At 45.2% G+C, this 50395-nt stretch carries 51 protein-coding genes; 27 read left to right on the forward strand and 24 right to left on the reverse strand.

All coding sequences use genetic code 11. From position 1 onward, the window contains the following. The first annotated feature begins 808 nt into the window (after positions 1-808). The 8 genes from ACYVGR_RS19050 to ACYVGR_RS19085 all read left to right on the forward strand — a co-directional run bounded on the left by ACYVGR_RS19050 (position 809) and on the right by ACYVGR_RS19085 (position 7444). Positions 809-1741, forward strand: a complete 933-nt coding sequence (locus ACYVGR_RS19050) for a phosphate ABC transporter substrate-binding protein (RefSeq protein ID WP_460959550.1) — start codon at positions 809-811, stop codon at positions 1739-1741. Then, a complete protein-coding gene (gene pstC / locus ACYVGR_RS19055; protein WP_460959552.1) occupies positions 1738-2622 on the forward strand; it encodes a phosphate ABC transporter permease subunit PstC in 885 nt (294 codons plus the stop codon). Before ACYVGR_RS19050 ends, pstC begins: the two co-directional genes overlap by 4 nt. A 46-nt stretch (positions 2623-2668) precedes the next feature. After that, positions 2669-3469 carry a phosphate ABC transporter permease PstA gene (gene pstA, locus ACYVGR_RS19060; protein WP_460959554.1) on the forward strand — a complete coding sequence of 267 codons (801 nt, stop codon included), beginning with the start codon at positions 2669-2671 and terminating at the stop codon, positions 3467-3469. Between the two features lie 14 nt (positions 3470-3483). Continuing rightward, positions 3484-4233, forward strand: coding sequence for a phosphate ABC transporter ATP-binding protein PstB (pstB, locus tag ACYVGR_RS19065; RefSeq protein WP_460959652.1), 750 nt, complete (start codon positions 3484-3486; stop codon positions 4231-4233). Positions 4234-4742: 509 nt separating this feature from the next. Beyond that, positions 4743-5264: a YciE/YciF ferroxidase family protein gene (locus ACYVGR_RS19070; RefSeq protein ID WP_460959556.1), complete on the forward strand. Its 522-nt coding sequence runs from the start codon at positions 4743-4745 to the stop codon at positions 5262-5264. 10 nt (positions 5265-5274) lie between these two features. Further along, positions 5275-5925, forward strand: coding sequence for a dienelactone hydrolase family protein (locus ACYVGR_RS19075; protein ID WP_460959558.1), 651 nt, complete (start codon positions 5275-5277; stop codon positions 5923-5925). A 99-nt stretch (positions 5926-6024) separates the two neighbouring features. Next, on the forward strand, positions 6025-6957 hold the full coding sequence (locus ACYVGR_RS19080) for a CHAD domain-containing protein (RefSeq protein ID WP_460959561.1): 933 nt from the start codon (positions 6025-6027) through the stop codon (positions 6955-6957). 19 nt (positions 6958-6976) lie between these two features. Further along, entirely contained in the window at positions 6977-7444 is a 468-nt protein-coding gene (locus ACYVGR_RS19085; protein WP_460959563.1) for a CYTH domain-containing protein, read from the forward strand. A 49-nt stretch (positions 7445-7493) separates the two neighbouring features. Here the strand turns inward: ACYVGR_RS19085 and ACYVGR_RS19090 are convergent, their stop codons facing one another. The 7 genes from ACYVGR_RS19090 to ACYVGR_RS19120 form a co-directional block, all read right to left on the reverse strand. Further along, positions 7494-8462, reverse strand: a complete 969-nt coding sequence (locus tag ACYVGR_RS19090; protein WP_460959565.1) for an MlaD family protein — start codon at positions 8460-8462, stop codon at positions 7494-7496. A gap of 6 nt (positions 8463-8468) precedes the next feature. After that, a complete protein-coding gene (locus ACYVGR_RS19095) occupies positions 8469-9245 on the reverse strand; it encodes an ABC transporter ATP-binding protein (protein WP_460959567.1) in 777 nt (258 codons plus the stop codon). Positions 9246-9251: 6 nt separating this feature from the next. Continuing rightward, entirely contained in the window at positions 9252-10016 is a 765-nt protein-coding gene (locus ACYVGR_RS19100; protein WP_460959569.1) for an MlaE family ABC transporter permease, read from the reverse strand. Beyond that, positions 10013-10186: a hypothetical protein gene (locus ACYVGR_RS19105; RefSeq protein ID WP_460959571.1), complete on the reverse strand. Its 174-nt coding sequence runs from the start codon at positions 10184-10186 to the stop codon at positions 10013-10015. The genes ACYVGR_RS19100 and ACYVGR_RS19105 overlap by 4 nt, the downstream gene beginning before the upstream one ends. 19 nt (positions 10187-10205) lie before the next feature. Next, a complete protein-coding gene (locus ACYVGR_RS19110) occupies positions 10206-10601 on the reverse strand; it encodes a hypothetical protein (protein ID WP_460959573.1) in 396 nt (131 codons plus the stop codon). A 12-nt stretch (positions 10602-10613) separates the two neighbouring features. Next, on the reverse strand, positions 10614-11498 hold the full coding sequence (locus ACYVGR_RS19115; protein ID WP_460959575.1) for a universal stress protein: 885 nt from the start codon (positions 11496-11498) through the stop codon (positions 10614-10616). Between the two features lie 67 nt (positions 11499-11565). Beyond that, a complete protein-coding gene (locus tag ACYVGR_RS19120; protein WP_460959577.1) occupies positions 11566-11808 on the reverse strand; it encodes a hypothetical protein in 243 nt (80 codons plus the stop codon). 185 nt (positions 11809-11993) lie between these two features. On the opposite strand from ACYVGR_RS19120, the gene ACYVGR_RS19125 reads away from it, so the two are divergent. Together ACYVGR_RS19125 and ACYVGR_RS19130 are read left to right on the forward strand one after the other, a co-directional pair. Beyond that, a complete protein-coding gene (locus tag ACYVGR_RS19125; protein ID WP_460959579.1) occupies positions 11994-12167 on the forward strand; it encodes a hypothetical protein in 174 nt (57 codons plus the stop codon). 3 nt (positions 12168-12170) lie between these two features. Then, a complete protein-coding gene (locus ACYVGR_RS19130; protein ID WP_460959581.1) occupies positions 12171-14789 on the forward strand; it encodes a cation-translocating P-type ATPase in 2619 nt (872 codons plus the stop codon). Positions 14790-15455: 666 nt separating this feature from the next. Here ACYVGR_RS19130 and ACYVGR_RS19135 read toward each other — a convergent pair. Continuing rightward, positions 15456-16130, reverse strand: coding sequence for a hypothetical protein (locus tag ACYVGR_RS19135; protein WP_460959583.1), 675 nt, complete (start codon positions 16128-16130; stop codon positions 15456-15458). A 56-nt stretch (positions 16131-16186) separates the two neighbouring features. Further along, on the reverse strand, positions 16187-18589 hold the full coding sequence (ppsA, locus tag ACYVGR_RS19140) for a phosphoenolpyruvate synthase (RefSeq protein ID WP_460959585.1): 2403 nt from the start codon (positions 18587-18589) through the stop codon (positions 16187-16189). Between the two features lie 178 nt (positions 18590-18767). Here ppsA and ACYVGR_RS19145 point away from each other — a divergent pair, with 178 nt between their 5' ends. Both ACYVGR_RS19145 and ACYVGR_RS19150 read left to right on the forward strand, forming a co-directional pair. Then, on the forward strand, positions 18768-19589 hold the full coding sequence (locus ACYVGR_RS19145) for a universal stress protein (protein ID WP_460959587.1): 822 nt from the start codon (positions 18768-18770) through the stop codon (positions 19587-19589). 100 nt (positions 19590-19689) lie between these two features. After that, positions 19690-22257 carry a hypothetical protein gene (locus ACYVGR_RS19150; protein ID WP_460959589.1) on the forward strand — a complete coding sequence of 856 codons (2568 nt, stop codon included), beginning with the start codon at positions 19690-19692 and terminating at the stop codon, positions 22255-22257. A gap of 162 nt (positions 22258-22419) precedes the next feature. Here ACYVGR_RS19150 and ACYVGR_RS19155 read toward each other — a convergent pair whose 3' ends face one another. The 7 genes from ACYVGR_RS19155 to ACYVGR_RS19185 form a co-directional block, all read right to left on the reverse strand. Continuing rightward, positions 22420-23832, reverse strand: coding sequence for an MBL fold metallo-hydrolase (locus ACYVGR_RS19155; protein WP_460959591.1), 1413 nt, complete (start codon positions 23830-23832; stop codon positions 22420-22422). 399 nt (positions 23833-24231) lie between these two features. Next, positions 24232-24441: a cold-shock protein gene (locus ACYVGR_RS19160; RefSeq protein ID WP_460959593.1), complete on the reverse strand. Its 210-nt coding sequence runs from the start codon at positions 24439-24441 to the stop codon at positions 24232-24234. Positions 24442-24662: 221 nt separating this feature from the next. After that, positions 24663-25622 carry a beta-1,6-N-acetylglucosaminyltransferase gene (locus ACYVGR_RS19165; RefSeq protein ID WP_460959595.1) on the reverse strand — a complete coding sequence of 320 codons (960 nt, stop codon included), beginning with the start codon at positions 25620-25622 and terminating at the stop codon, positions 24663-24665. Between the two features lie 15 nt (positions 25623-25637). After that, a complete protein-coding gene (locus ACYVGR_RS19170; RefSeq protein ID WP_460959597.1) occupies positions 25638-26600 on the reverse strand; it encodes a phytanoyl-CoA dioxygenase family protein in 963 nt (320 codons plus the stop codon). Positions 26601-26949: 349 nt separating this feature from the next. After that, positions 26950-27534 carry a DsbA family protein gene (locus tag ACYVGR_RS19175; RefSeq protein ID WP_460959599.1) on the reverse strand — a complete coding sequence of 195 codons (585 nt, stop codon included), beginning with the start codon at positions 27532-27534 and terminating at the stop codon, positions 26950-26952. 166 nt (positions 27535-27700) lie between these two features. Further along, positions 27701-28126, reverse strand: coding sequence for a hypothetical protein (locus tag ACYVGR_RS19180; RefSeq protein ID WP_460959601.1), 426 nt, complete (start codon positions 28124-28126; stop codon positions 27701-27703). A gap of 77 nt (positions 28127-28203) precedes the next feature. Further along, positions 28204-29073: a universal stress protein gene (locus ACYVGR_RS19185; RefSeq protein WP_460959603.1), complete on the reverse strand. Its 870-nt coding sequence runs from the start codon at positions 29071-29073 to the stop codon at positions 28204-28206. Positions 29074-29392: 319 nt separating this feature from the next. Between ACYVGR_RS19185 and ACYVGR_RS19190 the strand changes: the two genes are divergently transcribed. Then, positions 29393-29596 carry a YgaP family membrane protein gene (locus ACYVGR_RS19190; RefSeq protein ID WP_460959605.1) on the forward strand — a complete coding sequence of 68 codons (204 nt, stop codon included), beginning with the start codon at positions 29393-29395 and terminating at the stop codon, positions 29594-29596. A gap of 119 nt (positions 29597-29715) precedes the next feature. On the opposite strand, the gene ACYVGR_RS19195 is transcribed toward ACYVGR_RS19190, so the two are convergent. Then, complete coding sequence (locus tag ACYVGR_RS19195) at positions 29716-30369, reverse strand: BON domain-containing protein (protein WP_460959607.1); 654 nt, start codon at positions 30367-30369, stop codon at positions 29716-29718. Positions 30370-30886: 517 nt separating this feature from the next. Between ACYVGR_RS19195 and ACYVGR_RS19200 the strand changes: the two genes are divergently transcribed. From ACYVGR_RS19200 to ACYVGR_RS19220, 5 genes are all read left to right on the forward strand, one after another. Further along, positions 30887-31675 (forward strand): universal stress protein, encoded by a 789-nt coding sequence (locus tag ACYVGR_RS19200; protein ID WP_460959609.1) that lies wholly within the window; start codon positions 30887-30889, stop codon positions 31673-31675. A 180-nt stretch (positions 31676-31855) separates the two neighbouring features. Beyond that, positions 31856-32275, forward strand: coding sequence for an Hsp20/alpha crystallin family protein (locus ACYVGR_RS19205; protein ID WP_460959611.1), 420 nt, complete (start codon positions 31856-31858; stop codon positions 32273-32275). A gap of 136 nt (positions 32276-32411) precedes the next feature. Next, positions 32412-32627 carry a YgaP family membrane protein gene (locus ACYVGR_RS19210; protein WP_460959613.1) on the forward strand — a complete coding sequence of 72 codons (216 nt, stop codon included), beginning with the start codon at positions 32412-32414 and terminating at the stop codon, positions 32625-32627. Positions 32628-32970: 343 nt separating this feature from the next. Beyond that, positions 32971-33837 carry a universal stress protein gene (locus tag ACYVGR_RS19215; RefSeq protein WP_460959615.1) on the forward strand — a complete coding sequence of 289 codons (867 nt, stop codon included), beginning with the start codon at positions 32971-32973 and terminating at the stop codon, positions 33835-33837. A 36-nt stretch (positions 33838-33873) separates the two neighbouring features. Next, entirely contained in the window at positions 33874-35064 is a 1191-nt protein-coding gene (locus ACYVGR_RS19220) for a hypothetical protein (protein WP_460959617.1), read from the forward strand. Positions 35065-35077: 13 nt separating this feature from the next. Here ACYVGR_RS19220 and ACYVGR_RS19225 read toward each other — a convergent pair whose 3' ends face one another. Next, positions 35078-36142: a response regulator gene (locus ACYVGR_RS19225; protein WP_460959619.1), complete on the reverse strand. Its 1065-nt coding sequence runs from the start codon at positions 36140-36142 to the stop codon at positions 35078-35080. Further along, positions 36120-37736, reverse strand: coding sequence for a sensor histidine kinase (locus ACYVGR_RS19230; protein ID WP_460959621.1), 1617 nt, complete (start codon positions 37734-37736; stop codon positions 36120-36122). Before ACYVGR_RS19230 ends, ACYVGR_RS19225 begins: the two co-directional genes overlap by 23 nt. A 479-nt stretch (positions 37737-38215) precedes the next feature. Here ACYVGR_RS19230 and ACYVGR_RS19235 point away from each other — a divergent pair, with 479 nt between their 5' ends. The 3 genes from ACYVGR_RS19235 to ACYVGR_RS19245 all read left to right on the forward strand — a co-directional run bounded on the left by ACYVGR_RS19235 (position 38216) and on the right by ACYVGR_RS19245 (position 39936). Beyond that, positions 38216-38680: a hypothetical protein gene (locus tag ACYVGR_RS19235; protein WP_460959623.1), complete on the forward strand. Its 465-nt coding sequence runs from the start codon at positions 38216-38218 to the stop codon at positions 38678-38680. A gap of 43 nt (positions 38681-38723) precedes the next feature. Continuing rightward, positions 38724-39236: a general stress protein gene (locus ACYVGR_RS19240; protein WP_460959625.1), complete on the forward strand. Its 513-nt coding sequence runs from the start codon at positions 38724-38726 to the stop codon at positions 39234-39236. Between the two features lie 139 nt (positions 39237-39375). Then, positions 39376-39936: a hypothetical protein gene (locus ACYVGR_RS19245; protein ID WP_460959628.1), complete on the forward strand. Its 561-nt coding sequence runs from the start codon at positions 39376-39378 to the stop codon at positions 39934-39936. 501 nt (positions 39937-40437) lie between these two features. Here the strand turns inward: ACYVGR_RS19245 and ACYVGR_RS19250 are convergent. The 3 genes from ACYVGR_RS19250 to ACYVGR_RS19260 form a co-directional block, all read right to left on the reverse strand. Next, the gene (locus ACYVGR_RS19250) at positions 40438-41061 is read right to left on the reverse strand and encodes a hypothetical protein (protein ID WP_460959630.1); all 624 of its coding nucleotides are present in this window, start codon (positions 41059-41061) and stop codon (positions 40438-40440) included. Positions 41062-41249: 188 nt separating this feature from the next. Beyond that, positions 41250-41807: a hypothetical protein gene (locus ACYVGR_RS19255; protein ID WP_460959632.1), complete on the reverse strand. Its 558-nt coding sequence runs from the start codon at positions 41805-41807 to the stop codon at positions 41250-41252. Positions 41808-42185: 378 nt separating this feature from the next. Continuing rightward, a complete protein-coding gene (locus ACYVGR_RS19260) occupies positions 42186-42500 on the reverse strand; it encodes a thioredoxin domain-containing protein (protein WP_460959634.1) in 315 nt (104 codons plus the stop codon). Positions 42501-42766: 266 nt separating this feature from the next. Between ACYVGR_RS19260 and ACYVGR_RS19265 the strand changes: the two genes are divergently transcribed. Further along, a complete protein-coding gene (locus tag ACYVGR_RS19265) occupies positions 42767-44371 on the forward strand; it encodes a sensor histidine kinase (protein WP_460959636.1) in 1605 nt (534 codons plus the stop codon). A gap of 308 nt (positions 44372-44679) precedes the next feature. Here the strand turns inward: ACYVGR_RS19265 and ACYVGR_RS19270 are convergent, their stop codons facing one another. Beyond that, positions 44680-45333 carry a BON domain-containing protein gene (locus ACYVGR_RS19270; protein WP_460959638.1) on the reverse strand — a complete coding sequence of 218 codons (654 nt, stop codon included), beginning with the start codon at positions 45331-45333 and terminating at the stop codon, positions 44680-44682. A 229-nt stretch (positions 45334-45562) separates the two neighbouring features. Here ACYVGR_RS19270 and ACYVGR_RS19275 point away from each other — a divergent pair, with 229 nt between their 5' ends. From ACYVGR_RS19275 to ACYVGR_RS19295, 5 genes are read left to right on the forward strand one after another with little or no spacing between them, the layout of a single operon-like run. After that, positions 45563-46552 carry a 2-hydroxyacid dehydrogenase gene (locus tag ACYVGR_RS19275; RefSeq protein ID WP_460959640.1) on the forward strand — a complete coding sequence of 330 codons (990 nt, stop codon included), beginning with the start codon at positions 45563-45565 and terminating at the stop codon, positions 46550-46552. 48 nt (positions 46553-46600) lie between these two features. Continuing rightward, positions 46601-47722 (forward strand): DUF6544 family protein, encoded by a 1122-nt coding sequence (locus ACYVGR_RS19280; protein ID WP_460959642.1) that lies wholly within the window; start codon positions 46601-46603, stop codon positions 47720-47722. A gap of 52 nt (positions 47723-47774) precedes the next feature. Continuing rightward, positions 47775-48212 (forward strand): hypothetical protein, encoded by a 438-nt coding sequence (locus tag ACYVGR_RS19285; protein WP_460959644.1) that lies wholly within the window; start codon positions 47775-47777, stop codon positions 48210-48212. 46 nt (positions 48213-48258) lie between these two features. Continuing rightward, positions 48259-48636: a GerW family sporulation protein gene (locus tag ACYVGR_RS19290; RefSeq protein WP_460959646.1), complete on the forward strand. Its 378-nt coding sequence runs from the start codon at positions 48259-48261 to the stop codon at positions 48634-48636. Positions 48637-48662: 26 nt separating this feature from the next. Then, positions 48663-49688 carry a zinc-dependent alcohol dehydrogenase family protein gene (locus ACYVGR_RS19295; RefSeq protein ID WP_460959648.1) on the forward strand — a complete coding sequence of 342 codons (1026 nt, stop codon included), beginning with the start codon at positions 48663-48665 and terminating at the stop codon, positions 49686-49688. On the opposite strand, the gene ACYVGR_RS19300 is transcribed toward ACYVGR_RS19295, so the two are convergent. Then, on the reverse strand, positions 49635-50267 hold the full coding sequence (locus tag ACYVGR_RS19300) for an NAD(P)H-dependent oxidoreductase (protein WP_460959650.1): 633 nt from the start codon (positions 50265-50267) through the stop codon (positions 49635-49637). The genes ACYVGR_RS19295 and ACYVGR_RS19300 overlap by 54 nt on opposite strands. Positions 50268-50395 lie beyond the last annotated feature (128 nt).

Genomic DNA, 50395 nt, shown 5'->3' on the forward strand with positions numbered 1-50395 from the left:
ACCCAAAACTACGGCCCGACTGCGGTGTTTACTTGCCATCATTACTTTTTAAGGACTACCGATTCTATATATTCATTTGATTCTATCGTTTCTGATTATCAGCACAATAGAATCGAAAGGATCTATAGAAACAATTAGAATCTATTTTGTCAAAGCACTAGTCTGACTACTCCTCTATAAAAACGCTAGAAGTATTTCCTAGAATGACACTGGCGCAGCTTCAGCAGCGATTCCATGAGTTATATCCCAACCTCCGGCTTGAACCCCTGAGCGAGTTATCAACCCTGAGCGGCCATTGGTGTGCCAGACTATGAAGCAAGGAAGCCTACTATCCTCTTTGATAGGCTCCCCCAGAACAGTAGGCCAATAGTACTAATGCATTGTACAGGTAGATGTAACAAAACCGGCATTGATAATAGTAACCCATACTAGCTTATTTTATACTTATTGATTTACTAGACTGGTTTGCTTAAAACACGCCCTTACAGATCAATAAACATCTTGATTAAGATTAGTCAACCTACAGATTCTGCTCATAGTTAGCGCCTTAAAATAGGCAGAACTTTACTAGTGACATGGAGGTAGTGTCTACCTTCAGGGGAATAGAAAAAAGTTGTGCGAGTACAAGTAGGCGCAGATGTTCCATGTGCCTACTTGTCTTTATGCTCCCTAAATAGACTCGGAAGCTTACCAAAAAATAGGTATTGAGTTTCCCCAGCGCCAATGTATAAATACGGTCAAATCGTAGTACCAATACATGGGTGTGACGCCAAACGAATTGCATTTTATCACCTTTTAAGGCTCAACTATGGTGCGCTCTTTTAATAAGGTTGTTAACATACAAGTTGGTTCTCCCCTATACTGGCTTTTGTTAATCGGTTTATTCTTCCCTGGATGCCATAGCCGACAGGCTGAATCAGTGCTCATTAAAGGATCTGACACGGAAGTTAATCTGGTTTTGGGTTTGGCGGAGGCTTATATGGCCCGCGACTCTGCCTGTTCGTTAGCCATTACTGGCGGAGGTTCTGGTCTGGGTATAGCTGCCTTATTGAATGGTAAAACTCAACTGGCAAACTCATCTCGGGATCTGAATAGCGAAGAATGTCAGTTAGCCAAAGACCGAGGCATCCGTATCTACACCTTTGTTTTTGCCAGAGATGCCATTGCTATTATTGTAAATAAGGCCGTTCCGATCAGGGCAATTAGCCTTTCTGATCTGGCCAACCTTTATGCTGGCGGTATAATGAACTGGAAGACATTGGGCGGCCAAGATGCCCCCATTTCGTTATACGGTCGACAGAACAGTTCGGGAACTTACATTTATTTACGCCAGAAGGTTGTAAAAAAGGAGTATTCGTCAAAAATCCGCGAACTGAATGGCTCAGCTCAGTTGATTCAGGCCGTTAGTGAAGATCCCAATGGCATTGGCTATGTAAGTGTTGGGTATATACAGGAGAGCAAGGTAAAAAAGGCATTTCCAAACATTAAAGTCCTTCTCATTGCCGATCCTCAAACAGGCAAAACACATTCTCCCTATGATAAACGAAGTGTAGAAAACGAAACGTATCCACTCACCCGCCCACTGTACCAGTTCGTAAATGGTCAACCAAAGGGGACGTTACGCCAATTTATGCAGTTTGAATTGAGTCCGAAGGGAAGGGAAATTATAGCCTCAATGGGGTATTTTCCGATTAGCCAAACCTACCACGATCAAAATAAACGAAATGGACTTAATTTATGAAAGCCCGGTACGTCAATAACAGAATCGCACAGTACGGCTTTCACTTGGCAGGTGGGCTTTCCATTGCCATTTTGGGTGGCATATTCTGGATGTTAGCCGTCAATGGCCTAACAATATTCCGGGAGATATCCTTCACAGACTTCTGTCTGAATTCGTCCTGGAATCCAGCGGCTTATGGACGCCCCTCGTATGGAATACTACCCTTATTGGTTAGTACCGTGATGGTAACGCTGGGCGCTATGGTAATTGCCGTACCAATAGGTATAGGAACAGCGGCTTACCTGGCCGAAGTTGCCCCCATCTGGATTAGAGAGCTATTGAAACCAGTAATTGAAATGTTAGCGGCAGTGCCTTCAGTTGTTGTGGGTTTCATTGGGATAGTAGTTATCAATCCATTGCTCATTCAGTTTTTTGGCCTGAGCAATGGGCTAAATGCCTTAAACGGCTCCCTCTTACTCAGTATAATGGCCTTACCAACCATTATTACCGTTGCTGAAGAAGCCATTCACCGAGTACCTACTGAGTACAGAGAAGGTTCCTATGCGCTGGGTGCCAATAGCTGGGAAACTTTAGTGTGGGTTAGTTTGCCTTCGTGTTATTCGGGGTTAATGGCGGCTGTTGTGCTGGGCATAGGGCGGGCCATTGGCGAAACCATGACTGTACTGATGGCCACTGGTAATGCTATTGCGATGCCAGACGGCATTTTTAGTTCCGTTCGTACACTTACCGCTACCATTGCAATTGAATTAGGTGAGGTAGCCAGAGGAACCATCCACTATAAAGCCCTATTTGCCGTCGGCGGAGTTCTGTTTCTCCTGACAGGGATTATAAACATTCTGGCTGAGCGAATGGTAGCCCGCTACCGAAAATCCGGTACTTGATATGAAAAGAACCCTAACTCGATAGCTTGGGATCAACTCGTTACGCTTGTGTTGTCTTCTTGTATTAGCTATCCTCGCTGGTCTGTTAACCTATATTGCTTTTGAAGGTGGGCGTACAATCAGCTGGCATTTTTTAATTGACTACCCCCAGAACGGGATGACTCAGGGGGGAATATTTCCCGCTATTGTGGGAACGGTGTGGGTTACGCTTGTCGCAACGTTGTTTGCGCTGCCGCTGGGGGTTGCCTGTGCAATTTATTTGAATGAATATGCAACAGACACGCTGTTTACGCAACTTATCCGAGCCGCATTTCGGAACCTTGCCAGCGTGCCTTCCATTATCTATGGTTTATTTGGGCTGGCACTCTTTGTCGAAAGTTTTCGGTTAGGAGCCTCGGTTCTATCTGCCGGACTTACCTTGGGTTTACTAACCCTCCCCTACATCAGCACAATCTCAGAAGAAGCCTTTAAAACTGTACCACCCGCATACCGGGAAGGCGCTTTAGCATTAGGAGCTACCCAGTGGGAAACAATCCGAACGGTAGTGCTTCCAGTAGCACGTCCAGGTATTATTACAGGCGCCATTCTGGCTATATCAAGAGCTGCTGGCGAAACAGCTCCGCTGTTATTTACCGGTGTAACGTTTTATCAGCGCTACCTGCCGGTTTCCGTCTTCGATTCGTTTATGGCGTTACCCTATCACATTTATATCCTTTCGACTCAGCATTATGCCATTGAGCAGGTACGTCCTTTAGCGTATGGAACCTCGTTAGTATTGCTCATACTTATCGGCATACTTAATGGATTCGCCTTTGTTCTTCGGTATCAGTATCGAAATAGTCTATGAAACCCAGCCCGCATATCAAACTTGAGGTCAAAAAACTGCATGTTTATTTTTCAGATAAGCATGTATTGAAGGATATAAATCTAACTGTGGCCGAACATACCATAACCGCGCTTATTGGCCCATCTGGTTGCGGCAAATCAACGCTGTTACGTAGCCTAAATCGTCTGCACGATCTGTTACCAACTGCTCGAATCACTGGTCAGATCCTGCTAAATGGCGAGAATATACTAGCCCCCAAAACCGACGTAGTAGCTGTCCGCCGTAGAATTGGTATGGTCTTTCAAAAGCCAAACCCGTTCCCCAAGTCTATTTTCGATAATGTAGCATATGGTTTACGGATAAACGGCCTAGAAACACGCGAAAGTCTATCCGAAAAAGTAGAAGAGAGTCTTCGACAAAGCAATTTGTGGGAAGAGGTAAAAGATGGACTGGACAAATCGGCTTTGATCTTGTCGGGTGGCCAGCAGCAACGGCTCTGCATTGCTCGCGCTATTGCTGTAGCGCCCGAAATAATTTTGATGGATGAGCCTTGCTCAGCTCTGGACCCAATCAGCACAGCTAAAATAGAAGAGCTGATGAACGAGTTAAAAAAAAACTTTACGCTTATCATCGTAACGCATAATATGCAGGAAGCCCAACGGGTAGCTGACCAAACAGCCTTTATGTATTTGGGAAGAATAGAAGAAATAGGGCCAACCAACGCTATTTTCAAACATCCTAAGCATAAACTTACTCAAAACTATATCGCTGGAAGTTTTGGCTAATTAACTAGACTTGTCCAATATTAGATTCTAGTGCTTTGGCAAAATAGATTCTAGGGGATTCTATAGATTCTCGGGGCCGCCCGCGCGATTGATCCTATTGTACTGATAATCAAAGACGATAGAACCCAAAGAATCTATAGAAACTAAATTGGACGAGTACTAGTAGCAACAGGAAAGTCAATCCTGAAGAAGATTAAAGGATGCAGATGAAGTCAAAAAAGCTGACCTGAAAGCTTTACCGTTAAAACGCGGCCAGTTTAGTTAAAGTCAAGTTTACAAACAATTATCCTAATTCTGCGCTGTAATCGCCAGGTTGTCCAGGCAGAAACAAATTTGATTAAAGGGCATAATCTAATTTTGATAAATTTTCAAGGAGTAATGGTCAGCTGAGCAGCCTCCTAATAACTCTCAATTAAGAGGCTGATATTCATCACTACAGTTAGTCATTGGGCTTAGTACATTCGTGGTCGATAGTAATCATCAGTTCGTATGTATAGCTAAGCCTTACTATGGAAACCCAATCGACGATTAACACTCTGCACGATTTGCTCGATGAAGATGCCCGCAAGTTCATTAGTGCCGAAATTCAATTAAAAACCTGTTTACATGACTGGGTGAATAAAGCAGGCTCCCTTCAGCTAAAAAATATACTGCTGAAGTACCTCGATTTTATCGAACAACATGTAAAAAAAATAGAGTCGTTTATTGAAGCCGAACAACTAAAGGCAATCAGCGTCAGCAATCGGGTGATGCAGGCCTTTATTGATGAAGCTAACGAAAAGCTATCCAGTTGCCGCAATTCGAAAGTTATTGATGCATGCCTGTTAGCTGCTATCCAAACAATCAATCATTTTAAAATAAGCACTTACGGCACGGCTACGGCATTTGCCAGGGCGCTGGATATGGACAAGTTAGCGGCCATGTTTTATGAATTGGAGATAAATGAAAAGCATATTGACGACCGTTTATCTCAATTGGCCCAGTACGAAATCAATAACCAGGCTAAAGCCACTATTGAGCTACCGGAATAAGGAACTGGCCATGAACGTACAATATCATAATCAGGTAAGCATCCCCGTGGAGGGCATCCGATTAACGGGTGAGTTATACATCCCTCAACATGTCAACGGTATGATTGTCTTTGCCCATGGAAGCGGCAGCAGCAGGCTAAGTCAACGAAACCAGTATGTAGTTCAGTACCTACAGGAACGTAATTTCGGGACTTTACTGTTTGATCTGTTAACTGAAGCAGAGAATAAAAATTACTTCAACCGGTTTGCAATCGACCTACTAAAAGAACGATTAGTGTTCGCCACAAACTGGCTGGAACAAATACCTGCTGCCAGAAACATTCCCATCGGTTATTTTGGGGCCAGTACAGGCGCTGCTGCGGCTTTAAAAGCATCCGTTGACTTACCCCAGATTGCTGCGGTAGTATCCAGGGGTGGTCGACCAGACCTCATTGAAGATGAGGTATCGGCCGTAAAGGTGCCTACACTACTTATTGTCGGAAGTTTGGATCATCAGGTGCTGGAATTAAATCAGGAGGCCTATGGTGAGCTTTGTTATGAAAAACGCCTGGAAATCGTGGAAGGCGCTACGCATTTATTTGAAGAACCAGGGAAGCTGGAAATCGTTGCCGAATTGGCTGCTAACTGGTTCAACAATCATATGCCAGTTAAAATGAGTTAACCTTTAGCTGTGCTGCCAGCTTTGTTAATAAATTCAATTGAGACAATCCAGGTAGTCGTTTTTGGGTTATTCTCGTCGGGCTAATCAACCAGAAAGAACATGGCCTATGCCTTTAAACAGAAGCAGTCAGTTGCCCATAACATCAATCGAATACTGAAGCAAGAAGTGCAGGCGGCTCTTGACGCGTTAACAAATCCAGGTCAGCTAACTGGAGAGATGATTCATGATATCCGAAAACGCATCAAAAAAAGTAGAGCGTTAATTCGCTTAGTGCGAAGTGAACTGAACAAAAAAGACTTCCAGCGCGAGAATACCTATTACCGAACAATTGGCCAGCAGCTATCTTCCATAAGGGAAACCACCGTCATGGTCAAAACCCTTGACAGACTTCGAGAGACCCAACCAGATAGTATGTCTCCCCAACTGTTTACCGCTCTCCATATATCCTTACTCCATCAGCAAGACCAGGCAACTGGTACATTTTTCGAAGATCTGGCTCAGCCAAAACAATTAACAAAAGCATTTGAGCAGGCTTCCCAGCGATTTGACGGCTTATCTAAATGCCACAACGGATTTAAAGCAATTGCCCCTAACCTGAAAGCCATCTATCGGAAGACCCGTAAATCATTGAAGGTCGCCGTCCAGGCCCCTACGCTTAACCAGCTACATGAGTTAAGAAAAAACGTAAAAACTATCTGGTATTTTACCCGCTTATTGCAGCCGAGCTGGCCTGGCCCTTTTAAGGCTTATGCACGCGAGTTTGGTCGCTTAGGCGAGCTATTGGGCAATGACCATGATTTTGGCCTATTAGCCCAAATGATTGAATCAGACCATCTTAGGGTACGCAACAAACAAAGCAAAGAAACAATTCTGGCAAAACTGTATGAACAACGAATACAGTTTCAGATACAGATTTTTTCCTTAGCCAATCATTTATTGACCGAAAAGACTGGTGATTTTGTAAAAAGATTTCGGCTACAGTGGAAGGTATGGCACGCAGAAACCAGCCAGAAAATAGCAAACAAGCAATAATCCCCTTAAAGCGATTAGGATGGGCATCGAAATCGAACGAAAATACCTGGTTAAAGGCGAAGACTGGAAACAACCGGAGAATGGCCAGCTTTACCGGCAAGGCTATTTGAGTAGTCATCCCGATCGGACCGTACGGGTTCGTACAGTTGGGGACAAAGGCTATCTCACCATCAAGGGAAGAAATGTGGGTGCCAGCCGACCCGAATACGAGTACCCCATTCCTTACCCCGATGCTGAGGCAATGCTCAACCAACTATGCGAACAGCCGATCATTGAGAAAATTCGCTACCGACTCGTGTATAGTGGGCTTGTTTGGGAGATCGATGAATTTCGAGGGGAAAACCAAGGCCTTGTGGTTGCGGAAGTAGAATTAAGCGATGAACAGCAGTCCGTTGTACTTCCTGCCTGGGTAGATCGGGAGGTAACGGGCGATGTCATATACTACAACGCCAACCTGAGAACGCATCCTTTTTCCCAATGGGTCTGATCCCGTAAATAAGCCTTTGCCGTAACCACAAGTAAAACAATGGAATAGCTTATTGGGCTTTAGCCATTTTAGCCCTTTTACGGAAATAACCCCTCAATAGAAAGTTATGCTGAAGGGCTTTCATATTCTCATCAAAATGAATCGTACTCTGCTCTATATTCCCCATAGTCCGGTTTAAGCGACCATTAAATAACGTATCCGCCAGAATGGTACGTAACGCCCCTTCCTGCTTGGTTAAGTTATCGGCAAACTTGGTTAAAACGTGTACGAAGGTATCTGCCCGGCTCCCAGCCTGTCGAAATGATCCTACTGCCGAATGGAGGTCCGTAGCCAGGGTACTATCCTGAAGCAGATAGCCCAGATTACCCTGTCCGGCTCGAACCTGCCTTGTTATTTTTCGAATATCAGTTGCAGCGAGTTGAATTTGTTTTCCTGCCTGTTGTAGACTAAAAAGTGTCTGGTTCAGGTTGACTACCGGGGCTTTATCGGTTAGGATATACTTAAGCGTCGGACTATGGTTTAGCCCCCAGGCGAACGTTCGAAGCTCGTCGGAGATAGCAGACAGATTGTTTCCCGATTGGTTTACAGTGCGCATTAATTCACTGATCGACGAAGGTTTAACACTTCTCAACCGATCCCCTTCTTCAACGGATTGTGCAGGAACAGTTACTGCACTTAGATCAATAACGGCGTTACCCATTAATCCGTCGGTACTCAATGAGGCAAAAGCTGTTTTTTTTATAAATGGACTTACTTCTTTGCGAATAGCCAACTCAACGAATACCGATGTATCGTTGCTGATAGTGATGCGTTCAACGGTTCCGACATTAATGCCCGCAAAGCGTACGTTATTGCCTTTCACCAACCCAGCTACGTTAGTGAAACCAACCCCAATATGAACAACAGGATTGAACAGGTTACGCTGTTGGCCCAATAAATACAGGGTTCCAACTAGGAAAAAAGTGCCCGAAAGAACAAAAAGGCCGAGTTTTAGATTGCTAACCGTTTTCCTTTTCATCGAGATTTACGCAAAAAAGTCGTTGATCTGCCTGTCAGGAGATTGCCGGAGCTGGTCATACGTGCCAACACTATAGCAGCGTCCGTCAATCAGCATAGCAACCCGATTGGACGTCATCTGTACACACTTCATATCATGTGAAATAATAATTGCCGAAGTCTTATATTTTTCCTGGATGCTCAATATCAAGTGATTGATTTCCTTCGCTGTAATTGGGTCGAGACCAGTTGTGGGTTCGTCGTATAAAATAATATCCGGCTTTAGAATAAGTGTACGAGCCAGACTGATCCGTTTCCGCATCCCACCCGACAACTCAGCGGGCATCATGTCGACCGAGTGGGGCAACCCAACATTTTCGAGTGCTTCCATGACCAGGTCATTTACTTCACCTGGACTTTGGTCGAGCCAATGCCGTCGTAATGGAAACTCAAGATTTTCCCGAACAGTCATCGAGTCGTCCAAGGCATTGCTCTGAAACAGGAAGCCCACTCGGGTTCTGAGCTGATCCAACTCGTCATGCGTTAGGTTGGTTACATCTTCCCCCAGCACGCGAATGTGTCCTTTATCGGGCAACAAAAGACCAATTATGCACTTTATGAGTACCGATTTACCTGATCCTGATTTTCCCAGTACAACAAGATTTTCACTTCGTTTCAGGCTGAGGTTGAAAGTTTTTAACACCTGGTTCGTGCCAAACGATTTCGAGAGTTGACTTACCTCAATGACGGTTTCGGGCAGCATAGCCTTGAGTTCTGATCCGGTGTGTGTGTTGATCGACATCATGGCCCATTAGTTAAGACCCAGCAAGTCCGTAATTTGTACAGCTATCAGGTCCATAATAAATATAACAAGTGATGAAACCACGACGGCCGAATTGGCCGAATGCCCCACTCCTTCGGTACCTCTACTTGTATAATACCCTTTGAAACAACCAATTATGCCGATAGCAAAACCAAAGAAAAAGGTCTTGACAACCGCTGGAAGTAAATCGCCGAAAGCCAGTTTTTCAAAAACATTGTTGAAGAACAGAGAAAGACTCGTTTCGTCTCGCATGTTCACGCCGATATAGCAGGCAAAAATGGCAATCACATCGCCCAGAATTACCAGTAAGGGTAACAGAAGCGTCATGGCCAGTACTCGGGTAACGACTAAGTATCGGAATGGATTTGTACCGGATACCTCCATGGCGTCAATTTGCTCTGTGACATTCATCGACCCTAATTCGGCGCCAATGCTGGATCCCACTTTGCCCGCACAGATAAGGGCGGTAATGACCGGCCCAATTTCCCGAATGATCGACAGCGCAACCATAGCAGGAATCCACGACTCCGCTCCGAATTTAGCCATCGTTGGACGCGTCTGTAAGGTAAGTACAAGGCCCATAATAAATGCAGTAATGCCCACCAGGGGCAAAGACTGGTAACCGACGAGATAGCACTGCCGAAAAAATTCGGATACTTCCGGGCGTGGTTTAAACAGTTGTCGAAAAAAATCAGCTGCAAATCTGGACAGGGCTCCTGTCTCGTCAAGAAATGATTGTAGCGTCTGGTTCATGAAGCTAATTGTCCGCTGATAATCAGGCTAGAATAGACTGTGGAGTGCCCGTCGTAATAATAGGTTACAGGCTCAATCAAAATACGTCCTTCAGCCGCGCAACCAAGGCGACCAAAGAATTGATTGACCAGCATTGAGTCGATTTCTTCCGTCGTTAGTTCGCTTAGCATAGCTGTAAACAGTAAGATCTCAGAAGGTTGGTAAGGCTACCATGTAGTGGCGAATATCGGTTTTAAACGCCCGGAAGTCAGTATGAAAGCTATCCATTTCCTGGCGCAGATACTGATGATTAAGTCGAGTGTCTGGATCCAGAATATGGTCAAACTGGACGCCAGCGGCTACCTGCTTTTCAATCGTTTGAATTTCCTCCAGCAATCGATTGATCAATCGCCGAAAATGGTGCAGTTGGCTAAGCTCTTCCTTCCAACTGTCAGCGTCAGTTGCAGTAGGGCCAAGGCCTTCACTCAATGTTCCAAGCAGGGCTTCCCAAAAATTAACCTCCTGAAGCGCCAGCTCCAGATCACTTCGCCAAATGCGATGTAGCAAATGAACTTCGGTCAGTTGCCGATATTTCTGCGCTTTCATCAATACGTATTGTTACAAATAAGAAGAAAAGGGAATTTCATCGCTTGCGGCTGATGGAATTGATTGTCCGGCAGGCGCTGCGTCATCGTAAAGCGTTAGCAAAGGCACTAGTGGATGGAAAGCCATGGCCCGCGTAACACTATTGTGTGAAATAATATCCCAAAGGCCCTTGTGATGCGGAAGTAACACCAATAAGTCCACAGAGTGAGTCTCCAGGTAGGTGTTAATACCAAGTCGTGGATCGTCGTCCTGGAGGGTATAGGTCGTTGGCTGAAGATCTTTTAAAGCATCTAACACATACCGGCGACTAACCTCGGAACTAACCGCCTTACCAGCTTGGGGATTTTCGATAGATAATACTGTCAGTTTCGCAGCTTTTCGACTGGTCAGGTCTTTAAGCAGGCTAAATGACTCGGCATTATTGACCGAACGATAATCAGTGGCCAACACAATATGCGTAATCGGGTGAATGTAAGCTGTAGTGGGCACCACTAACACATTGGCGCTGGCAGTCCGAATCATGCCTGTGGCAACGCTGCCAAAGAATTCATTCCGCCCTGCACCCGTAGCACCTACCACAATCAAATCAAAATGCTCCTCAGCTAATACGACCTCAATGACACGTTCCGGACTTCCCAGCGCAACTTTCGTCCGGTACGTATGATTAGTAGGTGCCGACGGCTGGATTAGCGAGCGTTTTTGGGCCTGAATCGATTTCTCGGCTGACTCCAGTTGTTCGCCCAGCAAAAATGAACCACTGTAACCCTCCTCCGGTACGAACGGAAAGGCATGGAGTAAACAAAAATTAGCTTCAGTACCCGCAAACAAAGCTTGTGTAAACAGAATGGCGTGTTGAGCAGCCGCCGAAAAATCGGTCAATAGTAAGATCTTATACATGATTGTAAGGGCTTTTTTTTGCTAGATCGTGTACGTTCCCTTCGAGAAGTCTCCTGTGTATGAAGATTTATACGACCAGGATTTCTTTTTCATCCTGATACTGTTTCTGACCATCGGACCAGTGAAGCAATGCCCGCCAGAGTCCTTTGCTCAACTGTGAAGTCGAGATAACCTGACGAGGTCGGTTACCAGGGGCAATGGGCACCCGAACGTCCTCACCTGTTTTTGGTGAAAAAAAAGTTAAATCCCCTTTTTTAAATGACGTTGGCAACACGAAAGCGAGTACGTGAGCAGTTGGTTCAAAGGTCATAGCCGTACGGAAATTGAGGTGAAATTTCTCTACAAAAATGACAGGTAGATGCGTAGTTCGTAATGGCCTACATCAGGTGCCAAACTGATCGAATTCAGGGGAAAACCTGAAGTTGGTCAACCCTGGTGTTTCGGGGAAACTGCAACTTTGTTGTAGGCCAGGTTTACCGCTAATCGCCAATTGATATGCGCCAATTGCTACTTATTTTGTTCAGTATAGCTGCTCTTCCCCTGTACGCCCAACTGGCTGACGATTGGGTAAGACTGCATACCTATGCGACATCTATTAGTGTAGATAGTCTATCGGGACGTGTATTCAAAATGGAAGGTTGCGTTCTAACCGTTTCCAAACACAACTAGTCGATGCCTGACGAATCTTTGATCACGGCGAAAATGCTGATAGAAGGCCTCACTACCACCGAAGCTAACCAACGACAGCATGAATACGGGTTGAATGCCGTGGAGACAACGTACGCTGATCACTGGTTTAGCCTGTTGGCGCGCCAATTCAAAAGCCTGATCGTCTGGGTTTTGGCCGCAGCGGCAGTTGTGTCGTTTAGCCTAGGTGATTTTGCTGAAGGTCTGGCCATTCTGGTCGTCTTGGCGATCAATGCACTAACCGGATTTGCGCTTGAGTGGAATGCCAACCGATCCATGGAGGCCCTTCGCCGATTGGCGGTTACGTTGGCCCGCGTCGTGCGCGATGGGCAGGTGCAGGAGATTCCTGCGGATCAACTCACACTGGGCGATTTGCTCCTGGTTGAAGCCGGTGATGTGGTGGGGGCCGACGCAACCTTGCTGGAGGTACATCAACTGGAGATTGACGAATCGACCCTGACAGGGGAATCGTTTCCCGTCGCGAAATCAACCGAATTGGTAGGCATTGACTCCCCAACTGGCGATCAGAAGAATCAGTTGTTTAAGGGTACTGCTGTCACGGCAGGTACAGGCCGGGCAATTATTACGGCCATTGGGGAACAGACTGAGTTAGGCAAAATTGCCCGTTTAGTGAGCAACGCAAAACCAACGGCAACACCTTTAGAAGCAAAACTCGATGCTTTATCTCAAGTACTTGTTTGGGTTACTCTTGGTATTGCCGCTCTATTTGTACTAGTTGGACTCCTGCGGAGCGAACCAATTGGTCCGTTAGTTAAAACATCGATTGCCTTGGCAATTGCCGCTATTCCAGAAGGCTTATCCGTCGTTGCAACGCTCGCACTTGCCTATGGCATGCTCCATTTGGCACGCCATCAGGTATTAGTAAAAAAGCTTTCGGCAGTTGAAACGCTGGGGAGCACCTCGGTCATATTTACCGACAAAACGGGTACACTTACCGAAAACAAAATCGACGTATCCTGCCTGCAGCTGATGGGAGAGGAACAGGATGTTTATAGCGAAGTGGGCATTGATGGGTCTATGCGCTCGTTAGAGGGCCCCGAAACTAATGCCTTAGAGAAGTTAATTCGATTAGGGGTGCTTTGCAACAATGCTGAGCTAGCTCTTAACTCGACTCAGCCCCAAGAACTTGGGGACCCGATCGAAATTGCCATGCTCAAGTTCGCCCGAAGTAGCGGCTATATTCCTGATACCATACGGAAGCAATATTCCCGCCTGGCCGAACAGCCGTTCAGTTCCGATACCCGAGTCATGGCTACCTTGCATCAAACCGAAAATGGCTATCTGGTGGCCGTTAAAGGAGCCATTGAGGACGTGTTGGCTCTTTGCCCACAACTCTCTCCTTCGCAGCGCGAACGGCAATTACATCGGGCAGAATCGATGGCCAAAGAAGGTTTACGAACATTGGCCTTTGCCTATCGGGAGGTAGGTGAGTTACCCCATTTGGCGACCTTTGCACAGGGTGATTTAACGTTTAATGGCCTCATTGGCTTTCTTGACCCACCTCGCCTAGCCGTTATTCCCGCTATACAGGCCTGTAAAACGGCTGGTATCCGTGTCATCATGGTCACCGGCGACCACCCAACCACGGCGCTGACCATAGCGAGACAGATAGAATTGATTAAACCCACCGATACGCTGGTGCTGACGGGAAAAGACCTGAAGGCAATTGATCAACTCTCCGAGGCCAAGAAAAGTCAACTTCTCCAATGTCAGGTATTTGCACGAGTCAGCGCTACGCAGAAATTAGCTCTTATTGATTTTTATCAGCAGCAGGGAAACATCGTTGGGATGACTGGAGATGGCGTCAACGACGCACCGGCCCTAAAAAAAGCGGATATCGGCATTGCTATGGGTCTTCGTGGTACGCCCGTAGCGACTGAAGCGGCTGACCTGGTACTCAAAGATGATTCATTTACGTCTATTGTACTGGCCATTGGTCAGGGTCGGGTTATTTTTGAGAACATCCGCAAGTTTGTCCTGTATCTACTATCCTGTAACCTTAGTGAAATTTTCGTAGTGGCCGTTGCCGGACTAAGTGGTCTGGGAACCCCGCTACTTCCTTTACAAATTCTGTTCGTCAATATCGTGACTGATGTGTTTCCGGCCCTGGCCTTAGGCATTGGCCGTGAGAACAGCGTGTTGATGAAGCACCCGCCACGCCCGGCTGGTCGCCAATTGATAAGTGCAACGGACTGGCGCCGGGTTACCTTCAATGCCCTTATCTTAGGCTCAGTAGTTCTGGGGGTATATAGTTTCGCGCGCTGGCATTGGCATTACACTGTTTTCCAATGCAATACACTAACCTTTTACATGCTTTGCTGGGTGCAGTTGCTGCATGTGTTTACCCTGTATTCTGGCAATCGAACGTCGCTGCTTAAGAATGAAATTACCCGGAATCGCTTTATATGGATGGCACTGCTGCTTTGCATAAGCCTTCTATTGATTACCTACTATGTACCCGTGGTTAGCCAAGTTTTAGCCATTCAACCACTAAACAGCCGAGTGTTGGTTCTACTAGTCGTAGCTGGATTGCTGACAGTGGGACTAAGCTGGAGAGGTCGGCAAATAAAAGCGATCAGATAGCATCTACTCTTAGTTAGCCATGTTCAGAAAATAAAGTATACGACCCAGCCGGACTTGTTTATGACTGTTTTTAGGCAGAAAAATAGAATCAGTACTAACAGGTTGTAATATGATACAAATCAACAGATTGCAAAATGGGCATCATGGTGCCGAATGAAACCTCTTATCACCTTTGTATAAAGTAATCTAAAGCCTATAAACGGTTAAACTCCTTTTTAGTAAAGCTACCCGACTTTTCACACGTTTGTTTTGCCCGGTTTACTACTAACCCCTTTGCAAACTGGCCAAACGACGTTTTTAAATACAACTAGAATATGACCTAATGAGCGATAATTGGAATTAATAAAACCTAACCCCTATTACCATGAAATCAAGCGTAAAACCCAAAATTTCCAATGGTATGTTTGAGCAGCTATTTGATAACTATGTAGACACAGTGATAAACTCTTGTGGTTTACCAACGTCAGTTAGAAATCAACTAAGGGCAAGGTTAAAAACATCTAAGAAAGAGCCCGGAAGAGAGGCTAGATAGTAAGTTCGCAAAATGGGGCATGGCTACCATTTTGCGATCTGATGAACTTATTCCGCATTCTAACCCAAGAGCTTTACGTATTCTAAAGCTCTTTACTAGCTTTCGAGTGCCGTGAGGTTACACTTGTTTTCTAATCATTGGTTCCGAAAGCCCCCTCCACCTAAACCTAGTGTTACAAAAAAGCACTGAGGAGTGTAATGAACAGGAGACCTGTTCTGATCGGTTTGCCAATTAGCAGTTGCTGTTGTTAGTCGATAGCCAACCCGGATACTTAGCATTGGACCGGCCTGCAAGGTCGAGCCAGTACCGGATTTTAATACCAGCCAATCATACGTCAGGCTTATATCCGTCGCAAACCCAGTTACTGCATACATTGTAGCTGTATTACCAGGCGTAGTCAGATCAACAGTGAACGAGTTGATGCCTGGGCCGATACCCGGATATAGTTTTGCCCGCTTCGACTGCCAGGATACCCAGCCAACCCAGGCATGAGCATTTGATGCTGAAGATTCAACAGACAGTTGAGAGGCTCTATCCTGAAGCCGTTTAGTAGCCAGGGCTGATGCGCCAGCACCAAACAGCCAGCGGAGTCGTCGAACGTAAATCTCAGCACCTACTGAACTATATACATCAGTACCCAAATCCCCAGCAGTAGTACTGACCTGTTGAACGGCATTGGCGGCACCCGGCCATACACTTCGACCCCCATAAAAAAAACCAGCGCCACCCCAGACCATTTGCCCCCAAACTTCAGTTTGAACGAGAAACCAAAGAATCAAGCAACAAACCGTTTTATCCAGTAAATTCATGATACTTAGGGTATTGTATATGCCTGCCGATTTTATCGACGGATCATTTCCATGATTTAAAAACCGATAGCCTGATGAGCTACCTTCTCTTCAGCCCGGCTAACGGCGGTAAGACCTCGCAGAAAGACATCTGGATTGAAGGATAAACTATCTATTCCTGCTTCAACAAGAAACGTTGTAAATTCAGGAATATCACTCGGCCCCTGTCCACAAATACCAACCGGCCGGTTAGTCTGATGAGCGGATAAGAGCAGCATGGAGATCAGGTCTCGCACGGCAGGATCGTTTTCGTTGAATAGCCCCTGCACCGTAGCAGAATCCCGGTCAACGCCTAAGGAAAGTTGGGTTAGATCGTTAGAGCCAATAGAGAACCCATCGAAAATTTGGGCAAATGCTTTGGCCTGAATAATGTTACTGGGAATTTCGGCCATTACGTATATTTCCAGGTCATTCTCTTTTTGAGACAGGCCGTACGTATCCATAACCTGAAGTACCTTTTTCCCTTCTTCCACCGTTCGGCAGAAAGGGATCATCAACTTGACGTTGATAAACCCCATTTTGTCGCGGACTCGGCGCATGGCCTCACACTCCAATCGAAAACCGGCCATGTACCGCGGGTCATAATAACGACTTGCCCCCCGCCAGCCCAGCATCGGATTCTCTTCCGTGGGTTCAAACCCCTTACCACCCAGCAAATTGGCATATTCGTTGGTCTTGAAATCGCTCATCCGAACTACAACGGGCCGGGGGTAGAAACTGGCAGCGACCAGTCCTACGGCCTGTGCAAGTTTATCCACAAAAAATTCTTTCTTGTCGGTATACAGATGCGTTAATTGGGCAATTTCATCTTTTACAGCTCCATCTGGTAGCTGTTCGAAGCAAGCCAGGGCCATAGGGTGAATGCCAATCGCATTCGTAATAATAAACTCCAGTCGCATCAAGCCTACCCCATCACTGGGTAGTTGCGAGAGCCGCAATGCCTGAGATGGGTCCCCTAAAATCAGGTTACATTTAGCTCTTGGTTTGCGCAGATCTGCTAGTTGATTGACTTCTGTTGTAAACGGAAGGATACCTTCATAAACATATCCTTCCTGCCCGTCCAGGCACGAGACGGTAATAGCGGCCCCATCCTGGATAGTCTGGGTACCCTTGTTGGTTCCAACCACGGCCAGGGCCCCTACTTCGCGGGCAACAATGGCGGCATGACTAGTCCGCCCTCCCCGATTGGTGATAATGGCGGCCACTTTTTTTAGTATTGGGTCCCAGTCCGGCGTGGTAATGTCCGTCACCAGAATATCCGTTGGGCCAATGGACTCAGGAACCTCTCTAGGCGAAGCCACAACCCGAGCCGTTCCGGTTACGATTCGATGACCTATTCCATTCCCTTTTGCCAACACCCTCCCCGGTTTCGTCAGGTGGTATTCAACAAGTTGAGTTTCTGTTGAACCGACGGAGGTAATGGGGCGCGCCTGAACTATATAAAGCTGATGATCAAGCCCATCTTTAGCCCATTCGATGTCCATTGGTTTACCGTAATGGTCTTCAATCAATCGAGCCCAATCGGCCAGTTGATTTACCTCAGCGTTGGTCAACACGAACTGCTCCTGCTTTTCCAAAGCCGTTTTCTGGTTAATCGTTTTCTTTCCGGATTCAGATGCATCCCCATAAACCATCGTCATTGATTTCTCGCCCAGCTTCCGGCTGACAATGGCATTCGGCAAATGACTGATCGAGGGCTTAAAAACATAGAATTCATCGGGGTTAACAGCACCCAGCACGACATTTTCGCCAAGGCCCCAACTACCGGTTATCAACATCAGATTTCGATGACCCGTATCAGGGTCCACGGTGAAACAGACCCCGGATGAAGCCAGATCGGAGCGTACCATTTTCTGAACGCCCACGGACAGAGCCACTTTGGTATGATCGAATTGGTTATCCTGTCGGTATTTAATAGCCCGGTCCGTAAATAACGACGCGTAACAATCCCGACAGGCAGCCAGTAATTGTTGTTCCGTTTGAATATTGAGGAATGATTCATGCTGACCGGCAAAACTGGCCGTTGCCAGATCTTCGGCAGTGGCACTACTACGAACCGCCACCTGTATGGCATCTGTATAATGATGCTTTAGATCATCAAATGCTTTGGTGATAGCGTCAATAATTTCGGGTGGAAAAGTCGCCTGTTGAAACAACGTCCGAATCTTAGCACCTACTGTTGCCAAATTGGAAAACGTCTCTACATCCAGCAAATGGATTGCCTGGCCGATCGAATCGGTCAAGTGATTATATCGAATGAATTCTCGGTAAGCTTCAGTCGTCAGGGCAAAGCCGTCGGGAACGTGAACGCCGTAAAACCGAAGTCCATTAAACAGTTCGCCCAGTGAGGCATTTTTGCCACCCACCTGCGCAATCATCCCATTGTTGATCTGGCTAAATCGAAGTATCCACGTATTCATATCAGGAAGCGGTTAGCACTTAATTAAATGCGGTTGCAAGCTAGCGAACGAGTTGGCTAGCACCGCTGAGTTGCCTCAGACAAACCTCTGATTATAATCACGTTATCCACTATCGTGACTCATACACCCTTACGGTTACCAGCTGTTGATTTGCCAAATCAAACTTGCTGTGTTCATCATGAAAACGATACTGGTACCAACGGATCTTAGCTCGATCACTCCCTATGCGCTGGATGTGGCCGTTAGTTTGGCCCGCACCTATGAGGCTGAGATTGTCCTCCTGCATACAGTTCTCAATGAATTTATACCCGTAGCCGATCCATTTTCAGGAATGGCTTTTGACATTGGCCCGATGTACGAGCAAGCCCAAAAAGAAGCCGAAAAACAATTAACGAAACTAGTCCAAAACCCCAGGTATACGGGGATAACCATTAAAACAAAACTAGGACGCAATCTGGACGGGTTAATTGGCTGTATTAACGAGCAACCCGCCGATTTAATAGTGCTGGCTTCCAAAGGGGCATCGGGATTAAAGGAATGGCTGGAAGGGTCGCATGCAGAACTCATTGTTCGGCATGCACTCTGCCCGGTCTTAGTTATTAAGGAACCGATTACTCATTTTAAGCCAAAAAATATCGTTTGCGCCATCGACCTGGACGATCAGTTAAAGAAGCCCCACCCCTACCCATTTCTGCTCACCGATCAGGACATTCATCAATTCCTTTATGTCTTAACTCCTTCTGATAATCGGAAACCTGAAGACATTCGGGCCTGGGTAGACGAGTACGTGTTGGCGCAGGGTATTGACCGGTACAAACTGGCTATCCGGCACGACAAAACTGCCCCTGCTGGTATTTTAAACTATGCCGAGGAGATTAAATCCGATTTGATTGTCCTCTATACCCACGGCCATACAGGTCTGCGGCACTGGATCGAGGGTAGTGTCGCTGAAGACGTCTTGAATCATTCGACACAACCGGTGCTGATTATGAGGATCTAAATTTTCGACAAACCACAACATTCTCTTTTCATCATGGATAAGGTTTTACAAGGTAAAACGGCAAGCCTTCTAGCTCCATTACCCTAAATTTTAAAAAATCATGAATCAACTTATACGCTCTCAATTATTGATGGCAATCCTACTGACCACCATGACAGCCCTAACAGGTCTGGCAAAACCAATCTGGAAATTTAGTGTGGTTGTGGCCGTCGAGAAACAAACTGCTGATTTTTACCAAACGATGCTCTCAAAGCCAATTGATCAGATTGTTAATGAACAGATGGCCACCGTAAACGCTAATTTCAATAGCTCCTCCAATTTCAATGGCATCTACAACTTTAAGGTTGATTCAATCTATGTATTTACAGGAGCGACCAGTACAGAGGTCTTTCGGGCCCATCCTCATTTCACCTATAGTGTGGTCATTGATGGTAAATTTACTCCGCCTACCGTTGGTGGAGGATGGTATGGCAGCAATCAGGCAATCTACCATAGTTGGGACTGGAGTGCAGATTTTATCAGTGGCCCATTTGGACCAGGCGCCACCGACGGCTTAACGCACGAATTTGGTCATGCCCGGGGAGGGGTCGATATCTATGGAATGCGGGTGGAAGGGTCCAAGAATCCCGTTAATGGGCAAACCTTCGAACCGGTTAACTCCATCATGAATTTCCCTTACGGCAACATAATCTGGGATGAATACACGACCAGTTTATTAAACTCAACGGGCGGTGATCCTATCGTTGGAGATCAATGGATTATCCGACCTTTTCCCAGGACAATTGGTATCAAGACCATCGATACGCAGGGGATGCCGTTACAAAATGTGTCGTTAACCATCTATCCGATGGACTGGTATTCTTATGCGGTTTCCTGGTTCCCGATCGGTGGGGGCTCAACTAATACGAGTGGGCTCTACTCGTTTTCTAGCAACCCCTTTCAGCCAGCTACCAATGGCTATCCCTGGACCATGCGGTATTGCAATTTCCTGATCAAAGCCGTTTATAATTCGGTCACGGTGTATAAATGGATGCCCTTGTATGAGGTGCAGAATGCATACTTCCGCAACGGGACCAATTCAACCTACAACGCCGAAATTGTATTTCCGGTCAGTACACTCACAACGACCATTAAGTTGGGAACTGTAAGCCCAACTAGCTTTTGCCAACGCCCCATGACTGACATTGAGGTCCCTTTTATTATATCCGGGGCTTTTCAATCAGACAATACGTTTACGTTACAGCGATCAGATAGCAATGGGCATTTCGACAATGGGCTAAATATGAGCACAGTACCCGGTACCAGTTCATCAATCCTGAGTGCGCCAGTTAGCGGTGAACCAGGCAATACGTATAAGATTCGCGTGATTAGTAGCAACCCGTATACCGTAAGCGATGAACAACTCATCACCATCAAGCCTACGCCCGATCGGCCAGTGGTCCAATCCATTGATGTGTACCAAAATGATCCTACACCTATCCTACAGGCAACGGGACAGAATTTAAGCTGGTACACCAATTTTTCAGACGGAGTGGGCTCACCAACGGCACCCGTTGTGAATACTGCTCAGGCGTATTTTGCTACTTATTACGTTAGCCAGACGGTAAATGGGTGTGAAAGCCCGCTCTCATCTTTTTATGTAAACGTCCGGGCAATTCCTAAAATTACAACTGTCGATTACGACTGTACAACGGGTCGACTGGAAGTCAAAGCAACCGGGGGGATTGGTCTTTTTGAATACCGAATCGTTGGACTGCGGGACTGGAGTGATAACCCGATCTTTCAAGTACCCATCTGGCAACGAGACGGTATTACCTTTACGGTTGATGTTCGCCAGAATGGCCATGTAACCTCCCAGCCTTTTACCACCACCTGCCAGCCTCCGCTCACTACGGGCAGCTTACAGATACTGGTTAAAAAGTATACCTGCATCGACGGCCGACTCGAGATCACTACGCTGGGTGCCGATGGCTCACCCCTGGAGTATCGCATTGTTGGGCTGCACGACTGGACAGCCGATCCTATTTTCCAGGTACCAAGTTGGCAACGCGACGGCATGGCCTTTACCATCGATGTTCGTCAACGTGGTCAGGTTATCTCACAGTCCTTTACCACCTTTTGTCAGAGTCCACCTCAGCCCAACTATATCTTACAGGTTCAGGTCAAAAGCTACAACTGTACCGATGGTCGGCTGGAGATCGCGACGCAGGGAGGGAATGGCAAACCAATCGAGTATCGTATTGTTGGGTTACGTGACTGGACAACCGATCCGATCTTTCAGGTGCCGACCTGGCAGCGTACAGACATGGCTTTTACGATTGATGTTCGTCAGAGCGGACAGATAGTTTCCCAACAGTTCACCACAACCTGCCCATCGTCAGCAAGAATGGCGACTACTATGGACGAGATACCCCTGGGGCTGGACATACGTATTGCACCCAATCCGGTAACCGACCAACTTCGCGCCGAACTGATTGCTCCAGCAGTCACACCAGTCGACGTAGAACTTGTAACGGTAAGTGGGCGCCTAATCCAACAACAACATATTCAGGGTACGGGTAACCGTCAGGTCCTGACTTTTGATGTAAGCCAACAACCAGCTGGAATGTTTGTTCTGCGAGCGATCACTCCCCGCCAAAGCCGTGCTGTTTCAATCCTGAAGCACTAATTGTCTTAACATGAGACTGCTCCGAGCAGTCTCTACCATTTCACCACTTACCAAAATTAAAAGCGGCAACCTGATGAACCAGGTTGCCGCTTTTAATTTTGGTACTTATAATTCGTCTACTAATTAGACTTATTGCAGGATTCCCTCGATTTTCGTTGACGACTAAAGCAAAGGCTCCAACCTTCTATTAGCCGTTATAGGAATCCTGTTTGTTTTCTTTAAAGCCGTGAAACCTCCAGCTATAGTAAACAGGTTAGTGAATCCAAGTGGGCTCAGAAGCGAGAGCGCGATCATGGAACGGTAACCTCCTGCACAATACACATAATACGTCTTATCCGAATCAGGATGCGATAGACTTGTCCGAATAGACTCCAATGGAAGATTCTCAGCACCTGCAACATGGTCTACGTCATATTCGCTTTTCCGACGAACATCAATCACGGAAAGGGAAGAATTGTGTTCAACTAAGTCGGCAAAGGCATCGGCCGAAATCGATGGAATTGTATTGACCTCCCGATGCGTTGCCTGCCAGGCGGCAAATCCACCGTTCAGATAGCCAATACAATTATCAAACCCTACGCGTGCTAATCGTAAAACAGCTTCTTCCGCCCGTCCTTCAGGAGCAACCAGAAGAATGGGTTGCTTTAGGTCTGGCAATAGTGTACCTGCCCAACCGGCAAACTGACCATCCAGACCGATATTGATCGCGTTGGGTATAAACCCTTTACCAAATTCTTCGGCGGGTCGAACATCCAGAATAAGCGCTTTTTCTTCGTCAGCCTCCAGCGCAAAGGCCGCTGGTGAAAGCGCTTGCGTTCCTTTACAAACAACCTCATCGACCGACGGATAACCCGTTTTATTCAAAACAGCATCGGTAAGAAAATACGGTGGTGGAGGTAGTAAATCACGAATTACCTCCCGAATGAATGCCTCTTTAGTTGGTGCTCGCAAGGCATAATTGATCTTTTTCTGATTGCCAATCGTATCCACGGTTTCCCGGCTCATGTTCTTACCACAGGCGGACCCGGCACCATGACCCGGATAAATAAGTACCTCATCGGGCAAGGTCAATATTTTGTTGTGAAGACTATCATACAGATAACCAGCCAGGACCTCACGTGTGAGATCATTTCGTACGGCCAGATCGGGTCGACCAACATCACCAATAAACAATGTATCTCCCGTGAAGATGGCGACTGCTTTTCCCGTTTCGTCCATCAGCAAAAATGACGAGGACTCCAACGTATGTCCGGGCGTATGTAACACCTTAATTTTAACTCGGCCCAGCGAGAACTCCTCTCCATCTTTTGCGATGTAAGCCGCATAGCTTGGTTGAGCAGTTGGACCAAAAATGATCGTGGCCCCAGTTTTAGATGCCAGATCAATATGACCCGATACAAAATCGGCGTGGAAGTGCGTTTCAAAAACGTACTTAATCGTAGCTCCAGCGGCATTGGCCCGATCTATGTACGGCTTTGTTTCGCGAAGCGGATCAACAATGGCTACTTCACCTTCCGATTCAATAAAATAAGTGACCTCTGCCAGACAATCGGTATATATCTGCTCTAGTTTCATGACCATTCACTACTTAAAATGATTCGTTAAATTTGAAAAAGAGTGAGGTACTTCAGGCTGACTGGCATTAGGCCAACACAATGACTTTCATCAGAATATTCCTTAGGTTTTACGAGTTTCCTCCAGGTTGCTGACTAAGATGGTCGGGAGCTACCAGCACTCGAGTTTCTATAATGACTTCATAATGTATCCTGGTAATTTTAGCTGTCGAAACGGCGACATTTCCCTGCATTTGGCAGTTTTCAACAAAAACCGCTACTATCAAAACAGATAGTAGCGTTAAAACTCCCCCTTTTAAGACAAGATTGACAAGGACATAAAGTGCAACCGGTGAACTGTAGGTGATGATTTTAGAACCAAAGTGACGTTAAACATTTGCGCCAAACATGCTGGGTTACGTTACCTCGCAACTGGCGATAAAAACAATTTGACCTGTATGGCATTTAAGCCCCTTTTAGTATGTTCGATGGCAAATTCAACTTTATCATTCTTCTGAATTTGATCAATTAACCCCGTAGCATGAACAAAAATATCATCGCCATTATCATCCGGCCTAATGAATCCGTAGCCTTTAGCTTCATTAAAAAATTTCACAGTTCCGGTATGCATGGTTAACAAAATTTGGGTAGTGTGAAAGAAAAAACAAGAAAACCGGGAGAGTCCTTAACAAGCAAATAAACTTGCTGACAAAACCGATCAAGTTGCTGATTTACCCGTTCAGCATTCTTCTGCTGCTTGATCTAGGATCCCAATACCCGTTTGGCGGCTTATACGATGGCGATTTTTATTAGATAGTTATCTATTTCTTCGTCAGGATGACCACACGCTCTTTAACGGCGCCCCCAATTTGGGCTGCGTACAACCGTGGCTTCTAGTTGAAGTTGTTGATCAATTTTATCAATAACTTCAGCATCGTAAGTTTCATCAAATTTCCGGGCAAAAAACTTACCTGAGCTGAGCATAGAGGGTATTTCGCTAACAGAGAGCGGCTTAACATAGCTTCCTGGTGGGCGATCCCATTGCATAAAGGTCATCCGGTGATTATAGATTGTATTTCGAATGGTTTCAGGCGCATTCAATAAAATAGACTGAAAAAAGTATTCATCAGGCAACATTGTAGTTCGAGAGAAATTCACATAAGATGGGTTTGATTTGGCAAACTCGACCACATAACGGGCGGCTGCTGGTTTCAGTTGAAACCAGTTCGTGCCAAAATACAGCTTATGGCCCATTGGAAACTCTCGTGGTAAGGGATATTGTCCACTTAACTTTAGCGCCTTATTAAACCAATTTTTCTTCCAGTTATCAGGATTGGCATAGGGATAGACAATTGTACGATGGGGTTTGATCGAGAAATAGTATTGTTCCACTCGTTCCAGGATATGAGGACTGTCTTCCGTTACTAATGCATAGTCTAAAATGGTCTGATCGATGTGATCAGCTAGCCAGGTCTGCAACACTTGATTGGTAACAATAGGATAATCCTGACCACTAATCGTAATTATAAAATCTGGTTCATTTCGCTGCCGTAAAATAAAATCGAATCCAGCTAGAGTAGCGGCTGTTAATGAAAAGTCACCCCAGGTAATAGCTGTTCGGGTAGGCAACCAAATTATGCTTTCAACGGGTACTTGGCTGGAAACTGTTTGAAAGGAAGTCAAATTACTTTTGGCATCGACATGGATGTAGAACGTACAGCCAGGGGTATACAATCGATCCAATAATCGGCCCAGTTGAGCTGGATTTTTATGGACAAATACTAAATAAGCAAGCCGTAACGATCGTATCATAGGGTCAGCATGAGATTAAAATGGCTTCTTTCCAATTATTTTTTTTATGAGTCCTTTGGCTAGCACACCTACTGTAAAATGATGGCTTACAGCATATCGAAACTCACCCGTGTTGATCGTTTCAATGGGTTTACCGTTCTCACTATGTTGTATCGTATGACCTGTTTTAATGTCGATTACGTTTCGCAACTTGAGATTTCCCGCAAACATATCCGAGAAGCGGGGTGAATAATACATACAACCCTCAAAGTAGAAATGAGTTACCTGAGACCAACGAGTGGCATCTGTTTTTAGAATGGGCGAACCGCCATGAACCAGGTTCGATGACCAGATCATTACATCACCTTTATGTAAATGAATTTCCCGGCGTTCATAATTACAGGAATCCATAAAAGCTTCCATGAAGTCTTCATATTCCGTGTACTCACTTAAATCTTTTTTGGCTTCAATGCCAATATTGAAATAGTTAAATTCTTCGTTATGATGCGAGTGTGGATAGTAAAAAAGTGGCCCATTTTCAGCATTCGTATCTTCCATGGCAACCCACACGCCACACATAAAGCGAGCCGGAAGGCTACTAAAATGAATCATATCCGAATGAGCGCGCTGCTGGCTTCCAAACTTAAAATTTAAGGTCTGAAACGGAATCGGCTCACGTTCATAGAGCAGACGTAACACATCGAATATTTCAGGCGCACTCGCTATTTGGCGCACACTTGAGTATTTTTTCCATAAGTCTTGGTGGCGCATAGGCTCTTCGCCTAAATGGGCTGGAAATTCGTGTTTTATCTCTTGAATAGTCTGGTCGATTAAATCAGTACTAATCAAATTTGGGAGTACAATGAAACCTTCCTTGTGGTAGGTAGCTACCATTTCTCGTTGCTTTGGCGTGAGTGGCTTTTGCGTTATTAATTTGTCGAAGAAAGGCGATTCAACCCAAGGTAAATTCATACGTTGGGCAATAGTAGAAGTATCCATAGATAAAGTTTGTGTCTAATGATGGAAGTTTAAACTGGATTATGTCTAGCATGCCTATAGCACCCACCATACAATGGGGTTTTGTCGTATAATTCGTTGATAATAATCATTTTTTTATGGGTTAAATACTAGTAATCAAAAGTATATAGGATAGAACGGCAGGGCTATGATCGCCATCAAGGAACTGCTTGAATAAGATCATGATGCACCTTCCAACTATGATTTATATCAGCCTAATTATTGACAATTGCAGTGATAACTGGTTGAGCTAGGTTGACTAATTAGCTGTTTAAAATCAGTACAGCAACCTGAGCCGTAGCTAAGCCATTACTTACTACCTGATTTCATACTATAGTGGTTTGCCGGAAAGCCAATAACCAAATTTATGACTGGTATCTAATGTAATGCTGTCGGCTGACCGATTGATATACTGCTTAATAAGCGGGATTAGCCGGGCCTGAGTCAGTTTGCCATGTAAACGATAAGAGCCAAGAAACAACGTTGGCGTTTGAACTACGCCATCCTGCCGCCCCTGCATAATGTCCGCCCAAACCTGATCGTTCAACGTTTCCTTGTGTAGGTCTGTCAAAAACCAATCGACTTTTAGACCAATTGCCTGGGCAATCCCTGGAACTTCCTGACTTGAAATCGGATGCGTTTGAGCAAGTAAGGCCGTGTGCATAGCATTGAATTTACCCTGCTGCCGGGCAGCTTCGGCCATCAGAGCCATCAAAAAGGCACTAGGATGATTAAAGTTGGGGAAATGGCGAAATTGAAAGTTTATGTTTCTATCGAATTGAGGCAAAACCTTACGTAAAACATGATGAAGCTCCTTACATCGCTGGCAACTATAGTCGCCATATTCCACTAAGCTCAACACAGGCGAACTGAGCTTACGGGTAGTTTCCAGATGCGTATAGTTCGTTGGGGCCATATCTTTTCGTGGAAATATCACTGCTAAATTTGGGCTAACCTACCTATTAGCTAACTTTTTGATAATGAGCATTATCAGCCATCTTATTGAATTCGATCAGTGGTGATAAACATAAGGCAACCCATATGGATCCAGTGGGTTTACACGAACCTATTTAATAACTACTTTAGGGATTGGGACAGCCAGCGAGGTTCTTCTTGTTCAGTTTAAACAATTGCTCCTGAAAGGCGATCAACTCCTCTAAATGAGCTTCTTCCGCTGCTTGCCGGATGAGAAGCTCCTGACGATTCATCTGATTCTTCCGGGAAAGTTCAGTTAATTCCATTGAATGACGCATAATCATGGCATGCCAATTCCGTTGCTTATCGTTTAATTGCCCATAAAATTGGCTTCTTTCCAACAAATGTTCATCCTTCAGCTTCAGTCGGTCAGTACTACACTGATCTACATTTGATCGTTGCTCTTGAATATGCTTTCGCAAGAATTTTAGGCGCAGATCCATCCAGATCAACATTTTTGCCATATAATGATGCCTCTGCTTGATTGACATCGGGTCTAGCGTAAGGAATCGGCTAGAAGTCGTTGTTTTCATGGCACGTAGTTGAGTAATTCAATGAATGGGACGATCTCAGTAATACAAAGCTGTAGGAAAGACAAGGTTTAGAAGCGTTAAAGCAGAGTGGGATTAATAGCTTCAACGGCCTTATGAGAGGAACGCAGGGGTAAAGTCAATACGGGAATGGACGCATGATTAGCGACATCTTCAGCAATACTTCCCTGGAGTAAATGACGCAGACCATGTCGGCCATGGGTACCCAATATGATCAGGTCAGCGTTTTTCTCTTTTGCAAAATTCAGCAGTCCCGTTTCAACATCAAATTCATCCTGCTGATTAAGGGTACATAACCAGAAATGATAACGTGCGGTAAACGCTTCCATGCGCGCTTTTATCTCGTGGGTAGGCACAAAGTTGCTGAGCGTATTTACATAGATTAAATGCACGATTGGATATTCAAAGCTGCTTAACAACGTCTTAAGAAACGGAATAGAACTATCGTAGTGTTCCAGAAAGTCGGACGCAAAGACAACCGTTTTGATGTCGGTAGACGTTGGCGGTTTTTTAACGACTAAAACAGGCATCGGCGCTTCCCGAATCAACTCTTCAGCGTTTGATCCCCATAGAACTTCTTTTAACCCAGTAGCACCTGATGAGGCCATCACCAATAGATCGGCATCAGCCAGATGAACGTCCTTAAGTAAATCAACTGGGTCTGCACCAGGAAGTATATGGGTATGCGTTCGCACGTTTTCCAGGCAGGATAAGGCTTTCAACTCCTCAAACGCATTGTCAACAGCTTCCGATGCCTGCTGGTATTGGTCATAGACAGCGGGAATTCGAGGTGGATAACTTATCAAAGGTGGCGAAAGTACATGTACTAAATGCAAGTCGGCATTGAATCGCTTTGCCAGTTGAGCAGCCAAAGGAAGCACCCTACCCGTTTCCTTGGAGAAGTCGGTTGGGAATACGATTTTTTTCATGATTCAATCAATTAACTGTGAGTTTATTGATTTGACTGAGTCTCTTTTCTTTGAGATCCACAGTCGATTCCACAGTGAAACTAACTCAGGATAAGCTCATTACTTATGAGGTAGCTCAGCAACTCGCCTGATTTTCGTTGTCTCAATCTAGCTTCGAGTATATCGTTTGTCGCCCTTAAATAAGGGCGACAAACGGGATCAAATTCAACCAATTATTATCTCCGTTCAACGTGCGTAAGATCACCCCAAAGGAGTGATAGCTCTCATATTGTGGCTAATAGAGTCACTCTATTTTTGGCTTGATAAAACACAAAAAGCTATGGAACAGAATCTTGGCACCTATGATATTATTATTCGTCTAATTGTGGGATTGACCTTAATTATCCTTCTGTGGGTCAACGAGTTGACTACAACTGTAAGTTGGATTTTATTATTTTTCTCCTTTCTGTTGTTGACAACTGGCCTATCCGGGTCTTGTCCAATTTACCGGGTCTTACAAATCAGCACTCGAAAGGCACATTAGAACTCAACTGCTTTATAGCGAGACTAAATTGATAAACGGGTTAAGGGGAAGGATAATTAGCCAATGATAAGACCTGAATGGACAGGCAATGCGTTACAGCCTATCCATTCAGGCAGATTTTAAGCTGTTACAACCAGTTCATCTTCTACCATAAGCACACCTGGTGCTGCCCAGGCCGTGTTCTCAGCCTCCCGGCGCTCGCTCCAGGAATGTACCTTCCCGTGAAGCCTCACTTTGCTGCCGATAGTTTCTACGGTAATCTGCTGCGCTTCTAAGGCCGCACTTCGCTTGAAGGCATCCACAATGCTGCTTTTTACATCTTTGGCCAGTAGTACAGGATGGACCGTGATTAAGTTGGTCACCCCTTTGACTCCCAGCAATGACTCAACCGACCGCTCGGCAGCCTGTCGCTGGTAGTTCCAGTCAACCTGCCCTTCCAGAGTGACCCAGCCTGATTGAACTTTTACGCGAATTTTTTCGGCGGGTACTGCACTGTGCCATTCAAAGGAACTTACAATCGACTGGGCGATCTGCTCGTCGGTGTGGGGTTGACCAAAAATAGGTTTGACGCCTACCTCCTGTACCACAACCTTGACGCCCTGAACCCGCTTAGCAGCTCGTTCGGTGGCGATTTTCATCAGATAGTTATCCACTTCACCAGTCAGGGTGACCACTCCCTGTTTAACAGCGACGCCAATTTGGGCTGCGTGCAAGAGAGGTTCATACCGTAGTTCGTCCTGGACATTTTTTTGGATTTGTTCGTCGGTTTTCATACGTATGTTGGTATTTGATTGATTGGATGCAAACCTAAGCTCCTTTCCAAACACAGCCCATGACCCGAATCAACGAAGAGGGTGATTCGCAACGTTAACCAACTATTGGTTTTTCCATCGACCGGTAGTGGTTTGACTTGATGAGAAAAGTCACTTATTGGTTTGAGCGGACTCAAGGGATGGTTGTCTGTCGACCGCCATCTTTACTTCATAATTTTTTTTGTAAAAAAAGCCCTTTATTTCTTCGCGCTCAACGGCCTACTTTCCTATTAGGGGCAGGCAGGGCCTACGAGAGATAGGTAATGATGGGATTCAGCCTCACGCGCACGACTGTTAATTCGGGGAGCGTATCCAATATTACAGTGAATATCACTAATGATGCCTCCGGCACATATGATGTTAACTCGGCCAATAATATTTATGCCCGGATTATTAGTGGCTTATAAAGGCATTTAGGCTATCATAAACTTAGCTAGCTAACGGAAATGATACTACCTATTTACTAGTCCCTATTGATATGATTACTATTCTGGTGACCACTGATTTTTCGGCTAACGCTCACTGGGTTACTGACTATGCACTGGCCTTAGCACGTCAGCTACCAGCTCGGTTAGTGCTAACACACTTTTATGATCCTGTTGCCGATAAGACTCCTCCCCTGGCAGGTCTAAAGGCTACTTTTAAAACAAACTATTATACTATTCTGCAGCAGCTTTATCGGGTACGGAGCCAAATGGTGATGGCAACAGATGGGTCGGTTAGTATAGCCGTTTTAGGGCAGTGCTATACGGTTACTAATCCTTCGAAGGACACCGTGGTTAACCCAAAAGCTGATCTGCTGATCGTTGGTCTGGACGATTTAGCCAGCCAACAAAACACCCAGTTAGGTTTATTGACCCGTCAGCCCAAATCATTTACCCAATTGCCTATCCTGCTGGTGCCACCAAGCAGAATTTACCAAACACCAAAAACTATCGAGCTAGTCGTTAGCCTGGCTGAACCCTTACACGCCTATGCGCTTGGTACCATTTTGTGGCTGACTCGGCTCTTTAGGGCATCACTCGATGTAATCTGTTTGGTGGAGAATATCGAAGGGATTTCGACGAAGGAAACAAGTAGCCCAATTCGAAACTTTCTTGGCAATCAGTTGCATTCGATCCGGTTTATGTCTAACCAGGACCTGAAAAACACCCTGGAGAATTATTTAACACAACTTACTGGAAACTGGATTGTCCTGATTCCCGGTATTCTTCAACGGCTTTTGCCTATTCTTGCTGCTTCCTCAGAAGCAAAAATGGCTCATTGAGATAGTTTCGTTTCTACAATGCTCCTGACGCTCGTCGGTGGCGATCCTGACATCAATTAGCTAATGAGTTGAGACCGCTCAAAGTTTTTCCATACCGTACCGCTCAACTTTGTTAGTGCAACGGCTAGCCAACGAACTGGCCAATGTTTATCATTTACAATAAACTAAACTTAATAAGCCATGAAACCTGCTTTGCGCAACTCGCTTATGTCGACATTTCCCCAATTATTCGACGACGTTTTTTTTAGTAACTCCTTATTTCGGGACAATGACCTACCTGCCGTAAACGTCCGGGAAGAAGCCGACCGTTTCCAGTTGGAAGTAATCGCTCCAGGAATGAAAAAGGATGATTTTAAACTGGAAATGAACGATGGCCGACTGACCATTTCGGCGGAAACAAAATCGGAATCGGAAGAGAAAAAAGACTCCTATCGTCGGAAAGAATATAGCTATAAATCATTTAGTCGAACGTTCGACTTGCCCGATAATCTGGAATCCGATAACGTTCAGGCCAATTATTCCGACGGGGTATTGAAAATCGACCTAAAAAAGAAAGCAGCTTTGCCCAAAGCTGAACCAAAGCTCATTCCAATTGGCTAGGTAAATCCTAAAAATCAACCGTGGTGGGTGTATGCTAATCACGGTTGATTTTATGCCCTATCTGCTTTTTCAGTCAGTGGTCAGCCACTTCATAACAACTAGTAAGCTGTGATCATAAGTAAACGATTACCTGGCTATGACACGAAACATAGGCAAAACAGATCAGCTTGTGCGAACCGTTATCGCCATTATTCTGCTGGTATCCTTCGTTAAAACTGACCGTAGCTTAACCATGAACTGGTTATTCCTAGCAGGATCTTTACTCCTGCTGAGTACCAGTTTTTTTAAATACTGCCCCCTATATCATCTGTTCGATTTTTCGACGCATTCTCCCAAAAAGCAGGGGCATTAGGGTACTCCCGGACACCAGCTAATGACTTATCGAGGAGCTTCTTTTTCAGCCAGTAATCAGAGACATCCAATGCCTGATCAAAACCAGCCCAATCCCCTTCCCTACCTGGTACATGTCCAATTTAGATTCTAGAGATTCTGTTGATTCTAATTGACAGTTTAACTATTGATTATCAGCAAAATATCGCCAATAGAATCCGATAGAATCAACCACACGGGCGAACCCGAGAATTTACTTTGGTAAAGCACTAGATTACCTGTTCATAATCAGCCAATAAGCTGAAGCGCATCAAGGCTACCGGTTTTAGGTGATGGTACTTTTAAGACAACAAACAGATCTTACTATGAAACGGATTTTATTGCCAACCGATTTTTCACCAGCCGCCGAAAATGCCATTCAATATGCTTTAAACCTGTTCGAATCGGAAATCTGCGAATATGTACTCATGCATAGTTTTGGGATTCCATCAATAGGCGCACAAACGCGCGATTGGCAGGTTTATCAGGGGATCGTAGAAGAGGCTGAAAAAAAACTAAAGCAACTGGAGGCCAACATACAGCCCTTGATTCATAGAGATCGTCAGCATCTTCGTTCATTGATCCTGGCCGATCTACCCAGTAATGCAATCAAGCACCTGGTGGAGGCCGAACACATTGACTGGGTTATTTTAGGAACCTCCGGGCAAGATCTGGCACTTACGTTTAGTAACGTAGTCACAACCTTAATTCAGGCAAATCGCTGTAATACGTTAATAATTCCGGTCCATAGTGAACACACTCCTTTTGCCAATATAGTATTAGCAACAAATTATGTACTTCCTCATTTGCTCGATACGCTAGAGCCAGTTCGGGAATTCGTGTTGCAGAATCATGCAAGACTCACGCTTCTAACGGTTTCTTCTGACAAGAAGCTGCCCGGAAAACTGGAAGCACAGGATTTAATCCAACACTATTTTGATGGTCTGACCAAGCAGATAGCTATCGAACAGGATTCCAATATATTATCGGGGATCATCAATTTTATTGACACGCATCAACCGGATATCCTCTTCACAATAGCGCACCAACCATCCTTCTGGAGTACGCTTTCTACGCCTGGCTTGATTCAAAAACTGGCCAATCGCCCATTAGTGCCGCTGGCTGTTCTTGTCGACCGAAAAGATACCACTTCTCGACCAGTTCAACAACTGGCCACTGATCTCAGCCTTTAAGCTCATTGATTTGCTCAACATAACTCTAAAATGACCATGAAAGTAATTTCTTTTCTTTTGTTTCTCCTGTATGCAACAACTGCGTATGCTATTCGCTACGAGTTTGGTGATCAGGTAACGATTAGCCAGCCGGTAAATGGAGATCTGTACGTGTCGGGCGGTACGATTACGATCAATGCAGCGATTCGGGGCGATTTAATTGCAGCTGGCGGTACGATCACGATCAACGATTCGGTTACGAATGATATACTGCTGGTTGGCGGTACTGTGATCCTGAACGGATACGTTGGCGACGATATCCGCTGCCTGGGTGGCAGTTTGCAAATTCTTAAAGGCACAGGCGGGGATGCCCTCCTTGTTGGCGGTAATGTGACCATCGATCAGGATGGACTCATTGGCGGTAGCCTTCTGTCGGCAGGCGGCAAACTGATCCTGAATGGCCAGATTAAGCAAGACGCCAGACTAGCCTTCGGCTCACTCGTTTTCAATGGTAGGGTTGAAGAAGCGTTCGACTGTCGAGGTGGTAATGCCACGGTCAATGGTCACGTTGGAGGCCGTGCTTCGTTAGCTGCCAATGACCTCCTAATAGGTCATAATGCTCATTTTGATCAGCAAGTACGCTATTGGAACCAATCTGGTAAAGTAACCTTTGGGAATGCTGTTTCATCAGATAAAACCCGGTTTGATAGCTCTCTGGCTTTGCAAACCGGGCGGGGACGAGCCGCAATTATCTCTACGTTATGGTTTCTCAGTATGGCGCTTTTGATGATTTACTTGGTACAATCTCTTTTAAGTACCAGCATGAACAAAGCGGGTAAAACACTTGCCAGTAAAGCATTACCGTCATTGGGTGCTGGTTTCCTGTTTTTTATTACCGTGCCGGTAGCCACAATGCTAGCGTATGCAACCCTAGTTGGTGTACTGGTGGGCGTGATACTTACAACGGCCTATTTACTAGCCCTGATGCTGGCTACTGTGATTACGTCTGTTGTAGCGGCCAATGCAATTAGCCAGCGTTCAAACAAGCACCCCTGGAGCACTGGCCGGTTGGTTTTGACTGCATTTGCTATACTCATCCTGATTCAGTCCATTGCTCTGGTTCCATTTGTTGGCTGGCTGGCCGTTTTTGTCTTGATCTGTGCGGCTTTCGGTGCCATTCTGCTCAGCATAAGCTGGAAACAGTCAAGACAAATCGTACCTATTCAGGCTCACTCTGCTTTACCTTAATACTCGTAATTACTTACCAGTTAGCGAGCCGCATCTTCTCAGGTTGTAGAAGACGGATGCCCCCCGTAGGAGTCAGCTCCAGCAGTCCATCCTGGCGAAATTCACTCAGTGTACGAATCAGGGATTCCGTGGCGGTGCCAATTATGGCCGCCAGATCATCGCGCAGGAGTTGAATAACCCCACTGGGCTGCTGTTCCTGCAATCGGAGCAATGTATCGGCTACCCGGCGTCGGAGCGAATTATAGGCCATACCAATCAACAAATCCTCCCGATCAGCCACTTGTCCGGCCAGTAGTTTAATAAACTGAGTGCTCACCTCCGCATTAGCCAGCAGCAGCTGCCGAAAATCGTCTTTGGGAATGTATACTAACTCGGAATCTTCCAGCGCCAATGCCGAGTCCGTATAATCTTTATTTTCCAACAGGGCAAAATAGCCCAAAAAATCACCCGCCTGGTAAAGGCCCATTATCAACTCTTTGCCATCGGTTGTTGATTTAAACGTTTTAACCCTACCCGATTGTACATAATAGAGTCTTACGGGTTCATCCCCTTCCGAATAAATAAACTGTTTTTTACGAACAGTATGGGCTTTTCGGTCAGTCGACAGGCTTTGCAGGTTGGTTACCAGCTGAGCATCCGCCAAAAACTGTTCTAACTCATTCTGATGAAGGTTGTCATCTTTCTTGAGGTGGCTTGCCTCCTCAATGTGTTGAAAACGATTTAAGCGTCCTTCAATGGCGCTGAGTAATTCACTCTCGTCAAACGGTTTAGTGATATAATCATCAGCACCGAGTTCCATCCCCCGTCGAAAATCATTTCGTTCGGTTTTAGCCGTTAGAAAAATGAACGGTATACTTGACAGTTCTGGTTTTTTGTTGAACACATGTAATACACCGTATCCATTCAAAACGGGCATCATAATATCACAAATGACCAGATCCGGCTTATGAGCCAGTGCCTTTTCGATGCCGATTTTACCATTTTCGGCGGTGTCAACCTGGTAGCCAGTCAATTCCAGAATTTCGGCTGTTGTTTCTCGTATAGCCTCATCGTCTTCAATCAAGAGGATCGTTTTCATATGGGAGATTTAAGGTGATGGTAGTTCCTTGGTTAAGCTCACTCTGTAAGTCGATCTGGCCGCCCATTAGCGCTACGTAGCGACCCACAATATGCAGCCCCAATCCTGTACCTGGAATATGATTTACATTACGGGCTCGAAAAAATTGTTCAAAAAGATGTTGCTGATCCTGGGTTGATATCCCAATGCCCTGATCCTGAATACTCACCGTTAACTGTCCCATCAGACAATTACCATGGAGGTTCACAACCGAGCCAGGTCCAGAATACTTAACCGCGTTGGAGAGTAGATTAAGTATGATTTTACGTAGCAGAGAACCATCGAGCCAGATTGGACTCAGGCAACACAAGTCAGTTTGTATTAGTTGACCCGGTTTTAAAGCAACTCGTAAATCGGCTAGAATTTCACTCACCAGTTTAGCAAAATCGACTCGTGAAGGATGGGCTTTAATTTTACCTTCTTCCAGCTTGCCAACGGATAAAAATTCTTCTAGAATTTCATTCAGATGTTTGACTGACGAACGAATACGGTGCAAGTGTTTTTCGCGCTTATCCTGCTGATCGGTATTGGTATATTTCTCAATTAAGGTGGTTGAATTGAGAACCGCGGTCAGCGGAGTCCGGAATTCATGAGAAGCCATTGAAACAAACCGGGATTTTAATTCGCTTAATTCCCGCTCGGTCGCCAGCGACTGGGCTAGCTCTTCTTTTGAGGTTTCCAATTGCTTCAACGTATTTAGCAAGACATGAGTCCGATCCACAACTTTTTGTTCAAGCTCGGCATTGAGTCGTTCCAACTGAACCTTTTGTTCGAGCAGTTGCCGCTCGGCCTCCTTTTTAAAGCTAATGTCATTTATAAAAGCGGCTACATACAGCTCACCATCCAGATAGAAGTGACTTAAACTCAACTCTATTGGAAATAACGAATCATCTTTGCGTTTGCCTTGTAGTTCACAGCTACAATTGACCGGTGGTGGCCCAGGATTGGGGGTAACAAACTGCTGGAGTTTTTCGTAATAATAACTCATGACCGAAGGCATGAGTTGATCGATAGAAAGGTTCTCCAACTCGTGAGGCTGGTAACCACTAAGTTGATAAGTTAATTGGTTTGCCGACAGGATTAATCCTTGCTGATTGCAAACGATAATACTGATGGTTGCCCTGGAAAAGATAGCCTCAAACCGACGAATACTATTGTCCAGGTCTCGTTCGGTTCGATGTAACTGGCCCTGGTCAATAAGCCGGATAAGGGCATAGGTTCGATCCTGAACCAAGAAGGTAAAAATGTTGATTTTGCCCCAAAATGACTGGCTATCCTTTTTTTGTAGTTGGGTTAGCTCCTCATGATGTCCAACCTGAATAAGACGGTCAATTAACGACCGATTGTGTTCACCTTCTAGCTGTTGAGGCCTTAACGACCGAGAAAGGTTAGGATCCGTCAATAAAGCCTCTTCGGATGAAAAACCCAATAGTCGCACACCCGCCTGATTGACATGAATATACCGTTCTTCGCCCAAGTCGTAGATACCGATAAAATCATCACTTTCCTCAAACAGCAGTTCTGTTAACCTGGACGTAAATAGGTCGGTAAGCATACGAAGATAAATAGTCTATTGGCCTTTACCAAATAGGTTTCTCGTTCAAAGTACGCCACTGGGCTTAGCTTGTAATATGCTTTTGATCAGTGCATTATGTGACACTGATCAGGGTAGAGTCTGACTAACAGGGTTAAAAACGCTATAGGTTATTCTTGCAGTCTAATTCCGTTCAGCCGGAGAGGTTTATTGGTCGGGTCGGCTGAATACACTTAACGAGGGTAGTAAATGAGGCCCTTTGGGGCAATAGTCCTCCAGAATATTCATTCTACTTAGTGATCTACATGTATAGATTGTCAGCATTAGCATCAAGAGTTGAGCTGATTTTACCCCTATGATGTACTAGTCAAAATCAACCGGAGTGATGTTCTCCGTCAATTTAATTTTTTTTTTCTCCCCCCACTTTTACCGCCAGTTAGCAACCATAGGCAACAGGGCTTACTGGGCGGCTAACGGAAACATTTTAAACTTTATATTTTATGAAAATCTTATTAATCAGCTGTTTAAGCTTACTGGCGATTTCTGGGTTAACCTCATCGGCCATTGCCCAAACGAAAGAAGAACTCAAGACGACCGTTTCACAGCATCATGCCAAAGTCCTGGAGCATACGAAGGCACTTAAAGAGGGAGTTAACCTCAGTAAGTCCGACATGGAAGAACACACCAAACAAGTTGGTGAGCATCTGACCAAAGCCAAGGAAGCGCATAAAACGCTGGATAGTAAACTAACTGAATCGGAAAAAGCTAAGCCTGAACATCAGCAGGTCAAAAAGCAGCAGACGATTGCCTCTGTTCACCACAAGGCCTTAAAGGAAGAAGTCAATAAAACCAAACCAAATGAAACGAAAGTAAAAGAGCATGCAACTAAAATTCATGAAGCAATCTCAAAGGCAGAAGAACAACCACAGCTAGCTCATAAAACCGGTAAAGGGCATAAGCAATAGTCGCTTTTTTCTTTTTACCAAGTTCTACAAACGTTTAATAATCATGGAAAATCAACAGGCAACGGTTGCGGTTTACAATGACCACCAACAGGCTGAAGAAGCCATTAATGAATTACAAAAAGCAGGTTATGACATGAAAAAGCTCTCAATTGTGGGACAGGATTATCATACCGAAGAAAACGTTATTGGCTATTATACTACGGGAGATCGCATGAAAACATGGGGTAGCATCGGTGCATTTTGGGGTGGTCTCTGGGGATTGCTCTTTGGCTCTGCCTTTTTCATTATTCCCGGTTTTGGTCCTTTATTGATCGCTGGCCCCTTTGTCGCTTCGCTCGTTGCTTCTCTCGAAGGAGCCATTGCACTAGGTGGACTTAGTGCAGTCGGAGCTGCACTAGTTGGTTTAGGTATTCCTAAAAATAGCGTGTTGACGTATGAGGCCAGTATCAAAGCTGGCAAGTTTGTACTGATTGCCCATGGCACACCCGACGAAGTGGAAAGGGCTAAACACGTATTAGGCCTGAAAAAACAAGAAGTCGTGGAAAATTTGGGCTAATCAGGCGCAAACCTATCCACACGTACACTTAATAGACTGGTTCTGAAGCGTCGACGATGAGACCCTGACATGTAAGTGAGTTGAGGTCAAACCAAACTGCTTCAGGACCTGATTTTCAAATCTTCAAACAATCTTGGCCATGAAAAAAGTTAGTATTTGCCTGGTTCTGGCCTGTTTATGGCTCGGTGCCAGCTATGCGCAGGAACCGCTTGTTAACAGAACCGTTACCATTACCCAAGTTAAAAAGGGAGAAGAACCTCAACAAGTTATGGCGGCTTTAAAGCAGGATTTTCCGAGTGCCATCATGAAAGACATTTTTTACCTGCCCGTAATCTTATACGGGCAGGAATGGGCTGTCAGTGAACAGGATGAAACTAACGGAGACAATTCGGAAATTGAGTACTATCAGGTAACTATGACGGGTAACGGCATAAAGTATACGGCCGTATATGATAAAACGGGCAAGCTGATTAGTTATAAGGAAACCATCAATCAGACCCGGCTTCCGGGCGTTGTCATCAGCTCCCTTGAAAGACAGTTCCCGAATTGGAGGATTATCGGCGATCAGGAACGGCTTACGTTTTCCAAAAAACGTTCTATCGTTTACCGGGTAGAACTAGCCAACGGAAAGAAACGGGAGAAGGTGTTTCTGGATGATTATGGCAAGGTACTTCGTAAGGCGAAACTGCTCAGAATATAAATTATCCTAAAGCATCTGTGGCACATACCAGATGTAATATAGAAAAAGGTGGCTGATCAGTCACCTTTTTCTATCCACAGCATTTCTTGAAATTCCATAAAGCTTAGGATAGCAACAGGCTTTTACTGAAAATAAAGTCGACCTCCAAGCCCAGAAAAATCAACCAGGATGTCTGCAATTGTTGTCCAGAAAATAGACTTGGATCGCTTGGCAACTAAACCCTAGAATAGGCCGACAAGTGTTGCAACGCCAATAAAGACTAGTACTTGTCCAATTTAGATTCTAGAGATTCTTTTGATTCTAAATGACAGCTTAGCTGTTGAATATCAATAGAATATCGTCAACAGAATCTATAGAATCCCTTAGAATCTATTTAACCAAAGCACTAGTGTTGTTTCTGGAAACAGTATTGAGGAATCAGATTGACCATTCACAATGCATGATTTTTCTCTCGGTTTATTCCGGCAATGCGAAATTTAGTTAACACATTAGCCATTGTCTTCAGTTGAATTTGCCCAAAATGAAGCCGAACATAAAGGCTATATTCTGTAAATCAGCCATTGATACCTGGGGTTGCTCATCGAAGGTATAAATACTGTACCCCATGCCGGGCCTGAATTTCAACCAACTTGTCAGCCTCAATTCTCCGTAAACTTGTGGGGATAACACGAAACCATTAATCTTCACCAATGGATTTTCCAGTTTAAATAGTTTAAAATCTGCATCATCGCCTACAAGGTTAAAGTAACCTATTGTTAGTAATCCGCCGATGTGAAAACGCTTTTGCTTATCCTGGTCAAAGCCAACTAAAAAACCATAATGGTCTGTGAAAACAAACAATGGACTGTTTAGCCGTTTCACGGCCAAAGTTGATGCAAATGTGGCTCCATAAACTCCTACTAGAACTTTATGGTTTATACTAATCCCAGCTTCAATGCCCTGAAACGAAAATGCCTGCTTAAAAAAGTTCTGATGCTGATGCGTCAAGCCCACATATAATGCAATTTTGTTACCTGCACTGTCACACTTTCCAGTACCGTACTGATACAGTTTACGCTGGGCATAAAGACTATTTGCCATTAGTGGCAAGGCTATTATAAGTACGACGAAACCGATATTTTTCATTGTTCATGGTATGCAGAGGCAACTTGAATGGCCATACGAATAATGTCTAGTAATTGATTGCTCTGTTTGTCAGCCTTCAGGTGCTAATTAGGATTAGTTTTTAAGAGCTACCTAATTGATAACGCATGACTATATACGCATTTCGATGAGCACCCTAAATAGCATTTCGGTATGCCAATCTGCATTGGCTAGTTCGATGGAAAGGTGTAACCCAGTGTAAAATCAGCAGCACCGGTGGCTTTTCCGGAAAATATGCTGGCACCCAGGGCTAAATTGAGATAGAAATTTCGGCGGTAAGTTCGTTGAAAACCCCAGAGTGCATCAACCCCAAAACCACTCCCATCACCAATAGGAACCTGTTCTGATTCATCTTTAGCTACTGCTGGTAAGGCGTAACGAGTCCGAACACTCAGGTAATTGCCAGAGTTGGAACGAATGCTCTTCCCTTTCTCAAGCCGACGATCGAAATTGTAAAAGTGCCGAACACCAACGGATAGAATCGGATTGATGGAATACGAGCTATAGTAGGTAGTCTTATCAGTCGATGCGTCGTGCACATCTTTTGTTTGCATGTTAGACGTAATGCGAGCCTCGCTAATGAGTGTGAAGCGGTTGGCCAACCTGGTTTCATACATAATTCCAGGAGAAAAGATGGCCGCTCGCCAGGCATTTTTCACAACAGCTGGTTGCTGACCCAATACGTTAGTTCCAACAAGCAGCATCAGAAGTATTCTTGTCGTTTTCATAAGAAGTTGTTTTGCTTTACAGCGCTAAAATTGCAGCTAGGTGATTCTTGACGAAACGATCTACCTCAGCCAGGTGCTTGATATATAGCACCATCGCAGTGCTATACTATAGTCCACTTCTTATCTGTACAAGACTACGTATATCTAGCCGAGCCTGAAAAATCAATTAGGGTTCCATCGATGGTGCAGGAACTCGTGACTTAGCATTGTATTTTCATTGGTATAACGTTCTGCCTGTTAGCGGCTATTTTATTTATGCCGGCAATTCGGTCATTTATGCAGTTTTCGCGGTTAAGTGGCATTCAAATGGTCAGTGATTACAGATCGGTTTTGCCAGTAGTATCTGGATTGAGAGCTACAACTGGATGGTCAAGCCAATTAGCTCGTTTTAGGTAAGTACTGCTCAAGTAAATCAAGTAAATTATCCGATGAAAAACCATCCTGCCGCCATAACTCAATACCCTGCCAAACTAATATAAAAGAAGGCAATTGGGTGACGGCAAAACTTTGCGCTACACCCGGGTGTACAATCTCTTCAATCTTAAGCAATTGAACTCTGCCGGTAAGTTTTTCCTGAAGCTGTTCCAGTATATCGTTTACCAATAGGTGTTGACGGGCATCAATTGGCATAAAACAAAGTAATACAGGAAGTAATGCCTCTTGCTTACTCTTTTTTGGGTGATCTTTAAGCATTAGCCTATTTAATATTCACAATACGTACGTTCAAAATATAAAAATGAAGGTGGACAGTATTGTTCTATTTAGGTATGATTTCCGTCATATAATTAGCTAACCTTGGTTCTTTGAGCGTAAATGGCTCAATTCGTTATTTGCACCTGACCCTTATCAACTAATTGACAATCAAACCAATATACCGATTAAGATATTTATTTATACACTATTAATTTTAACGTAAATCCTAAAAGTCGATTATCTAAAATCAATTCGATTCCTTATCTATGCATAGAGAACCGTATGCCAATGCTCTGTTGAATGTTCTGTTTGAGCAGAGAGTCGATTTCTTAGGAGTATATGATTTCCAGAAGGATCATTATGTTCGGATTAATCAGACGGGCATAAACATGCTTGGCTATCCGTCTGAGCAACTATTGATAGAGCAACCGCAATTCTCTTTTCGAAAAAATCCGCTTTCACCAGATGAACGTACTCAGATAATTGCCCAACTGCTGCAAACGGGCTATTATGAAGAAGAAACCGAAATAGTTCGGTATACGGGAGAAACTTTCTGGGGGCGGCTCATAATGGAGTCATTTGCCGATGGGCAGCTGGCATTGATTCGAATTACGAATCTAGATCGCTTACACCGCGCCGAACAGGAGTTAGATCATAGCGTTCGGCGCTACGAAGCCGTATTTACCAAGGCTACCATTGGCATTATTGTGTGTGATAAGCAGGGGAAAATCGTGTCTGCTAATCAGGTGGCTGAACAGTTATTTAGTTATGATGAAAATCAATTAATAGATCTACCCATTTATCAGCTGGTTCCACAAAGCCTAAGGCAGAACCATGAAAAACTTCGCCAGTCCTTTATGGCATATCCCCAGGCTCGGCCAATGGGTCATAACCGAGATCTGTATGCGCAACGTAAGGATGGGTCGCTGTTTCCGGTCGAAGTGAGTTTAAGTTACTTTCGACTGGATAATACGATGTATGCCGTCGCTTACATTATCGATATTACCCTTAAAAAGGAAGTAGAGCGGCAAGTAATGGAGCAAAAAGAGCAGGTCGAACGACTCAATGCCGAGCTTGAACAAAAAGTCGTAGATCGGACTCATGCCTTACTGAATACATTTCGGCAATTAGAAACCTCAAAAGAAGAATTAGCCCAGTCGCTGGCGACCGAGCGGGAGTTAAGCGAATTAAAATCCCGCTTCGTCGCCATGGCATCCCATGAGTTTCGAACTCCGCTGACCGCGGTTCTCAATTCAACCACCTTAATTGAGAAATATACCAATACCGATCAGCAGGATAAGCGCGAAAAACACCTGCACCGTATTCGTTCGTCAGTCAAACATCTGAATGAAATTCTAGAAGAATTTTTATCCGTTGGCAAGCTGGAAGAAGGTAAAATTGGTGCGAATCCAGTTTGGGTCAATCTCCCTCAATTGGTAGAGGAGGTCGTTGGTGATTTGCAAAGTATGCTGAAAAATGACCAGTTAATAAAACTTGACCTTCAATGCCCCAAAACGATCTGGTTAGACCCGTCACTGCTTCGTAAGATTGTCGTTAATCTCCTCTCAAACGCTATTAAATATTCGGGAGAAGGGTCCGCTATCCAGATCTACACGCATCATGACGAGAATTATATTTCGCTTTCAGTAAGCGATCAGGGTATTGGTATTTCGGCTGATGATCAACAGCATCTATTTGAGCAATTTTTTCGAGCCAAAAACGCAGCTAACATAGCAGGAACTGGCCTAGGTCTTCACATCGTAGCCAAGTATGTGGAACTTATGCAGGGTACAATTACCCTGCAAAGCGATCTTAATAAAGGAACAACTGTAACGATTTCCTTCCCCCGTGAAAACCATCCTTCTGATTGAAGACAATGAAGCGATTGGCGAAACAACCGCCGAGATGCTGGAACTGGCAAGTTCTAGAGTATTAACGGCTTAAAAAGGAAAGGATTAAAATGGACATGGTATCAATACCAGACCACTACCGAATCGCTCATCCGCACATTGAGCGAGTTTAAACAGGATGGCTTGATTGAAATCCTACCATCGCCTACCATCAGGTACCCTTCGGATGCTACAAGCCGAAAAGTTACGCCTGACAAACTGGTAAGTAAAGTAAAAAGCACTCTATAGTAGTAGAGTGCTTTTTAATGGAACAATACCGATACTGGCAATTAGTAGGTAGTCACAACTAGGTCGTCCTCTATAGCCATTACGCCCGGTGCTGCCCAGACCGCATTTTCTACTTCTTTTCGCTCGGCCCAGGAATGAACTTTGCCCCGTAAAATGACTTTGTTACCATTAGTTTCAACCTTTATTTGCTGGGCTTCAACGACGGCATTTCGTTTCAAGGCATCAACAATTTTCACATTTACATCCTTGGCGACTACCTTGGGTTTAACCCGAATCAGGTTACTCACCCCTTTCACCCCAGAAAGTGTTTCGACGGAGCGTTCTGCTGCCTGTCGCTGGTAGTTCCAGTCAACTTCTCCCTCGAGCGTCACCCAGCCATGTTGAACTTTAGCCTGAACCAAATCCTGGGGCACCTGAGTATGCCAGTCAAAAGAACGGCTAATAGCCTGCCCAATCTGCTCATCGCTCTGTCCGCTCAATATCGACTTTACCGTAATTTCCTGCGCAACCACGGTAACTCCCTTAACACGTTTGGTAGCTCGCTCAGCCGCCATTTTCATCATATAATTGTCTACCTCCCCCGAAAGGGTAACCACGCCATCTTTTACAGCGACACCAATTTCAGTGGCGTTTAAGACGGGTTCCCAGCGTAGTTCTTCCATGACATCATTCTGTAGGGTCTTATCGGTTTTCATAGCTAGTTCGTTTTTTGTTTGAAAACAGCCCAAAACTCGGCACCTACCTTTCGACTAACCATGATCTGCTTCAGCTACGCTATTGATTATCCACAGTCCTTACTCTGATGCATTTCCTGGCAAAACATATTGACAGTCAACCCAAATCATAATATTCCCTGATCCAGATCATGGAACATTAGCTGGCGGAAAGTCAATTTTGTTTACGTCGAACGTAGCTGCTTTTGCCATGAAAATTGCCTTCTTCAGCGCTCTGCCTTTTGAGCAAGCCTGGTTTGAATCGAACTCCAAGCACCAGATAACTTTTATTCCAAAGCCTTTAACCCTACAAACTGCAGAACTAGCCAAAGGGAATAGAGCCGTTTGCACTTTTGTTAAGGATGATCTGAGCCGACCGGTTCTACAAATGTTAAAAAACCAGGAAATTTCGGTAGTAGGTGTGCGTAGTGTTGGTCTGGATAATGTTGATCAGGAAGCGCTGGCCGACTTAGGCATGACCCTATTGCACGCACCGGGCCATTCACCTTACTCTGTAGCCGAACAGGCCGTAACCCTGTTACTGGGTCTGATCCGGCATTTGCCCGAAGCCAGTTGCCGCGTGAGACAGGGTAATTTCACGATTGACGGTCTTATGGGAAATGACCTGTACGGAAAAACGGTGGGCCTCATTGGCACGGGTCGTATCGGAAGCGTGTTTGCCCGAATCATGCTGGGTTTCGGCTGCAAGGTATTGGCTTACGATATCCGGCCCGATCTAATGCTTATGGAAGCTGGCGTTCAATACCGGATATTAGCTGATATTCTCTCGCAAGCCGATATTCTTTCCCTACACTGTCCCTTAACTCCCCTAACCGAGTATGTTATAAATGCCCAATCATTGGCCGCTCTCAGACCTAGCGCCATTCTGGTGAATACAGCAAGAGGACGACTTGTGGATACAAAGGCGGTCTTGAATGCATTGGACGCTGGCCAGCTGGCCGGTTATGCAGCGGACGTTTACGAACGGGAGCTACTCTATTTTCATTACGATTATTCAGATAAGTCGATTGCGGATGATCTCTTAAACCGGTTGCGAAAACACCCAAACGTTTTGTTAACGGCGCATCAGGGGTTTTTGACCGAAGAAGCGCTGCGGCAGATGGCCCGGAACCTACTCAATCAGTTCACCTTTTATGATAGCCAGCAGACAATCCTGGTCACTAAAGCCTCTATGTGCTAGCACTTTGTCTGGTAGGCAACGCCAAGTGTGATTAAACCTAACCACGCTATGCTACGACACCTGTTTGCCTCATTACTTCTTCTTCATGGCTTCATTCATGTGTTTGGTTTTATAAACCAGTGGGTATCATCTCTTGGTACTCAATTGAGTGGAAAGTCGCTGATCACATTGTCTTCTGGAACATCCAAACTACTGGGTGGTCTGTGGCTGCTGGTCGGCTTATGTTTCCTGATGGCAACGGTCGCCTTTTGGTTGGAGAGCAATTGGTGGACGACGCTTGCCCTGTTTAGTGTGGTTTTATCTCAAATACTTATTATCATTTACTGGCCAGATGCGAAGGCTGGTACGGTGTTGAATGTTCTTATCGCTCTGGGCATTGGGATAGCGATGACGCATCATCGATTTGAGCAGTATACCAATCTGGAAGCTAGGCAAATAATGACCAAGGATTGGGAAGATCGATCCGTAATTACAACGTCGATGCTTACTGGATTACCCATGCCCGTTCAGAAATGGTTGACGGCTAGTGGCGTTGTGGGAAAAGAGCGAGTTCACACCGTACGGCTTCGGCAGCATGGGTTGATGCGTACCAGTCCCGATGGGGCTTGGATGCCCACTGAAGCCGAGCAGTATATCGATGTTGATAAGCCAGGCTTTGTCTGGAAAGCCGATGTGAAACTGTTATCGTTTTTGCCCCTTTCGGGCGTGGATAAATTCGTCAACGGGAAAGGTAACATGCTGATCAAAGCGCTTTCTTTTGTTCCCATCGTGAATGAGTCTAACCCAAAAATTGACCAGGGAGAGTTACTGCGCTATTTAAGTGAAATGTGCTGGTATCCATCCGCAGCCCTTAGTCCCTATGTCAGCTGGAAACCCGTCGATGCTACGCATGCCCTTGCCATTATTACGTATGAAGGCCTAACGGCTTCAGCCATTTTTGCCTTCGATAACCAGCATAAACTGATCAGTGTTGCCGCCAAACGGTATAAGGGCAGCGATGCTCAAAGTAAGTTAGAGAATTGGTTTATCCCCGCCCGTGTCTGGAAGTCAATGAATGGGATACTTATCCCCGTCAAAGGTGATGTCATGTGGCAGTTAGCCTCTGGTGATTTTACCTACTACCAGTGGGAAATTACCGACATCGCCTATAATAAGCAGATGCTTTATTAAGGAATCATCAAATTCCTCACAACTAACCTCCTAAAACCTCAACTGTTTATTTATGAAAAATTTACCCAAACTAAAAATGGTGGCGAATTTACTTCTGGGATTGCTGGCAACCCTACCCTGGTCGTGCATGGATCACCGTATACCATCTACCTCTCAATTACTAACGAATTGTTCAACCGGCTGGAGAAACGTAAACCAAACGTATCAGGGCAGTTTTATTGGCGGAATTGCTCCTGACTGTTACCGATTAGTTTTTGGCTCAGATGGCAAACTCCAGGCAGACCGTACCCGGTGCCTTGGGCAAGATACCGCTCCTTTAGCGCTGGGAAACTGGTCCAGTACTGAAACATCAATCACTCTTCCCGTTTTCTCCTGGAACATCTATGGGATTCCAGGCCCGCATCGAATCGAAAATCTATCGGCCACATCACTACAGTTTAGTTATCGGGGAGATCCCGATAAAATTATAGAGACATGGTCGTGCGAATAATATATCCAAAGTCAGGGTTAAATAGATCCTGTTAATCAATACAATAATGACTTTACCTGCCACACAACACCTTGTTCAATCGCTGTTAGAGCGGTTAACCGACGAAGCTTCTGTTCGAAAAGTATACGGAGAGTCGATTGTAGTCAATCAGAAAACAATTATCCCCGTCGCCAAAGTTATGCTTGGATTCGGTGGCGGTTTCGGCGAGGGCCACGCCAGATCGGAAAAAACGTCTGAAACTGAACCGGAAAACGGGAAGAGCGAAGGGGGCGGCTTAGGCAGTGGATTTATTCTTCAGCCACAGGGAGTTATAGAAATTACGCCAACTTATACGCGATATTTACCGCTTAGTAAAGGCCGCTATGTAGCTATGGGTGTAGTGCTTGGCTTCTTGTTGAGCAAACTAGTCAATCGCCGAAAGTAATATAGAGTAATCAATACGAACATTCCATGCGCGCGATGCTTTTGACTCAAACCGGCCCATTTCAAGCTGGTGATAAGCCGTTAACAATGACCGAATCGCCGTTGCCGATTCCCAAATCGAATGAAATATGTATACAGGTAACGGTTTGTGGTGTTTGTCATACGGAGCTTGATGAACTTGAGGGTCGAACGGCTCCGCCACAATTGCCCGTAGTGCCCGGTCATCAGGTCGTGGGAATAGTTGACTCAGTGGGCGATAACGTAACCCGGTTCCGACCCGGTGACCGCGTGGGTGTAGCCTGGATATTTTCGGCTTGTGGTCACTGCGCGTATTGTCAGTCAGGTCGGGAGAACCTGTGTACTCAGTTTCAGGCTACCGGACGCGATGTTAATGGCGGCTACGCGGATTACATGGTTGTTAACGAGAACTTTGCGTATCCTATTCCAGTCAACTTAACGGATGTACAGGCAGCTCCCCTGCTATGCGCAGGTGCAATTGGGTATCGATCATTACGACTGACAAATCTGCAAAACGGGCAACGTATCGGCCTAACAGGATTTGGTGCATCCGGACATTTGATGCTGAAGTTACTGGCTCATCAGTTTCCAGATTCGGCGGTGTATGTATTTGCGCGAAGTGACATTGAACAGCAGTTTGCCCGTGAACTAGGCGCAGTGTGGGCGGGTAAACCAGGCGATGACCCTGGCCTTCAACTTGATGCGATTATCGATACAACACCTGCCTGGCAGCCAATTGTTGAGGCCCTTCGTCTCTTAAAACCAGGGGGACGGCTGGTCATCAACGCAATCCGGAAGGAAGACCAGGATAAAGATTACTTATTACGTCTGAATTACCCCGATCATCTGTGGCAGGAAAAAGAAATCCGCAGTGTAGCCAATGTAACCCGAACTGACGTTCAGGAATTTCTTACCATTGCTGCCCAGATACCTATTCAATCGGAAATACAAACGTATCTGCTTAGCCAGGCCAACGAAGCGTTATGGAGTATTAAACAAGGGCAAACCAGGGGCGCCAAGGTGCTGGTCATGTAAGTCTTTGTTCGCTCGCTTAATACGATGGCAAATTTCTTTGATTTTCAATGTCCGCTTAGTCGTATTTAAAAATCGAACTCGTGTAATTCGGTGCACGCTGACGGGATCAAAGCCACAATAATCAAGCGTCGCCCGTTTCAGTGCATTAACGTCACTATTCCTGTACTGCCACCAGAGCCACCAGCCTGGCGCGTCACTGGTCGTAATCAGTTCTGCGGCTCGACCTTTGAGCAATTTGTCCCAAAAAGGATCATCATCGTGTTTTTTGTAGGCAAAGCCAGGGGACAGAGTTCTATCAATAAACCCTTTCAATAGAGCTGGAATATTTCCCCACCAGACCGGATAAATGATGACCCAGGTGTTGCACCAAAGGATGTTTCGCTGGGCCTTTTCCAGATCAGGTTCAAGCTGTTTTTCCTCTTTATTTCCTTTGTGCAGGATCGGATCAAACGCCATTTCACCAAGCTTCTGGTAGCGTACATTATGCCCTTTTTCGAGCGCAGCGTGATAATAAGCATTCGCTATTTGCCCGTTAAACGAGTCTTTGTCAGGGTGCGCCAGTAGCAAATATATATTCATTTCGTTTAGCGTTTCGTTAATGACTTAACACAAACTTGATCAGCTAAAGTTAACGTATATACTAAACCGGTAGTTCTAAACTTGTAATGATAGGTTGTAGTTTGTGACCACAAATCTGATTGATTTGA

This window comes from Spirosoma litoris, from assembly GCF_054776755.1.

What these genes read in the sequence shown, in the direction of transcription:
- ACYVGR_RS19210 (WP_460959613.1), top strand. Translation starts at nt 32,412, where the DNA reads ATGACACGAAACATAGGCAAAACAGATCAGCTTGTGCGAACCGTTATC.
- ACYVGR_RS19175 (WP_460959599.1), bottom strand. Translation starts at nt 27,534, where the DNA reads ATGGCCCCAACGAACTATACGCATCTGGAAACTACCCGTAAGCTCAGT.
- ACYVGR_RS19105 (WP_460959571.1), bottom strand. Translation starts at nt 10,186, where the DNA reads ATGCTAAGCGAACTAACGACGGAAGAAATCGACTCAATGCTGGTCAAT.
- ACYVGR_RS19130 (WP_460959581.1), top strand. Translation starts at nt 12,171, where the DNA reads ATGCCTGACGAATCTTTGATCACGGCGAAAATGCTGATAGAAGGCCTC.
- ACYVGR_RS19300 (WP_460959650.1), bottom strand. Translation starts at nt 50,267, where the DNA reads ATGAATATATATTTGCTACTGGCGCACCCTGACAAAGACTCGTTTAAC.
- ACYVGR_RS19255 (WP_460959632.1), bottom strand. Translation starts at nt 41,807, where the DNA reads ATGAAAACGACAAGAATACTTCTGATGCTGCTTGTTGGAACTAACGTA.
- ACYVGR_RS19250 (WP_460959630.1), bottom strand. Translation starts at nt 41,061, where the DNA reads ATGAAAAATATCGGTTTCGTCGTACTTATAATAGCCTTGCCACTAATG.
- ACYVGR_RS19120 (WP_460959577.1), bottom strand. Translation starts at nt 11,808, where the DNA reads ATGACCTTTGAACCAACTGCTCACGTACTCGCTTTCGTGTTGCCAACG.
- ACYVGR_RS19075 (WP_460959558.1), top strand. Translation starts at nt 5,275, where the DNA reads ATGAACGTACAATATCATAATCAGGTAAGCATCCCCGTGGAGGGCATC.
- ACYVGR_RS19245 (WP_460959628.1), top strand. Translation starts at nt 39,376, where the DNA reads ATGAAAAAAGTTAGTATTTGCCTGGTTCTGGCCTGTTTATGGCTCGGT.
- ACYVGR_RS19085 (WP_460959563.1), top strand. Translation starts at nt 6,977, where the DNA reads ATGGGCATCGAAATCGAACGAAAATACCTGGTTAAAGGCGAAGACTGG.
- ACYVGR_RS19240 (WP_460959625.1), top strand. Translation starts at nt 38,724, where the DNA reads ATGGAAAATCAACAGGCAACGGTTGCGGTTTACAATGACCACCAACAG.
- ACYVGR_RS19260 (WP_460959634.1), bottom strand. Translation starts at nt 42,500, where the DNA reads ATGCTTAAAGATCACCCAAAAAAGAGTAAGCAAGAGGCATTACTTCCT.
- ACYVGR_RS19235 (WP_460959623.1), top strand. Translation starts at nt 38,216, where the DNA reads ATGAAAATCTTATTAATCAGCTGTTTAAGCTTACTGGCGATTTCTGGG.
- ACYVGR_RS19290 (WP_460959646.1), top strand. Translation starts at nt 48,259, where the DNA reads ATGACTTTACCTGCCACACAACACCTTGTTCAATCGCTGTTAGAGCGG.
- ACYVGR_RS19100 (WP_460959569.1), bottom strand. Translation starts at nt 10,016, where the DNA reads ATGAACCAGACGCTACAATCATTTCTTGACGAGACAGGAGCCCTGTCC.
- ACYVGR_RS19225 (WP_460959619.1), bottom strand. Translation starts at nt 36,142, where the DNA reads ATGAAAACGATCCTCTTGATTGAAGACGATGAGGCTATACGAGAAACA.
- ACYVGR_RS19080 (WP_460959561.1), top strand. Translation starts at nt 6,025, where the DNA reads ATGGCCTATGCCTTTAAACAGAAGCAGTCAGTTGCCCATAACATCAAT.
- ACYVGR_RS19165 (WP_460959595.1), bottom strand. Translation starts at nt 25,622, where the DNA reads ATGATACGATCGTTACGGCTTGCTTATTTAGTATTTGTCCATAAAAAT.
- ACYVGR_RS19180 (WP_460959601.1), bottom strand. Translation starts at nt 28,126, where the DNA reads ATGAAAACAACGACTTCTAGCCGATTCCTTACGCTAGACCCGATGTCA.
- ACYVGR_RS19185 (WP_460959603.1), bottom strand. Translation starts at nt 29,073, where the DNA reads ATGAAAAAAATCGTATTCCCAACCGACTTCTCCAAGGAAACGGGTAGG.
- ACYVGR_RS19145 (WP_460959587.1), top strand. Translation starts at nt 18,768, where the DNA reads ATGAAAACGATACTGGTACCAACGGATCTTAGCTCGATCACTCCCTAT.
- ACYVGR_RS19110 (WP_460959573.1), bottom strand. Translation starts at nt 10,601, where the DNA reads ATGAAAGCGCAGAAATATCGGCAACTGACCGAAGTTCATTTGCTACAT.
- ACYVGR_RS19160 (WP_460959593.1), bottom strand. Translation starts at nt 24,441, where the DNA reads ATGCATACCGGAACTGTGAAATTTTTTAATGAAGCTAAAGGCTACGGA.
- ACYVGR_RS19195 (WP_460959607.1), bottom strand. Translation starts at nt 30,369, where the DNA reads ATGAAAACCGACGAACAAATCCAAAAAAATGTCCAGGACGAACTACGG.
- ACYVGR_RS19275 (WP_460959640.1), top strand. Translation starts at nt 45,563, where the DNA reads ATGAAAATTGCCTTCTTCAGCGCTCTGCCTTTTGAGCAAGCCTGGTTT.
- ACYVGR_RS19115 (WP_460959575.1), bottom strand. Translation starts at nt 11,498, where the DNA reads ATGTATAAGATCTTACTATTGACCGATTTTTCGGCGGCTGCTCAACAC.
- pstC (WP_460959552.1), top strand. Translation starts at nt 1,738, where the DNA reads ATGAAAGCCCGGTACGTCAATAACAGAATCGCACAGTACGGCTTTCAC.
- ACYVGR_RS19215 (WP_460959615.1), top strand. Translation starts at nt 32,971, where the DNA reads ATGAAACGGATTTTATTGCCAACCGATTTTTCACCAGCCGCCGAAAAT.
- ACYVGR_RS19295 (WP_460959648.1), top strand. Translation starts at nt 48,663, where the DNA reads ATGCGCGCGATGCTTTTGACTCAAACCGGCCCATTTCAAGCTGGTGAT.
- ACYVGR_RS19155 (WP_460959591.1), bottom strand. Translation starts at nt 23,832, where the DNA reads ATGAAACTAGAGCAGATATATACCGATTGTCTGGCAGAGGTCACTTAT.
- ACYVGR_RS19170 (WP_460959597.1), bottom strand. Translation starts at nt 26,600, where the DNA reads ATGGATACTTCTACTATTGCCCAACGTATGAATTTACCTTGGGTTGAA.
- ACYVGR_RS19135 (WP_460959583.1), bottom strand. Translation starts at nt 16,130, where the DNA reads ATGAATTTACTGGATAAAACGGTTTGTTGCTTGATTCTTTGGTTTCTC.
- ACYVGR_RS19265 (WP_460959636.1), top strand. Translation starts at nt 42,767, where the DNA reads ATGCATAGAGAACCGTATGCCAATGCTCTGTTGAATGTTCTGTTTGAG.
- ACYVGR_RS19125 (WP_460959579.1), top strand. Translation starts at nt 11,994, where the DNA reads ATGCGCCAATTGCTACTTATTTTGTTCAGTATAGCTGCTCTTCCCCTG.
- ACYVGR_RS19150 (WP_460959589.1), top strand. Translation starts at nt 19,690, where the DNA reads ATGAATCAACTTATACGCTCTCAATTATTGATGGCAATCCTACTGACC.
- ppsA (WP_460959585.1), bottom strand. Translation starts at nt 18,589, where the DNA reads ATGAATACGTGGATACTTCGATTTAGCCAGATCAACAATGGGATGATT.
- ACYVGR_RS19230 (WP_460959621.1), bottom strand. Translation starts at nt 37,736, where the DNA reads ATGCTTACCGACCTATTTACGTCCAGGTTAACAGAACTGCTGTTTGAG.
- ACYVGR_RS19270 (WP_460959638.1), bottom strand. Translation starts at nt 45,333, where the DNA reads ATGAAAACCGATAAGACCCTACAGAATGATGTCATGGAAGAACTACGC.
- ACYVGR_RS19205 (WP_460959611.1), top strand. Translation starts at nt 31,856, where the DNA reads ATGAAACCTGCTTTGCGCAACTCGCTTATGTCGACATTTCCCCAATTA.
- ACYVGR_RS19280 (WP_460959642.1), top strand. Translation starts at nt 46,601, where the DNA reads ATGCTACGACACCTGTTTGCCTCATTACTTCTTCTTCATGGCTTCATT.
- ACYVGR_RS19220 (WP_460959617.1), top strand. Translation starts at nt 33,874, where the DNA reads ATGAAAGTAATTTCTTTTCTTTTGTTTCTCCTGTATGCAACAACTGCG.
- ACYVGR_RS19285 (WP_460959644.1), top strand. Translation starts at nt 47,775, where the DNA reads ATGAAAAATTTACCCAAACTAAAAATGGTGGCGAATTTACTTCTGGGA.
- ACYVGR_RS19070 (WP_460959556.1), top strand. Translation starts at nt 4,743, where the DNA reads ATGGAAACCCAATCGACGATTAACACTCTGCACGATTTGCTCGATGAA.
- ACYVGR_RS19095 (WP_460959567.1), bottom strand. Translation starts at nt 9,245, where the DNA reads ATGATGTCGATCAACACACACACCGGATCAGAACTCAAGGCTATGCTG.
- ACYVGR_RS19050 (WP_460959550.1), top strand. Translation starts at nt 809, where the DNA reads ATGGTGCGCTCTTTTAATAAGGTTGTTAACATACAAGTTGGTTCTCCC.
- ACYVGR_RS19200 (WP_460959609.1), top strand. Translation starts at nt 30,887, where the DNA reads ATGATTACTATTCTGGTGACCACTGATTTTTCGGCTAACGCTCACTGG.
- ACYVGR_RS19090 (WP_460959565.1), bottom strand. Translation starts at nt 8,462, where the DNA reads ATGAAAAGGAAAACGGTTAGCAATCTAAAACTCGGCCTTTTTGTTCTT.
- ACYVGR_RS19190 (WP_460959605.1), top strand. Translation starts at nt 29,393, where the DNA reads ATGGAACAGAATCTTGGCACCTATGATATTATTATTCGTCTAATTGTG.